This is a genomic window from Corynebacterium sp. HMSC034H07, from assembly GCF_001815175.1.
Classification (GTDB): domain Bacteria; phylum Actinomycetota; class Actinomycetes; order Mycobacteriales; family Mycobacteriaceae; genus Corynebacterium; species Corynebacterium hiratae.
Genome location: NZ_KV819499.1, coordinates 87,582 through 144,502, shown reverse-complemented (window position 1 = coordinate 144,502; position 56,921 = coordinate 87,582). Strand labels below are relative to the sequence as shown.

Here is a 56,921-nt window from a genome sequence, read left to right as displayed (position 1 = left end):
CGAGCGCAGTCGCGTTGGGAACATCCGCGTTGAAGAGGATTTCCCATACCGCTACGCGCATGATCGCGCGGTCAACAGCAGGGATGCGCTCGAGGGACCATTCGCTTGAAAGGTACCGGGCGATGGCGTCATCGATAGCGTCCAACTCTTCAGCTGCGCCGCTGACGATCTCGCGGGTGTACTCAGCGATCGGCGCCACACCATTTTCCGGATCGCGGGCAAGCTCGACGCGGTCCTCCACGATTGCTACCGGATCAACATCGCGAGACTCTGCCTCGAAGAGGATATCTGCGGCTCGGCGGCGCGCACGGTAGCGCGCCGTGTGACGCTTATAGTTAGGCTCTGGCTGGGTCATCTTAGTTGTTAACGCGAGACAGGTACTCGCCAGTACGGGTATCGATCTTGAGGGTGTTACCGGTCTCAATGAACAACGGAACCTGGATCTCAGCACCGGTCTCGAGCGTCGCCGGCTTAGTGCCGCCGCTGGAGCGGTCACCCTGCAGGCCCGGCTCAGTGTGCTCCACCTTCAGGTCAACGGAGATCGGCAGCTCACCGAACAGAGCCTCACCGTCGTGGAAGGAGACCTGGACGCGCATGTTTTCCAGAAGGAACTTGCCGGCGTCGCCGAACTTGTCAAATGGCAGCTCGTACTGCTCGTAGGTCTTATCATCCATGACCACGTAGTTCTGGCCATCGTTGTACAGGTAGGTCATGTCGCGGCGGTCGACGTTAGCGGTCTCCACCTTCACGCCAGCGTTGAAAGTCTTGTCCGTTACCTTGCCAGAGACCACGTCCTTGAGCTTGGTACGCACGAAAGCTGGGCCCTTGCCCGGCTTCACATGCTGAAACTCAACAATCTGCTGCAGCTTGTTGTCGATCTTCAGAACGAGACCGTTCTTGAAATCAGTGGTATCTGCCATGAAATGACTCTCCCAAATTACTTGTAGTCGAAACTATGAAAACAGTGTCTAAGCATACCGTACGCACGGCACCAGCGGAGCGAAGGGGTGCTGGCTACAGCACCTGAAGTTCCTTCGGGTAGGGCGTAATGATCTTCGGCGCACCGGAGGTAATGAAAAGGCTGTCCTCGATACGAACGCCGCCCTTGCCCGGAACGTAAATGCCTGGCTCGATGGTCAGCGTCATACCTTCAGCCAACTCGCCCTTCCCGGTCTTTGCTGCGGAGGGGCCTTCGTGCACGTCAAGCCCGATGCCGTGGCCGGTGGAGTGGACGAAGTACTCGCCATAGCCGGCCTCGGTAATGATTTCGCGGCAGGCCGCGTCGACGTCGACAAGCTTCGCGCCCGGCACCGCAGCCTTGACGCCTGCTTCCTGGGCCCGCAGCACGACGTCATAGATCTCGCGGGCGAAGTCGGTGACCTCACCGATGACAAAGGTGCGTGTGCAGTCGGAGTTAAAACCGCGCAGGTGAGCGCCGAAATCAATCGTGACCAAGTCGCCCTTGCGCAGCTCACGGTCATCTGCACCATGGTGCGGCTTAGCGGAGTTTTCGCCGGAGGCCACGATGGTGTCAAAGCTCACGCGCTCCGAACCGAGCATGCGCATGCGGTATTCCAGGTCAGCAGCGACCTGTCGCTCCGTGCGGCCAGCAGCTACCTCACCAGCCTCGATGAGCTCGGTGAGCGCCTGGTTTGCCAAAGCGGCAATTTCTTCCAGTTTCTGGAGTTCAATGTTGTCCTTGACCAGGCGAATCTTCTCAATCACCCCGGTGACGGGTACCAGCGTTACGCCTTCGGGCTTTGCCTTCTCCAGACGCTCGAGTTGTGCGACAGTGACATAGTCCGCCTCGTAGCCAACCCGCAGATCATCGGATACCTTCTCCAAGAGGTGCGGGCCCACATCGCGGCCAAGGCTGGCTTCGATATCCGGGACTTCCTGGGCAATCTGGGTGGTGTAGCGGCCATCAGTTGCCATGAGCGCGGAGAGATCCTTGCGGAGCAACAAACCGCCATTCGAGCCGGAAAAACCTGTCAGGTAGCGCACGTGCGTCAAGTGGGTAACAATAATGGCGTCAATGCGCTGGCCGGACAGCTCGGTCATAAGCTTACGGCGACGGTTGCTATAACGAGTATCGGCTAATGCCATGAGAGAACCACTCCATTCATTTTCAAGCGATACTCCATGATAGCTAATTTGCCAGTAGGTACCCCAGTGCCGCGACGTAGCCATACGAGCCCAGCCCTGCGATAACACCGCGCGCGAGTGGACTGAGGTAAGAGTGTTGGCGGAAAGCCTCGCGTGCATGCACGTTGGAGAGGTGAACTTCGACGAAACCGGCGCCATCGGCTACCTCCGCCAAGGCATCTCGTAGCGCCACCGACGTGTGGGTAAAGCCGCCTGGGTTGATGATCACGGGCCAGCCTTCGTCGGCGGCTCGATGCACTTGCTCGATGAGTTCACCCTCATGGTTGGACTGGAAGAAGACGATCTCTTCCTCCCCCGCCGCGGCGCGCACTTGGCTTTCGATATCCGCTAGGCTTTCGCTGCCGTAAATCTCCGGCTGGCGCTTCCCCAAACGGTTCAGGTTGGGGCCGTTGAGAACGAGGATGGTCATGGTGTGCGCTCCTTAAACTTCAGGGGGTCAGCTGAAACTCTACGAGGCCAGTTGCGCGTAAGCTGCGCGCAACTCCTCTTCTGTGGCGTCTTCTAGGCGGGTTGTTTGCCCAATACCAGTGAGCGCGACGAAGCGGATGCGACCCTCGCGGTTCTTCTTGTCGTGCCGCATGCCGTCGAGCAACTCCTCGAAGTGGCCCTGCTCATAGGTGGTGGGCAGCCCAATCCGGGTGAGGATGTCTCGGTGGGTGGCGACGAGGCTGGCGTCGATAAGCCCCCGAGCGTGGGACAGGTGCGCAATAAACATCATGCCCACCGCCACAGCACGGCCGTGGCGCCACGAGTAATTTTCGCGGCGTTCCACGGCGTGGCCGAAGGTGTGGCCGTAATTGAGGGTTTCGCGCAGACCGGACTCCTTCAAGTCCTGGCCCACCACGTGTGCCTTGACGGCAATGGACCGCTCGATGAGCTCAGGAAGCAGGCCTTCCGGTTTGAGGCAAGCGGCGGGGTCCGCTAGATAGTGCTCGATGATGCGTGGATCGTGAATGAAACCAGTCTTGATGATTTCTGCGGATCCGGCGATGATCTCGTCTTCGGGCAGAGTGCGCAGGTGATCCAGGTCGACGAAGACTGAATCCGGCTCGTGGAACGCACCAACGAGGTTCTTTCCTGCGGCCGTGTTGATACCGGTCTTCCCGCCCACGGCAGCATCAACCATCGCCAGCAACGTCGTCGGAGCCTGAATAACCGGGATGCCGCGCATCCACGTTGCCGCGGCAAAACCCGCCAAATCTGTGACGGCACCGCCGCCGAGGCCGATGACTGCATCGCGGCGGCTAAACCCAGCGTCACCAAACACATCCCACAGACGTGCCAACACATCAAGCTGCTTGGCAGCCTCGGCATCGGGAACCTCGACCGGGGTGGCCTCGAGGCCCTGTGCGCTGGCTTGCTCAGCGAGTTTGCGGGCAGCTTGGGACAGCGGCGGCTGGTGGATAATCGCCACCTTCGCCGCACCAATACTGGCGGCGCGCTCAATCATCGCAGCACTGAGCCCACTGCCGATCGTGACCTCGTAGGGGGATGGTCCGTTAACCGGAATGGTGTGCATGGGAGCGGCTCCTTCAGCAGCGCTAGTAGTCGTCTTCATTAGTCGTCGCGGGGGTGGAGTGACAATAAGCCAGTGTCTTAGAGAGTCTCAAGGAAGCTCAAAATATCGCCCACCACCTGCTGCGGGGAGCGCACGCCTGTGCGTACCTTTAAATCTGCAACCTTGGTGTAGAGCGGCCGTCGCTCCTCCAAGAGTTGGGAATAATGCGCGAGGGGATCCGCCGACTCGAGAATCGGGCGGTTGGTACCCCCCATCGTGCGGGTGACGCCTTCTTCGGGTGTGATGTCGAGGTAGACGACGGTCAGGCTGTCGAGCAAGTCACGGGTCGATTCTGTCAGCACGGCACCGCCACCTAGGCTCACCACCCCGGTGGTAGCCAGTGCCTCGCGCACGACCTCGGCTTCCACTTCGCGGAATTCCGGCTCACCCAGCTCGGAGAAAATCTCGCCGCACTTCTTTCCATAGCGCGCCTCAATGAGGCTGTCGGTATCAACAACGTCGCAATTCAGTGCCCGCGACAGGCGGCGACCAATCGTGGTTTTGCCGGCACCGGGAGGTCCTACAAGGACGACGTGTGGGGAGTTCATGCGTCACCCCACTCCAGTCGGCCTGCCACGTAGTCCTGGTAGGCAGCGATGTTGCGCTTGGTTTCGGCGAGGCTATCGCCGCCGAATTTCTCCAGCACCGCACGCGCGAGAACGAGCGCCACCATCGCCTCTGCCACGACACCGGCAGCCGGTACCGCGCAGACGTCGGAACGTTGGTGAATAGCGGTAGCCGCCCCACCTGTGGCCATGTCGACCGTCTTGAGCGCACGCGGGACCGTGGAAATCGGCTTCATCGCCGCGCGGACGCGCAGCGTCTGGCCGTTGGTCATGCCGCCTTCCAGACCACCAGCGCGGTTAGTCTCACGATCCACGCCATTGTCGGTGCGGACCATTTCATCGTGCGCTTCGCTCCCGCGGCGGCGGGCCTCAGCGAAGCCATCGCCGACCTCGACGCCTTTGATCGCCTGAATCCCCATCAAGGCGGCGGCGAGCTGTGCGTCGAGGCGGTCTTCACCCGAGGTGTGCGAGCCCAAGCCAATCGGCAGGCCTTCCACGATCACCTCGACAATGCCGCCCAGAGTGTCTCCCTGCTTTTTCGCGGTTTCGATTTCTGCGATCATGGACTCTTCCGCCGCCTTATCGCAGGCGCGTACCGGTGAAGCGTCGATAGCCTCAAGGTCCGCGAAGCTAGGATGCGGGCCCTCATAAGGTTCTGAGGCGCCGATGGAAATGACGTGAGACAGCACCTCGACTCCCAAGGATTCGCGGAGGAAGTTGCGCGCGACCGTGGCCGCGGCCACGCGAGCAGCGGTCTCGCGTGCGGAGGAACGCTCCAGAATCGGACGAGCCTCCGCGTGATCAAACTTCACCATGCCGGCGAAATCGGCATGCCCCGGGCGAGGACGAGTGAGCGGGGCGCCGCGGCCGGAAGCCATCGCCTTAGCGGTCTCCGGGTCATCGAGATCGAGCGCGTCCGGGGACATGATGGTGGTCCACTTCGGCCACTCCGTGTTGCCGATCATGATGGCAATTGGGCTTCCCAGAGTCAGTCCGTGGCGAATGCCACTGAGCAAGGTGAGCTCATCGGCCTCGAACTTCATGCGGGCACCGCGGCCATAGCCGAGGCGGCGGCGAGAGAGCTGGAGAGCGATGTCGTCTTGGGAAACGGGAACCCCGGCGGGCATGTGCTCGATGAGTGCAACGAGTGCCTGGCCGTGAGATTCACCTGCGGTAGTCCAACGAAGCATGCGGACTATTATCACACGCTAGGAGTTCTTTCGGGGGCACTGGGCCGCCTATCACACCGTGTCGGGGCTAAACAGCACGACAAGTGCTGCCGCAATGAGCATGCCGGGCCCGTGCGCGGGTTTCCGATCCTGCGTTATGAACCCCCAGAGCAGCGTGCTCAGCGACGCCCCTACCATCGCGAACGCTACCCCTAGTACTCCCGCCGCGTGGGCGGTCACCATGCCCAGTGGCAACGCCAGCTTGAGATCACCCCCGCCCACGCTTCCGGCGCGGCTCAGCAATGCAACCAGAATATAAAGCCCCGGCCATAGCAGCCCGGCTGGGTCGAACCACCACAGCGACAGCACGGCGGCAGGCAGGGTCAGATAGTTGGGCAGGCGTTTGAAACGCAGGTCATAAACGATTAAGGCACACCCCCACGCCAGGAAAAGCACATCCCCCATGACTGCGCAGCCTACCGTGCGGGGTGCTGCCGCGCATGCTGTTGATTAAGGAAGCTTGAGCGCAGCGTTGAGAGCAGCCAGCATCTCTGCCCGCGGGGCGGTGTGCCCGGTGAATTGTTCAAACTGCGAATAAGCCTGGTTGGCCAGCATGATGTGCCCGCCGACGGTCGGATAGCCATCAGCAGCCGCATACACAGTCAACGGGGTGGGCCATGGATCGTAGATAACGTCGAACACCGGAGCCTTGGCCAACTGGGTCAGATGCTCTTCCACGGCGGCGGAGGGAACAGTGGAGACGATGAGGTCCACCGAACGCGCTAACCCCGCGAGATCCTCGCCAAAAGATGCCGAGTGGAGGGAGAGGCCAAGAGCGTCGCCCAGCGGGCGTAGCTCGGCGAGGCGGTCGGAGCGATTGAGCACGGTGACATCGGTGACACCACGCTGGGCTAGCCCCCACAGGACCGGCCGTGCGGTACCGCCTGCACCGATGAGCAAAGCCGTCGCGGGCTGAGAGGACCCCAGCAGCTCTTCGAGTGCGCCCAGCACGCCTTCCGTATCCGTGTTGTCCGCGCGCCACCCCTCCGCGGTGCGCACCAGAGTGTTGGCAGAGCCGATGAGCTCGGCGCGCTCGCTCACGATGTCTGCGCAAGCCAAGGCGTCGAACTTCAATGGCATGGTTACCGAGAAACCTCGGTACTCTTCCCCTACCTCGGCGAGGAAGGCAGCCAAGTCGGTCACTTCGAACCTGGTGTAATCCCAGTCCTGCAGGTTCAGCGCATCATAGCCGGCCTTATGGAGGACCGGGGATAACGAATGCTCGATGGGGCTGCCTAGAACTGCGGCGCGCGGCATCCTATTACTGCTCCTCTGCTGGTGGCTCGCCGGCGCCTTCGCGCTGGCTGTCCAGGATGCCAGAGCGCACCGCATCATCGACGTTGGCGAGGTGCTCATCATAGTTGTCGGTAAAGACCGTCGTGCCCTTGTCATCAACCGTGACGAAGAAGAGCCAATTGCCCTCTGCCGGGTTCTCCATAGCCTGGATGGCCTCCTCCGACGGCGAGGCGATCGGGGAATCCGGAAGACCATCCTTCGCATAGGTATTCCACGGGGTCTCGCGGTTACGGTCCTCATCGGTGGTGGCCAGCTCGACGTCCTCGAGCCCGTAGTTCACAGTGGAGTCCAACTCCAAGCGCATCGGCTCGTCGAGGCGGTTAAGGATGACGCGCGCAACCTTGTCGAATTCACCGGCCGGCGACTCACGCTCCACCAGGGATGCTGCGGTCAGAAGCTCATAGGGTTTCAGGCCAATGGCCTGGGCGCGGTCGACAATGTTGGTGTCGTTGTACTTCTTCGTCGAACGAGTGATGAGATCGGTCAGGATCTCCTGGGCATCCATGTTCGGGTCAAGCACGTACTGTCCCGGGGCGATAAGCCCCTCAATACGCTTGGGATCCTCGCCGCGGGCACGGACTTCCTCCACAGCCCAGTCCGGCGCACCCAGTTCGGCTGGGTCTACCGTGGCCGCGATCTTCTCTAGTTCCTCGGCGGATACGCAACCACCCTCCTTACAGGAGACCTGCGAGATCAGGGAGTAAATACCAAACCGGACATCGCCCCCCAGTACGTTGACGTCCAGCAACGTCGCTCCGCCGTGCACGTCGAGCAAGTCCACCATGTTGGCGTCATCAAGCAGTGCCTCCACGGCGGATTTGGCGCTCATCTCCTCTTGGAGACGGTAAAACCCGGGCTTGATTTGGCTCGCGCGCGGATTGGAATTGGCCGCCGAAGAGAAAGCCTCAGGCGTCTTCACCACATTCTTTTCTGCTAGCTCAGGTGCCAGTTCTCCCATGGATGAGCCTTCCGGGACCTGAACGAGCTGTGTTACACCATTGCCTTGTCCCTCATAGTCCAAGGTATTGCCCCCTCCCAACAGGCGGAAACCGATGTAGCCGAGGCCGCCGATGATGAGGACAAGGCTGGCAATAAGCACGGCCATGCCGCGCTGGCGGCGCTTGACGTACTGGGGTTCCATCGAGCGTCCGATGCGTGAAGGTTTACGGCTCACGTACTTCGTCTCCTAGGTTTGAAGGGCTGTGGCCGTTCAACGCGAAATGGCGCGCATCCAGCCAGGATTGCAAAATTTCCACCGCGGCCGCTTGGTCGATAACCGAACGGCCGCGTCTCTCTGACACGCCAGAGGCTCGCAGTGCAGATGATGCCACCACTGTGGTGAGGCGCTCATCCACCATGCGCACAGGCGGAGGTGTGTTTATCGTGTCATCTTTTGCCAAGCGGCGGCGGATACGAAACGCGATTTCTTTGGCATGTTTAACACTTGATGAGCCGTTGCCCTTGAGATCACGCGGCAAACCGACTGCCACCTCGACGACGTCATACTCGTGAATAAGCTCAAGCAGTCGGTCGATGTCACCCTTGTCGCGGTCCTTAAAGCCGGTTTCGCGGCGGACGGTCTCGACCGGCATTGCCAGGCGGGCATCCCGATCGGAAACCGCCACGCCAATGCGGACGGTTCCGACATCGAGACCCAACCGGCGCCCCGGTCCGGGATCGTCTGCTCCTGGCTTATCGGGCTCTACGGCCATGGTGTTCCTCCTGGTCCTGAGAGTCAGCTACTACTGCACACCAACTCGTGCGCATCCATTAGTGGGTTTCGAGCTCATCACGGACGGCGTCGAAGGCAGCTTGCAGGCCTTCGGCGTTTGCGCCGGAACCTTGAGCCATATCGAGCTTACCGCCGCCCTTGCCATCAACGTAGCCGGACACCACCTTAACCAAGTCACCAGCCTTGACACCACGCTCGATGGCGGCCTTCGTAGCACCCACAATGAATGGCAGCTTGCCGCCCTCATTCTCCGATGCCAAGACGATCACACCAGCGACATCACCGAGGCGGTTCTTGATGTCGGAAGCCAGCGTGCGCAGGTCACCGCCGTTCACACCCTTAGGGAGCTTGACGGCCACGATGGTGAAATCGTTGACGGTCTTCGCCGTAGAGATCATCTCCGCAGTCTGGGACATGAGCTGGGCCTTGTGCAGCTCTGCAATCTGCTTCTCTGCGGCCTTGAGCTTCTCCGTCAGCTGTGCGATGCGTTCCGGCAGGTCCTCAGTCTGGACCTTCAGCTCGCGAGACACACCTTCCACCAGGGCTGCTTCCTTGGAGTAGTAACGGAAGGCATCCAAGCCCGAATAGGCCTCGATGCGGCGCGCGCCCGAACCCACGGAGGATTCGCCGAGAACCGAAACCGGCCCAATCTCAGCAGTATTGCTGACGTGGGTACCGCCGCAGAGCTCGATGGAGAAGGGCCCTCCCATCTCCACGACGCGAACCTCGGAACCGTAGTTCTCACCGAACAGGGCCATCGCGCCCATCTCCTTGGCCTTGTCCAAGGAAGTCTCGATGGTATTGACCGGGAAGTGCTGGTCTACCGCCTGGTTAGTCACCAAAGCGATCTCATCGAGCTGCTCCTGGGTGAGCTGGTCAGTGTAGTTAAAGTCAAAGCGCAAGTAACCCGGTCGGTTCAAGGAGCCAGCCTGGACAGCGGTCGGCCCCAGCACCTGGCGCAGCGCGGCGTGAATGAGGTGCGTGGCGGAGTGCGCCTGCACGGCACCGTGGCGCCACTGCTGGTCTACCTCGGCTGTTACGCCAGTGCCCAGTTCAAGGCCACCAGCGGTCACCGTAGCTTTGTGGACCCACAGCTTCTTACCGATCTTCTGCACGTCATTGACCTCAAGGAGGGTTTCACCGGCAATGATCCGGCCTCGGTCGGCGGTCTGGCCACCGGCTTCGGCGTAGAGCGGCGACTGGTCCAGAATTACCTCGACGGTGTCGCCTGCTTGGACTTCAGAGACCTTCTCGCCATCGCGGACGAGGCCGAGTACCTTGGCCTCGGATTCCAAGGTCTCGTAGCCCGTGAACAGAGTCGGATGGTTATCCACCCACTCGCGGTAGAGCGACAAGTCGGCGTGACCATGCTTCTTAGCCTGGTTATCAGCTTTGGCACGGCGGCGCTGCTCGCCCATGGCGGCATCAAAGCCCTCCATGTCCACGCTAAGGCCAGCTTCTTGGGCCATCTCCAATGTCAAGTCGATGGGGAATCCATAGGTATCGTGCAGTTCAAACGCCTTCTCACCGGACAGCACCTTCGGGGTGGCCGCGCGGGAGGTGCTCTTTAGCTCGTCGACAGCTTCGTCGAAAAGCTTGGTGCCCGACTCCAGGGTCTTGAGGAAGGCCTTCTCCTCCGCCACGGCGACGCGCAGGATGCGCTCACGGTTCTCCGCAATCTCCGGGTAGGACGGAGTCATGGTGTCCATGATGGTGTTCATGAAGCGTTCCATGGTCTCACCCTTCGCACCTAGCAGCTTGGCGGAGCGGATGATACGGCGCAGCAGTCGGCGCAGGATATAGCCACGGCCCTCGTTACCGGGGGTAACGCCATCCAGGATGAGCATCATGCCGGTGCGCGAGTGGTCCGCCACCACGCGGAAGCGGATCAAGTCTTCCTTCGGTGCATCGGGCGTGTATTTCGCCCCGGTGAGTTCCTCGGCAACGTCAATGACCGGGCGCAGCAGATCCGTCTCGTAGACGTTGTCCACGCCCTGCAGGATGCAGGCAACGCGCTCGATGCCCATGCCGGTATCGATGTTCTTCTTAGGCAACGGGCCGAGAATCTCAAAGTTGCCCTTGCCGATGCCTTCGCCGCGCTCGTTCTGCATGAAGACCAGGTTCCAGATCTCCATGTAGCGGTTATCGTCCGCGACGGGGCCACCGTCCTGACCATATTCCGGACCACGGTCATAGTAAATCTCAGAACACGGACCACACGGTCCGGGGATACCCATGGACCAGTAATTATCCTCCATGCCGAGGCGCTGAATGCGCTCGCGGGGAACACCGATCTTGTTGTGCCAGATATCGGCTGCCTCATCGTCATCGAGGTAGACCGTGACCCACAAACGCTCGGGATCTAGCCCCAAGCCTCCATCCTCTACCGAGTTCGTCAGCAGGTTCCAGGCGTGGGTGATAGCACCCTCTTTGAAGTACTGGCCAAAGGAGAAGTTGCCTGCCATCTGGAAGAAGGTGTTGTGGCGGGTGGTGATGCCTACTTCCTCGATATCCAAGGTGCGCACGCACTTCTGGATGGAGGTCGCCGTACCGTTAGCAAAAGGCGGGTTCTGCTGGCCCAAGAAGTAGGGCTTGAAGGGAACCATGCCGGCGTTGACGAAGAGCAGGTTCGGGTCATCCAGGATCAGCGACGCGCTGGGGACGGCCTCGTGGCCGGCCTTGACGAAGTGCTGGGTAAAGCGTTCCCGGATCTCATGAGTCTTCACGAGCAAAAGTCCTTCACTGTTGAGAGGTTTCTAGTCAGCGCTCAACTTTACCCGTCCGGTGCTGTGCTTAGCGACGCCGCCCCCGGATGATGTCCCGCAACCTTCCCAGGTACTCGCGCACGCGCTTTTCCGCTCCGTGGTCGGTGGGCTGATAATACTCGGCATCGGCCAGCGTCTCCGGCAGATACTGCTGGGCTAGAACACCGCGTGGATCATCATGCGGGTACTGATAGCCGACGGCGTTACCTAGGCGCTTAGCACCCTCGTAGTGCCCGTCGCGCAAGTGCGGCGGGACGTAACCGCTCTTACCGGCCCGGACATCGGCCTGAGCAGAATTGATGGCATTAATAACGGAATTCGACTTCGGCGCAGTAGCCAGGTGGATCGTGGCCTGAGCCAGCGGGATGCGCGCCTCGGGCAGGCCGATCAGCGCAGCGGCCTCCGCGGCGGCCACGGCGGTGGGTAGCGCGGTGGGGTCGGCCATCCCAATGTCCTCTGAGGCGTGCACGATGAGCCGGCGCGCAATGAAGCGTGGATCCTCGCCAGCCTCAATCATGCGGGCGAGGTAGTGCAACGCAGCATCGACGTCAGAACCGCGAATGGACTTGATGAACGCGGAGACTACGTCATAGTGCTGGTCGCCGTCACGGTCATAGCGCACCACCGCGCGGTTGACGTTGTCTTTGAGAATGTCGACGGTGAGCTCGCCACCATCTGGTACCGCCTCAGCCGCAGCCTCAAGGTAGGTCAGCGTGCGACGCGCATCTCCTCCGGCGAGCAGCACCAGTTGGTCCAGAGCGTCTTCCGTTGCGGTGATTCGCCCGGCTAAGCCGCGCTCGCTCGTCAGCGCTCGCTCGGCGAGAGTGCGCAGGGAGGCGTCGTCAAGCGGCTCCAACTGCAGCAGCAGCGAACGCGAGAGCAGCGGCGCCACCACGGAAAAGGAAGGATTTTCGGTGGTGGCTGCCACGAGCAGCACCGTCCGGTTTTCCACCGCAGCAAGTAACGCGTCCTGCTGGGTTTTGGAGAAGCGGTGCACCTCATCGATAAAGAGCACTGTGCGGCGGCCCTCAATCAGCTCGCGGCGGGCATGCGTGATGACTTCCCGTACCTGCTTGACGCCGGAGTCGAGGGCGGACAGGCCGATGAAGTTATCCCCCAGAGAGGACGCGATCAGCGAAGCCAGGGTCGTCTTTCCGGTGCCTGGCGGGCCGTACAGGATGACCGAGGCCTCGCCGGAACCCTCGACGAGGCGGCGCAGCGGAGTCCCGGGTTCCAGAAGGTGCTTTTGGCCCACTACTTCGTCGAGGCTTTGCGGCCGCATGCGCGCGGCCAGCGGTGACCCCGAATGAGTCGCAAAAATATCGGGGCCACCCGGCAGGCTTGGCGCTGATTGGTCGTCGCCGAAGAGTGACTCCTGCGCCATCAGGACTCCCGGAGGCGGGAGGCCACAGCGCGACCGAAAGTGGCAACAGTCGAGCACCCATCGTGCTTGCACTGCGCGGCAAAGCGTGAGAGCGCTTCGAAAGTTTCGTAAAGGTCGCGCCGAATCAAGAGCTCATCCTCGCTGAACGGGCCGTGATCGGAGCGGCGCAGCAGCGAGCGACGCGGGTCACGATAAATCTCGGCGTTACCCTCCGCCAGTGCTACTACCCCTTCAATCCCACCGGCATACATGGTGGTCACGCTCGACAAAGCCCAACCAATGAGACATGCGACTATCAGCTCGTGCAGTGTTTTCTCATCCGCCAGCTGCGGCCACACGTCGACGACCCGGCGCTGCCAGGCTTGGATGAAGACGTCCGCCTCAGCATCCGTAATCGGGCGGCTGAAGAGGAACTGTGGGAAGCCGGCGACAACGCAGGCTACATCAAAGCCCACGTTGCGAAAACCGGCCCACTCATAATCCAGGAAGGTCAGTGTTGTCCCCACGATGATGTTGTCTGGGGACAGATCGAAGGGCGTAAAAGCGCGGTTGCGGCCAGAACTAAAGCTCTGCATGGCGGTGCGGGCTAGTTCGCGGACGTGCTCTGGTGGCTCCAGTCCTGCTTCGCTGAGGATGTCCGCACCGATCAGGATGGAGCTTTTCAGAGACTCATCCCGCAGGGCTTGGTGCTCGGCGTATTCGGGATGCCGGCGCAACTGCCGGTTCAGCAGAGCCTCGTAATCCTCTTCGCGCCCAGCCGTGCCCGCGTGCATTTTGCCCAGCGCGCCGCCCAGGGACCTGAGCAGCTCTCCGCGTTCTTCGTCATTGCTGCGGGCAAGAGTGTCCGCCAGGGTGTCGCCATCGCCGGCGTCAGACAGCACCAGAATGCGCTTCTCGACGTCGTGTGCGAGCAGCACTGGGCCTGGGCGAACCTCTTCGGACAACGCTGTGGTGAACTGATAGGCCACCACCTCACGCAGAAGGGCGGCGTCATCAATGGTGTGCCCGGTGACTGGGTTGTACTTGATGACCACCGAACGATGCGGGAAGAAGGCACTCGGTGACGTGCGGGCACGAAGCACCACGGCGTTGCCCGAACCAGTGAGTTGCTCGACGTCACTAAGCTCAGGCTCCCCGCCAAAGCGGCGCGAGAGCATCTGTGAGGCTTCCGCCACCACGGCATCCGCCACAGATTTTTTCTTGGACTCGTGTCCCATCGGATTCACTTGCTTGCCTGCTTCCACATATCGAAGGCCCAACTACATCACCGAGTTGAGCGACCTAGGACTCCTTCCCTGCCTTGTCGCCCTGAGCGGCCTTGGTTGCCTTCTCCGGCTTGAAATCCACGCCGGTCTCCTTGCGCTGCTCGGCAGGAATGGTGCCCGGAGCATCGGTCAAGGGATCCACGCCGCCACCGGACTTCGGGAAGGCGATGACGTCACGAATGGAGTCGAAACCGCCCAGCAGGGAGACAATGCGGTCCCAACCGAACGCGATACCACCGTGCGGCGGGGCACCAAACTGGAAAGCGTCGAGCAGGAAGCCGAACTTTTCCTGTGCTTCTTCCTCATCGATGCCCATAACGTCGAAGACACGCTTCTGCACGTCCTGGTCGTGGATACGGATAGATCCGCCGCCGATCTCGTTGCCGTTGCAGACGATGTCGTAGGCGTAGGCCAGCGCCTCACCCGGGTTCTCGTCGAAGTTGTCCAGATACTCCGGCTTCGGCGAAGTGAAGGCGTGGTGTACCGCAGTCCACTTGGAGTGGCCCAGAGCCACGTCGCCGGAGGCGGTGGCATCAGCGGCAGGCTCGAACAGTGGTGCGTCCACAACCCAGGTGAAGGCCCAGTCGCCGTCCTTGATGAGATCCAGCTTCTTTGCAATCTCGCCGCGTGCTGCACCCAGAAGAGCGCGAGAAGACTTGGTGTCACCAGCCGCGAAGAAGATGGCGTCACCCGGCTTGGCGCCGACGTGCTCAGCAATGCCCTCGCGCTCGGCATCAGTAATGTTCTTGGCCACTGGGCCGCCCAAGGTGCCGTCCTCAGCGATGGTGATGTAAGCCAGGCCCTTCGCGCCGCGCTGCTTTGCCCATTCCTGCCACGCATCGAACTGACGGCGCGGCTGGGAAGCTCCGCCTTCCATGACGACGGCGCCAACGTACTCGTTCTGGAACACGCGGAAAGTGGTGTCCTTGAAGAACTCGGTGCATTCCACGATCTTGATGTCGAAGCGCAGGTCCGGCTTATCGGAACCGTAGTACTTCATAGCGTCTGCGTAGGTCATGCGCGGAATCGGTGTCTTGATCTCGTAGCCGATGAGCTTCCACAGGGCGGAGATGATTTCTTCCGCGAGAGCGATCACATCGTCCTGATCAACGAAGGACATCTCGACGTCAAGCTGCGTGAACTCCGGCTGACGGTCCGCGCGGAAGTCCTCATCGCGGTAGCAGCGAGCGATTTGGTAGTAACGCTCCATGCCGGCCACCATGAGCAGCTGCTTAAACAGCTGCGGAGACTGCGGGAGTGCGTACCAGCTGCCCGGCTTGAGGCGGGCGGGCACGAGGAAGTCACGAGCGCCCTCCGGGGTGGAACGGGTCAGGGTCGGGGTTTCGATTTCAGTGAAATCATGGCTATCCAGGACCTGGCGAGCGGCGCGGTTAGCTGCCGAGCGCAGGCGCAGAGCCTCGTGCTGGCGCTCCCGACGCAGATCGAGGTAGCGGTACTTCAGACGGGTCTCCTCGCCGACCTCACCGGAGGAAGAAGGATCATCGATCTGGAATGGCAGCGCTGCAGACTTGTTGAGCACTTCCAGATCCGTAACGTTGACCTCAATCTCACCGGAGGCCAGGTTCGCGTTAGCGGAACCCTCTGGACGGGGCTCCACCACGCCGGTGACCTTAACGCAGTATTCGGAGCGCAGATCGTGGGCGCGCTCAGCCACCTCGGATTCACGGAAAACCACCTGGGCAACGCCGGAGCGATCACGCAGGTCAATGAAGATAACACCGCCGTGGTCGCGACGGCGCGCCACCCAACCCGTCAGGGTGACGGTCTCCCCCGCCATCTCTTTGCGCAGTTCGCCTGCCAAATGTGTACGCAGCACTCTCGTTCAATCCCTTCTCATCGTTGACGCTCGCACCCACACACGCCACGCGTAGACAGCACGCGCCGAGGGATGCAAGAACTTGAACGGCCCAAGTCTACCGCTCGCGCCAGACTTGCTCAGCGCTGGGGTAAACACCGAGCGCCGCCGAACGTCGAGCACTGGTACCCCCGCTTGACGCAGCTCCCCTCATCACACGCACATCACCGCCCGCATATGGCAAAATCTGGACCATGACTTTCAAATCTGGCGCCAACTTTGATGGCAAGCGAGCAAGCTCCGGCGGCGGGGGCCGCGGCGGCATGATCGCTACCGGCGGCGGCATTGGTTCCCTCCTCCTCATTGGCCTCTATCTCTTGCTTGGCGGCGATCTTGGTGACATCACCGAAAGCAGCCCTCAGCCCGACCAAACCCAGGTCGGCCCAGAGGAAAGCGGAGAGGATGCCTTCGCACACTGCCAAACTGCCGAGGACGGCAATAAGTACGACGACTGCCGCGTCATGTTCGCCGCCCAGTCCGTCGACAAGGTCTGGACCCAGCAGCTGCCGGATCAGGCAGGCATCGAGTACGTCGAACCCGGCCGCGTCATCTTTAACAACACCACCATGTCCGGCTGTGGCCAAGCCTCCGGCGCCACCGGGCCGTTCTACTGCCCGGCCGATGAGTCCGCCTATTTCGACACCGCGTTCTTCGATCAGCTCCGCAACTTCGGTGGGGATAATGCACCTCTGGCACAGATGTATATCGTCGCCCACGAATTTGGCCACCACATTCAGAAGCTAGAGGGCACACTCAGCTTGTCCAATTACAACGAACCCGGCGAGGACTCCAACGCTGTGAAGATTGAGCTGCAAGCGGATTGCTATGCCGGACTGTGGGCACACTACGCCGACAAGGGTGAGGATGCTTTGCTCGAAACGATCACCGAACAGCAGGTCACCGACGCCGTCAACACTGCCCGCGCCGTGGGCGACGACAACATCCAGCGCCGCTCTGGCGGCGAGGTACGACCCGATACTTGGACGCACGGCTCCTCTGAGGACCGGGCACAATCCTTCCTCGCTGGATATAACAGCGGCAAGATGGAGCAGTGCGACACCTTGGGTCGAGGCGTATATAAGTCTTAATACCGAGCGTCAAAAATGTTGATGTGCCCACCGAAAGGCCACACCACCCCCAAATGTGCCACAAAATGTGCAGATTAAATTCAAATACATGAGGTGTTTACCTGCCGGTAATCTTGATGCTTTACCCTAATCAAGTTCCCGCCGGTTCGTGGTGGGATCCGCTCTGTCTTTAAAAACATAAAAGAACTGCGCGTGATGTCATCACCTGCACCGCAGCAGGTACGTTAATCCCCATCATTATTGATGCTTTTACCCTGCCCGCGGCAGCCCGCGCTTCCTCATCACGCAGCGTTCTCTTCATGAAAGGAACGACGTTTTGAGCACCGCCACGCCGACGATGCCTGATCTCGAAACGATGAATGGCAAGAACAAGGACTGGATTTGGCACTTGTTCTTCGGCGCCATCACCGCTGTTACTCTTGTCCTCTTCATCATTTGGGGCAACGGAGAGGTTGCTGAGGGCGCTAACAAGATCGTCCTTGTTACCGCGATCATCTTCGCCGTATTCATGGCCTTCAACATTGGTGGCAATGACGTCGCCAACTCTTTCGGTACCTCCGTGGGTGCGGGAACCCTCTCTATGAAGCAGGCCCTCGCTGTTGCGGCGGTTTTTGAGGTATCCGGCGCGATCCTCGCCGGCGGCGAGGTTACCGATACCGTCCGCTCCGGCATTGTGGACCTCGACGCCATTGACGGGCTCGACCCCATGGAGTTCGTCTACATCATGATGGCGTCGCTGCTTGGTGCTGCCATCTGGCTGCTCGTCGCTACCCGCATGGGCTGGCCCGTGTCCACTACCCACTCCATTGTCGGCGGCATCGTCGGCGCCGCGCTGACCGTCGGCTTCGTCACCGGCAAGGGCGGAATGGACATGGTGCAGTGGGGCGGCATCGGCACCATTGCTTTCTCATGGGTACTTTCACCAGTTCTTGGCGGTGTTGCCGCTTACCTGCTGTTTAGGTGGATTAAGGCTTCCATCCTCGTCTACAACGACGCCGCAGATGAGCGTCTGCGCGACATCAAGGTTCGCCGCGCTGAGCTGCGCAAGGAGCACAAGACCCGCTTCGAGCGCATGAACGAGCTGCAGCAGATTTCCTACACCAACGCCATGGCCCGTGATGCCGCCCTCACCGCGGAAGATGATTACGATCCAGAGGCGCTCGAGTCCGACTACTACCGAGATTTGCACAACCTCAACAAGGATCTCGAGGACATCAACGCGCACCGCGCACTAGAGAACTGGGTCCCGCTGCTGGCAGCATTGGGCGCTGTTATCATCTCCGCGATGATGCTCTTCAAGGGCCTCAAGAACACCGGCATGGACTTCTCCACCCTGGAGAACCTCTTGGTCATGGGCATGGTGGGCGCCGTGGTCTGGATGGCCGTCTTCATCTTCGCTCGCTCCCTGAAGAAGAAGTCCCTGTCTCGCTCCACCTTCCTTCTCTTCTCTTGGATGCAGGTCTTCACCGCCTCCGCCTTCGCGTTCTCGCACGGCTCGAACGACATCGCCAACGCCATCGGCCCCTTCGCCGCCGTCTTCGATGTGCTACAGACCAACCAGATCTCCGACGAAGTCTCTGTCCCTCTTCCTGTCATGGTCGCCATGGGCATCGCTCTAATCTCCGGTCTCTGGTTTATCGGCCGCTTCGTTATCCAGACCGTCGGTTCCGGCCTGACCCAGATGCACCCCTCCTCCGGCTTCGCCGCCGAGCTGGCTGCCGCTGCCGTTGTCATGGCAGCCTCCCTCCTGGGCCTCCCGGTTTCCTCGACGCACATCCTCATCGGTGCTGTCCTTGGCGTCGGCATCGTCAACCGCGCTGCTAACTGGAAGCTGATGAAGCCCATCGCCCTCGCATGGGTCATCACTCTCCCAGCCGCCGCTGCCATCGCAGCCGTGACGGTCTCCATCCTGCGCGTCGTGTTCTAGTCTCAACACAACACGCGCACAGGGCATCGTACCCTGTCGCCGCGAGTCTCCTGCCGCCTCGGGATACTCGCGGCTTCTTTGTTTCCTCTGTCCACCAGCGACCACTAGGGTTTGAGAGCACCCGTACACTGGGACGGCATGAGCGATAACTCCCTGGCCAGATTCTTTTCCGCATTCAACGACATTGAGCAGTTTCTCCGCCAGGCCGTCGGGGCCAAGAATTCCGACTCCTTCTGGTGGATTGTCGACCGCGCACACGACAAACACCTGCTCAGCAAGCGCCAGGCAGAGCAGCTCAAGGACTTTGGTAATCTGCGCAACGCCGTCGCCCACGGCCGCTATTTCGACGGCGAGCCCATCGCTACCCCGCACCCACAGGTGCTGGCGCAGCTAGAGAACCTCCAGAGGCTTCTTACAGATCCGCCCACGGCACAGTCCTTACTCGCCGACCGTGAGGTCACCACACTTGCCCCCGATACCCCGATCATGGAGGCTCTCCGACTCATTAATAGGACCGGCTATTCGCAGATCCCGATTTATGATTCCGGCGCTTACCAAGCCCTCCTCACGACCAATGTCATCGCCCGCTGGGTCGCAGCAGATTTGGGAGACGATGGTGTGGTCAACGCGGCGTCGATTAGCGCCGTTCTAGAGTTTGCAGAGAAGAAGGACAGGGCCGAGTTCCTCCCCCGCACCGCCAGTGCGCAAGAGGTCATCGATGCCCTCACCGAACCCGCGGCGGACGGCACGCATCCTAGTGCGGTTCTCCTTACCGAAAACGGCAAGCCATCGCAGCGGCCGCTCGCCATCGCAACGCCAGCGGATCTTGCAGTCTTGGTCGACGCCCTTGAGTGGGAATAATTACCCGGCTACACTTTGTTGACATGTCACAGAGAGGAGTATGGCATGCAATTTGGAGTCTTTAGCATCGGTGACGTCACGCAAGATCCCACCACCGGTCGCACCCCCACCGAGGCCGAGCGCATCCGCGCTATGACAGAAATCGCCCTCAAGGCAGAGGAGGTGGGCCTCGACGTCTTCGCCACCGGCGAGCACCACAACCCACCCTTCGTCCCGTCCGCACCCACCACTCATCTGGCCTACATCGCGGCACAGACGAAGAACCTGCACCTCTCCACTGCCACCACGCTGATCACCACCAACGACCCCGTCCGGCTTGCAGAGGACTACGCTTTTCTCCAGCACCTGGCTGACGGGCGCATCGATCTCATGCTGGGCCGCGGTAACACCGGTCCGGTTTACCCGTGGTTTGGCAAAGATATCCGCGAAGGCATCCCTCTGGCGGTGGAGAACTATCACCTGTTGCGCCGCCTCTGGCGCGAACCTGTCGTGTCCTGGCAAGGAAAGTTCCGCACCCCACTGCAGGGATTCACCTCCACGCCAGCCCCGCTTGACGGTATCCCGCCCTTTGTGTGGCACGGATCCATCCGCTCCCCGCAGATCGCTGAGCAGGCGGCCTATTACGGTGATGGTTTCTTCCACAACAACATCTTCTGGAACAAGGAACACACCGCGAAAATGGTGAACCTCTACCGCACCCGCTACGAATCCTACGGTCATGGTCGCGCGGATCAGGCCATCGTGGGCCTCGGCGGGCACGTCTTCATCGGGTCTACCGAGCAGGAGGCGAAGGATTTCTTCCGCCCCTACTTCGACAACGCTCCGGTCTACGGCCACGGCCCTTCCTTGGAAGAATTCACCGCACAAACCCCGCTGACGGTAGGCACGGTGGAGCAGGTGGTAGAACGAACCCTGCAGTTCGCCGACTGGGTGGGCTGCTATCAGCGCCAGCTCTTCCTTATCGATCATGCCGGCCTCCCGCAAGAGGTGGTGCTGGAGCAGATTGAGATTCTAGGGACGCAGGTCGTCCCTGAGCTGCGCCGCCGCTTTGAGGAACGCCGCCCAGATCATGTACCTTCTGACCCACCAACGCACGCCACGCTCGGTAGTTATGAGCCACACGCGTTGGTCAATCCTGGAGAGGAGAAGTAGATGCGGTCACTCGTCGTCGTTACGGCCGGGTTGTCATCGCCGTCCTCGACGCGCGCGCTTGCCGACGCCCTCTCGGCCGCCACCTCCGCCCACGTCACCGCGCGGGGCGAAGGCACCGACATCACCGTCGTGGAGCTCCGGGACCTCGCGAGCGAGCTAGCTGAAGCAATGACGAACTGGGTTTCGCCCACGCCCCGTCTTAACGCGGCTCAGTCCGCGGTGCTGGATGCCGACGGCCTCATCGCGGTCAGTCCCGTGTTCCAGGGCAGTTACTCGGGCCTGTTCAAGATGTTCTTCGACACCTTGGAGCCGCATTCCTTGGAGGGGCTTCCTACCCTCATCGCGGCCACGGGCGGCTCCAGCCGTCACGCCCTAGTGTTGGATTATGCCCTGCGCCCACTACTCAATTACCTGCATGCCACGGTGGTCCCCACCGGGATCTTCCAGGCCACGGAAGACTTTGGCACCGCTGAGGGCGCGCGCAATGAAAAGCGCATCGAGCGCGCCACGGGCGAGCTCGCAGACCTCATGGTGCGCCCGCTCGACCGCGTAGCTGGCCTTGCCGGCTCTCTCGGCGAACCGCACAACACACACCAGGGTTCTACCGGGAAGGCACCTGATTCGGGCTCAGGGGGATTCCGCGAACTCCTGTCCCGCCACGACGGCCAACCGGGCTAAGCAACTACTGGGGGCGCTCGGTACTATCGTAAGGCGTAACTTATCTAACGCTTCTAAGGAGGTTTAACCCCCCATGACAATTAGCGTGACCGACATCTTCTCGATCGGTATCGGTCCCTCCTCCTCCCACACCGTGGGCCCGATGCGTGCTGCTAAGGCCTTCCTCGAGACCCTTGAGCAACACCCGGCAAAGGTCCACATCGAACTGCGTGGCTCTTTGTCCGCTACCGGCCGTGGACACGCTACGGACCGGGCCGTCATTCTAGGCCTCGCCGGGTGGGATCCGCTCTCCGTTCCGCTCGATGCTGAGCCACGCGCAGATGCCTTCATCCCCACCGAGGGCAGCATCAGCGGCCCAGCAGGTGAGGTGGAATACAGCATCGAATTCAACAACGAGCCGGTGCCCGAGCACCCGAACTGCCTCATTTTCACTGCCTGGGACGAAGACGGCTCCATCCTCGCCGAGAACGCGGAGTATTTCTCCGTCGGTGGCGGATTTATCCTGTCCCGCAAGGAGTTTGATGCCCAGCTGCAGACGGAAAGCGGTGTCCCCGCTGGCGTCGCAGCAGCCACCGCCGAGGACGTAGTCCCCTATGAGTTCCAGTCAGGCGAGCACCTGCTTCACCTCTGCGCTGCCAATGACATGGCCATTTGGGAGATCGTTGCGGCGAACGAGGCTGTGCTTCACCGCGACGAGGGCGGTCTCGACTACGTCTACCAGCATCTCGACCTTGTCTGGGACATTATGCGCGAATGCGTGACCGAGGGAATCTCCACCAAGGGAATCTTGCCTGGTGGTCTCCGCGTCAACCGCCGTGCTCCGCAGATGTACCAGCAGTTGTTGGCCAAGCAGGACGACGAATCCTGTGGCTTCTCTGCGATGGAGTGGGTAAACCTCTACGCGCTCGCCGTCAACGAGCAAAATGCCGCCGGCGGCCGCGTCATCACGGCGCCGACGAATGGTGCTTGTGGCATCATTCCGGCAGTGCTCCATTATGCCCGCGACTTCATGGCGGACTTTACGCGCGCCGATGCCCGCCGCTACCTGCTGACCGCAGGTGCCGTTGGCATCATCATTAAGTCCAATGCCTCCATTTCAGGCGCCGAGGTGGGCTGTCAGGGTGAGGTAGGCTCCGCCTCCTCTATGGCGGCGGCCGGCATGGCCGAACTGCTTGGGGGAACTCCGGCACAGGTAGAGAATGCTGCCGAGATCGCGCTTGAGCACAACCTCGGCTTGACCTGCGACCCGGTCGGCGGCCTCGTGCAGATTCCCTGCATCGAGCGCAACGCCATCGGTGCCGTCAAGTCCATCAACGCCGCACGCCTAGCCCGCATGGGAGAGGGAACGCACCACGTTACCCTCGATAACGCGGTACGCACGATGGCCGAAACGGGGCGCGACATGCTCTCCAAGTACAAGGAGACCTCGCTCGGTGGCCTGGCGAAGACGATGGGCTTCACCGTCTCCCAGGTGGAGTGCTAAACCAGCTGACGAAGCTGCTTGACGACGTCCCCCACGGGGACGTCGTGCTGCTCATGAGCCCGAAGATCCTTGAGCGCCACGGTGCCGGCCTCTAGCTCCTGGTCGCCGAGGACGAGAGCGAAACGCGCGTTAGCGCGGTCAGCGCCCTTCATTGCGCCCTTGAGGCCGCGGTCACCGAAGGACATATCAGCAGAAATGCCGGCCTTGCGCAAGTCGTTAATGATGCTGACCATTTTCTTCTTTGCTGCAGCGCCCAAAGCAACGCCATAGACGGCCACGCGTTCTTCGACGCCGTCGAGCTCCACGCCCTCGGCTTCCAGGGCCAAAACCGTGCGGTCCACGCCGAGGCCATAGCCGATGCCGGACAGCTCCTGCCCGCCGAGCTGGGCCATGAGGCCGTCATAACGGCCGCCGCCACCAATGCCAGACTGCGCGCCGAGACCATCGTGGACGAATTCGAAACAGGTCTTCGTGTAATAGTCGAGGCCGCGGACCATGCGCGGGTTGATGGTGTAGGACACGCCCATGTCATCGAGCAGGCCGGTGACCGTCTCGAAGTGCTCGCGGCATTCGGCGTTGAGGTGGTCGAGCATCAGGGGGGCGTCGACAAGCTGCTCCTGGACCTCCGGGCGCTTGTCATCGAGAACGCGCAAGGGGTTCAGCTCCGCGCGGGCCTTGGTTTCCTCATCCAAGTCGAGCTTGAACAGGAACTCCTGCAGCTTCTCACGATAAGCGGGGCGGCACTCGTGGTCTCCCAAGCTCGTAAGCTCGAGGCGGAACTGGCTCAGTCCCAGGCTGCGGTAGGAGCGATCCGCCAAGGCAATGATCTCTGCGTCCAGCGCCGGATCATCCACGCCGATGGCCTCCACTCCGACCTGCTGCAGCTGGCGATAGCGGCCAGCCTGCGGGCGCTCGTAGCGGAAGAAGGGGCCAAAATAGTTGAGCTTGACCGGAAGCTGACCGCGGTCGAGGTTGTGTTCAATGACCGCACGCATGACACCAGCGGTGCCTTCTGGGCGCAGTGTCACGGAACGATCGCCACGATCGGCAAAGGTGTACATTTCCTTGGACACGACATCCGTGGACTCCCCCACTCCGCGGGCGAACAACGAGGTGTCCTCGAAGATTGGGAGTTCGATGTGTTGGAAGCCGGACAGGTGTGCCTGGTGCACGAAGGTGTCGCGCACCTTGGCAAAGATGGCCGATTGCGGCGGGACGTAGTCCGGCACACCTTTAGGCGCGGACAGGGCTTTGAACTGCTTCTTATCACTCACGCCCTTTAGAGTACATCCCCCGCTGCGCGTAGAAACGGATTAGTCGCGCGTTCACGACGCATAGTCGTGGTCGGGCCATGGCCCGGCAAGATAGCAAGGGAGTCATCGAGGCCCCACACCGGGCCGCGCAAGGAACGCTGCATCGCGGCGTGGTCGGAGTGCGGCAAGTCGGTGCGCCCGATGGAACCCTTAAACAGCACGTCGCCCGTCAGGGCAACCTCCTCAGCCACGAGAATGACGCATCCGGGCGAGTGACCTGGTGCATGGAGCAGCTTGAACTCAAGGCCAACCAGATTCAACGTTTCTCCGCCGATCAAGTCGCGACGGTCCGCCACCTGCTTCATGGAGGCGGCAGCAAAGAGCATCTGCGATTCGGGGGACACACCGGAGCCATCCACAAGCATAAACGCGTCATCTGGGTGGATGTAGACCGGTAGGTCAAACTCGGCGGCATCGCGCGTGTGGTCAATGTGGCCGTGGGTGAGCACGACGGCCTCAAACTCCAAGGACTTCTCACGCGCGAGCTGCTCAAGCTTCTCGCGCGTGTGCATCCCTGGGTCCACGATGAACGCCCGGGATCCGTTAGCCACCACATAAGTGTTGGTTTTATAGGGCCCAGCGGCGAAACCGTAGATTTCGGGAGCACTCATTACTTGAGAGATGCCAAAGCTGCGTCGTAGTCCGGCTCAGTCGTGACCTCCGGAACCAGCTCGGTGTAGGTCACCTTGTGGTCCTCGTCCGTGACGATGACCGCGCGGGCGAACAGGCCCTTGAGTGGGGAGCCCTCTAGCACGAGGCCCAGCTTATCCGCGAAGTCAGAGCGGAAGTCAGAGGCGCTGACGACATTCTCAATGCCCTCGGCCGCACAGAAACGCTCCTGCGCGAACGGCAGGTCGCGGGAGACAGAAAGAACAACAGTGTTCTCCAGTCCAGCCGCCTCCTCGTTGAACTTGCGCAGCTGCGCCGCGCACACACCAGTGTCGACGGATGGGAAGCATGAAACGACGAGGCGCTTGCCGGCGAAGTCTGCCTTGGTCAGCTCTGCCAGATCGGTACCGACAAGGGTGAAGTCCGGCAGGGCCTCACCAACCTTGGGCAGCTCGGCGTTGGTTTCGACGGGTTCATTCTGAAAATTCGTTGTAGCCATGGCACCCAAGCGTACTGACGCGCGGGGCGCCGCGCCATGATGTAGGACGGTGCGGTTAGGATAGGTGAGTCGAAAGTTCTGAACCACCACAGTGGAGGAAACATAGGTGTCTACTAACAGCCAGCGCTTGGATGATGCGCTCAACCAGCTCGATCGCGAGCTGAAGTCCCGCGACCGTAAACAGAAGAGCCGCCCACTTGGCGTTGTTGTGATGGCAGCCGTCGTCATTATTGCCCTCGTCGGCGGAATCTGGTTCTTGGCTACCCGCTCGTCGGAGGAAGAGGAGATTCAGGCCGAGGAGAGCTCGGCCGCGGAGACCACAACCGAAGCCCCCACCGCCGAGCCTTTGACCGGCAAGCGTGCCACACCGCTGGGTGACACCGTAACGTGTGAATACCCAGAAGCAGGTGACGCCTCCCGTGAGGTGCCTACGCCTAACGGCAAGGACATTCCAGCCAAGGGTGAGGTGACCGTCAACTTCGCCACCAAGCAGGGCGACATCGAGATGACCCTCGACCGCTCCCTGGCTCCGTGTACCGTCAACGCAATCACGGACATGATTTCGGCGAAGTACTATGACGACACCGTGTGCCACCGCATGACCGATGGCACCATCTTCGTTCTGCAGTGTGGCGACCCGACCGGCCAGGGCGCCGGTGGACCGGGCTTCCAGTTTGCCAACGAGTACCCCACCGATGAGTCTGACGATGCCGCCAAGGCACAGCCTGCCCTGTACCCGAAGGGCTCCATCGCGATGGCCAACGCCGGCGAAGATACCAACGGTTCGCAGTTCTTCATTAACTACAAGGACTCGACGCTTCCTCCCTCCTACACCTACTTTGGTGATTTGACGGAGAAGGGTCAGAAGACCATCGACGCTATCGCTGCTAAGGGCGTCAAGGATGGACAGTCTGACGGAGAGCCCGCCGAAGAGGTGCGCATCACCAAGGCAACCATCGAGGGATAAGTTTTACCCCCTTTACGGTGATTAGCCCCACTCGCGTTCAGCGAGCGGGGCCATTTCTTTATCACTCCGCCCCACCCCATCCAGTACTAAGAATTTCTTAGCCTTGAGCAGTTCATTTGGCAAACCACTCACCCACCACGGGCACCTCTGTTTAATATCCCCAGCTCACATACGGCGGCCAGCAGATACACAGACTCACCAACTAATTGCCAAATCTCTTGCAAATCGCACAATGTCTCAGTAGCATCTGTGAGGTCTTTGAAATTCCCGAGATCTTAAGGAACGAGAATGAAGTTCTTCTCCCGTAAGGCCCTTGTTGCTGCCGCTACCGCTGCAACCGTTTCCCTGTCCGGCGTGTCCGTTGCTTCCGCTGAGGACACCGCTGAGGACACCACAGTCGTAACCAACGAGTCCGCAGACTCCGAGACCACCACGGACAACGACAAGGAGACCGACAACTCCGAGTCCACCACGGACAACAACAAGGAGACCGACAACTCCGAGTCCGAGAACGACAAGGAGAAGGAAGAGGAGTCCTCTTCTTCCTCCTCCAACGACTCTGAGGGTTCCTCCATCACCGACATGAAGCCGTCTGAGATCCGCGACTGGATCGCAGTCTTCACCGCCATCATCGGCGCTCTGGGCACCGTCTTCGCCTTCTACCAGAAGAACTTCGCTCCTAACGCGAAGTAATTCGGTTTCTCTTTCCACCCTCTCCAAAGATTAGGACACTCCACCATGAAGTTCTTCTCCCGTAAGTCCCTCGTTGCCGTCGCTACCGCTGCAACCATCACCTTCTCCGGCACCGCTGTTGCTTCCGCTGCTCCGGTCGAGAACGATAGCTCCTCCGCTGCTTTCTTCGCTCTCTCCTCCGACGATGAGGGCAACGTCAGCCCGAAGGAGATCCGCGAGTGGATCAAGGTTATCACCTCCATCATCGGCGCCATGGATGACGCATTGCGTCTCGGCGACAAGCTCGCTGGCAACTAAGCCGCAAGCACGTAAGTCTCCTCCCGCGTTCAACGCGCCGGAGGAGATTTTTCGTTTTGCGGGCTGGCCATCCCCCGTTTGACCGTTACTGCCCTAGACACTGCTGCCCTGGACGTGCTGCCTTAGTTGCCAAAGTTTTCCCTCCCGCCCCGGGGATCGGGCTATGTTTTCGTCACGTAGGGCAGTCTGGTCCCCACCCCATGAGGCTCGCGCTCTCGTGTGGAATGGAGAAAGGTGTCTCGGCACGTCCTTCAGGACTCCAACCCTCACAGTGGTTAGCAGGTCTAACAGCTGGCGAGAATCTATTCGCTATCCTTTTGCGAGTCTTCTTCGACTTCTTCGATGCGCTCGGCGCCGAGGATATCCTTAAACACTGAAGCGTCGACAAGCTGGCCACGGCGGATGACCGAAATCTGACCAGTCGGTTCCAGAATCATAAGCTGGACGTCGCTACGCCGTCCGAGCCCCGCCTTGCGCACAGCGGAATTGATATCCCTCTCGGTGATGTGCGCAAAATGCATGTTGTCCTCTTGCAGTTCCCCCTTGTACACCAAAAGGACCGGTTTTCGGTCAATGAACCTCGACCACCTCACCAGCTGTCTGAAGGTGCCGAAAGCGGCCTCCAACAACATGAGCGTAAACAATCCGATGATGCCGGCGGCAAGCGTGGGCGGGTTGCCTACGATGACGCGTCCCGAAACCGCACCAAACATAATGATGATGACAGCATCTGAGGCCGTGATAGACGTCAGCACCCGACTACCGAAAAGCTTGACCAAGAGCATGAAAGCCAAGTAGATGCCCAGCGTTGCGAACATCACCACCGGGATGCGGTGAGGCTCGATGCCGAGCTGATACATTGCCTCGCGTCCAAATAGCCTCAGTGTATCCACAGCTTCCCACCATACCTTCCGCATGCGAAAAGCCCGCACCTCAGTGCGGGCTTTAGGAACGAGACTGACTAGATGTTGAACTGCTTGCGCAGCTGCTCAATCATCTGCTGTACCGGAGCCGGTAGCGCGCCTGCCGGCAGGTTAATAGCGCCAATCACAGCGGCAATGGCAGCAGCAATGGCCACGGTGATCCCCACGCCCAGGCCGACGGAGGACGCTACATCCTTGTTGGAGCCGTTATCCTTCGGATCCTTCGGGTTCTCTGGGTCCTTCGGGTCCTCGTCGTTACCCGCGCCCTCAAGGGTGATAGGCAGGACAGCCTTAGTACCAGCATCCGTGGTGATGGACAGCTTCTGCTCGCCCTCTAGGCCCTCCGGGATGGTGAGCTTGACGGTTGCGCGGCCACGCTCGCCAAACTGCTCATCACCCGGCTGTGCTGCGTTATCAATGTCTTCCTCAGCCTTAGCGTCACCCAGTGCAACGGTGACCTTCTTAGCCTGCGGCTCCTCAGCGTTGGAGTAGTTCAGGGAAGACAGGTCAATGGTAATCTCGCTGCCCGGCTTCAGGTCCCCCTCAATGTGAGCACCGATCTGACCCTGGCCGGTGCGGACCTTGGACTCTCCGGACGCAATGTAGTCAATCATCGCCTGGGTGTCCATGTGGCCAACGTCATTGCGGTTCTTGATGGAACCGGGCTCGAAGAAGCCATCGCCGCCTGCTTCCGTATCGCTGGATGCGAGGAAGGAGGACAGAGCAATGCTGTAATTCTTGTTCGGGTCAATCGGTTCACCGTTAATGGTGACGGACTTAACGCGCTTGCCTTGCTCAGCCTTCTGGTCGTAGACAACGGTGACGTTGTTGGACAGGCCTAGAGCCAGACGTGGGCGGGACTGGCCAGGCTTCCACTGGTTTTCCAGTGCGGTGATGAAGTCAGCTCCGCTGACCTCAGCGGTAATCACGGAGTTTCCGAAAGGCTGAACAGCAAAGATGTCCTGGTATGTAACGTCACCTTCCTTGAGGTCGGCGCGCACACCGCCCGCGTTCATGACGCCAATTTCGATGTCCTTGCCCGCCGGCTTGGCTAGAGCGTAGCGCTGACCTTCCGCAATGAAGTTGTTAAGGGTGGACTCCACACCGCGGTTGGAACCGGTGTCCTTGCCCTCATCAGAACCGCGGTACATGGCCTTCTCAGTGGTACCAGCAGTCTTAGCACCCTCAATCTCCGCTACCTTCTTTGCTTCCTCGACGACCTTAGCTACCTCGGGGTCGTCTTCGAGGCCCTGCAGCTGGGAGAAGACCTCTGCGTCGGCCACATCGTACTGCTTGAGATCAATCTTGGTGATCTTCTTCTCGGCCTTGTCGTAGGTGATGTCGGCGTCGTTAAGCACCTTGCCGTACTCGTAGCCCTGTGCCCAGTACAGCGGCAATGCGCCGTCACGGGCAATTTCGCCCTGGGTCTTGACGTGAGTATCACCGCCGAAGAGGATGTCCACGTCCTTGCTGAAGCCCTCAGCGAACTGCTGGGCGTCCTCGTGCATGAGCGCCACAACCACCTCTGCCTCGCCGGACTCTTTCAGACGGGCGGCTTCCTTATTGGTGGCCTCGACCGGGTCGGAGAATTCGACGCCCGGGATGGACGCAGCGGACACCTTGTACTTGGTGTTCTCGGTGACGGTACCAACGAAGCCCACCTTCACACCGTCTACCTCCTTGACGAAGGAAGCATCGAGCAGGGGCTTGCCATCTTTGGTGACGTTGGCGCCCAGGATCGGGAAGTTGGACTGGTCCTTGATACGGCCCATCAGGTCATCGGTGCCCTTGTCGAACTCGTGGTTGCCCACGGCCGTGACATCGAGATTCATAGCATTGAGGGCCTCGTTGGTGTACTTGTCCCCAGAAATCGCAGACACGAAAGCGGAACCGCCAACGTTATCACCGGAGGAGGTCAAGGCGTACTCCTGGTCCTTGTTGACGGCCTTAATGAGCGCAGCCATGCGAGCAGCACCCATCTCGGAGTAACCAACCAGTTCCTCGGTTTCTTTATCAAAGTTTTCGGCCAGCTCAAGGTGGCCGTGGAAATCGGTGAAGTTGGTGACGGAGAAGGTCACCTGGTCGGCCTCAGCGGCGAAGGCAGGTGCGCCGGAGACGGCAACGGCGGTGACTGTGGTGGCGGCCAACAGCTGGCCAAAGCGGCGGAAATTCACGTGGTACTCCTGAAGATGAGAGGAATCTTGTCCACGCGTTTATAACGCATCCATCACGGTGGCGCAGGGCTCGCTAACGCTGCCACCTGCAGGTTCACCTAGTGTCTTCCCCGTTTTCATCCCTGCGCAACCCAGTGTTCAACCACACACCCCCCGGTTGAGGGGTGGTGGTTTAGCCGTGGGCCTCAGTTCGCCTAGGCGGTGACGCGGTAAACGTCGAAGACTCCCTCGGTGTTGCGCAGCGTCGTCATGAGCTGCCCCAGCTGCTTGGTATCGGACACCGAGAAGGTAAAGCGAACGGTCGCGATGTGGTCATCGCCGCGGTTGGACGTCATCGATAGCACGTTGAGGCTCTGCTCGCTGAAGATACGAGTCAGCTCAAAGAGCAGGCCCTGGCGGTCGATGGCCTCAAGTTGCAGCGTTGCGGAGAAAGCACCAGAAGACTTCGGCCCACCGGCCCACTCCACCTGCATCATGCGCTCCGGCTCGGACTTCAGCTTTTCAGCGTTGGTGCAGTCAGCACGGTGCACAGACACCCCACCGCCGCGGGTAACGAAGCCAAAGATGGCGTCTCCTGGCACGGGCTGGCAGCACTTCGCCAACTTGGCCATGACGTCTGGGCTTCCCTCCACCAGAATGCCGGTGCCGGATGCGGAATCCTTCGTATGCTGCGCGCGGGAGTTCTCCAGCTCACTCAGCGGGGTGCGCGAAGCCAAGGCATCGACAGCGTCATCTTGATCCCCAAAGAGAGCCATGAGCTGATTAGCAACGTGCTGCGCCGATACGTGGCCCGCGCCGATAGCGGTGTACAACGCATCCACGTCGGGATAGTGCAGCTGCTCGGCCACCTGCTTCATCGAGCTGGCGGTGAACAAGCGGTGCATGGGCAAACCACCGCGCTGAACCTCAGCGGCCAGGGCATCGCGCCCGGCTTCAAGATGCTCCTCACGGCGCTCTTTGGCAAACCACTGCCGCACCTTCGTCTTCGCCCGGGGCGACACCAAGAACTCCTGCCAATCCCGCGACGGTCCTGCGTTCGGATCCTTCGAAGTGAAAATTTCCACCTTGTCGCCGGACTTGAGCTCAGACTCCAAAGCCACGAGTTTGCCATTGACCTTGGCGCCGATACACCTGTGCCCCACCTCGGTGTGCACAGCGTAGGCAAAGTCAACGGGGGTGGAACCGGCAGGCAGGTTAACCACGTCGCCCTTCGGCGTAAACGCAAAGATCTGCTTAGCGGTCAGGTCATAGCGCAAGGAGTCGAGGAACTCGTTGGGATCTGCTGCTTCCTTTTGCCAATCCAGCAGCTGGCGCATCCACGCCATCTGGTCGACTTCTTCCTGGTGGCCGGAATTCTTGCCTTTGGTTTCCTTGTAGCGCCAATGCGCCGCCACGCCGAACTCAGCGTTGTAGTGCATCTCGTGCGTGCGCACCTGCACTTCAAGAGTGGAGCCACCGGCCGCAATCACGGTGGTATGCAGCGATTGGTACACGCCGAAGCGTGGTGAGGAGATGTAGTCCTTGAAGCGCCCCGGAAGAGCCTGGTACAGCGAGTGCACTACACCGATCGCCGCGTAGCAAGAATTAATGTCATCGACAAGGATGCGAATACCGACGAGATCAAAAATCTCAGCGAAGTCACGTCCGCGCACAATCATCTTCTGGTAAATCGACCAGTAGTGCTTCGGGCGGCCCATCACCTCGGCCTCGATGCCGTTGGCCTTCAGCGCCTGGCTAACCTGAGCCTTGATCTCTTTGAGCGCTCGATCGCGCGAGGGCGCACGGTCGGCCACCATGCGTACGATTTCGTCATACTTCTTCGGGTACAGGATGGCGAAGGCCAAATCCTCAAGTTCCCATTTGACGCTGGCCATTCCGAGGCGGTGAGCCAGCGGCGCGATGACGTCGAGAGTCTGGCGTGCCTTCTTCGCCTGCTTTTCCGGCGGGAGGAAGCGCATCGTGCGCATGTTGTGGAGACGGTCGCACACCTTGATAACCAACACGCGCGGATCAGTAGCCATTGCCACAATCATCTTGCGGATCGTTTCCGCTTCCGCAGCGGCGCCGAGTGCAACCTTGTCGAGCTTCGTAACACCATCGACGAGTCGGGCCACCTCAGGACCAAAATCACGAGTCAGATCCTCGAGCGAGTAGTCGGTATCCTCCACCGTGTCATGCAGCAACGCTGCTGCGACGGTCGTGGTGTCCATACCTATCTCCGCGGCGATGGTGGCTACCGCCAGCGGGTGCGTGATGTATGGCTCACCGGACTTGCGGAAAACGCCTTCGTGCAGACGCTGTGCCGTGGTGTAGGCGTTGTTGAGTAGTTCCGCGTCGGCCTTCGGATGAAACTCCCGGTGAATGGACATCAGAGGGTCGAGCGCCGGATTGATCTTTACTCTGCCGCCCGTGAGCGAACGAGCCAGGCGGGCGGACATGCCGCGGACGCCGCCTGGCCGCCATGCAGTCTTGTCCTGCTTTTCAGTCGTCATGTCTGCCTCCGCGAAGTAGCTTAGGCATACAACCTTAGTCCTTTGTCCCCATCTGGTTGAGCACAATCAGCGGAGAACCTTCCAGGCGCTCGCGGCCCTCCAGTCCCTGAACCTCGAGAACCACGACATTGCCCACGACCTCTGCTCCTGCGGACTCCAGGAGCAAGGTGGCGCCGTGGAGAGTGCCGCCGGTGGCGAGGACGTCGTCGACAAGCACAATGCGCTTGCCCTTGATGTCGATGCCGCTGTTGGGGATTTCCAGCGCGGCGGTACCGTACTCCAGCTCGTACTCTTGGGTCAGCACCGGTGGCGGCAGCTTGCCTTTCTTGCGAATGGCCAAAATACCTACCCCCAACTTGTACGCTACGGCTGAACCCAGCAGGAATCCGCGCGCATCGAGGCCGCCGATCATGTCAGCACCGAGCTCCTTGCAGGCCTCAGCCAAGCCATCGACAACGGCGGCGAAAGATTCAGCATCGGCCAACACCGGAGTCAGGTCCTCGAAAAGGATTCCTTCCTCCGGGAAATCCGGGACAAGGCGAACCTTGTCCTTCAGGGCTTGTGCTGCTGCGACGTAAATCTCGCTCACGACTCTTCCTTTGTTTCGGTTGCTTCATTTCGGGTATAGCCCCAGCGGTCGAGATTCCACCCGATACCCGCAGGGCCAGTGTAGGGCACCACGCCAGTCACAGCGCGATCAACGATGAAGGTTCGGGGCTGCGCGGCGATGGGAATAGACGGCAGCTCCTCCCAAAGCTCTTGTTCCAGTGTGCGCAAAGCCGCAGCGTTCTTCACGCTGGCGGTGGGCGCGGAATACTCCCGCATCGGGTCGACGGCTCCAAGGTAGACGTCGATCTCCGGCAACCCCGTCGAGGGGTCGGCGTCCAATTGGGCACGGGATACACGCTCCCCGGAGCGATCCTCCACAGTGATCCCGGCTGGCTCGCAGGCTGCGCGTAGCTCCTCCACCATCGCTTTATAGCGCGGGTTAGGTGCCAAGTATCCGACGCCGACCGTATAGCCGGCGAGGCCGGAAGCAGTGGCGGTGTCTACAGGGACTGTGGTGAGCGACGCCATTTGTGATGCCACCGAATCACTGGTGCTCACTGTACGCACGGAGACAGCGGGTACCTCCACGCCGGATTCCTTTGCGGAAACATCTGCCATGCGTTGTGCATCGACACAGGCAGCGAAAGCGGCGCGTGCCCACGGCTGCGCAAAGGTGCCGGCTTCGGAGAAGACCAGAGTATCGGTCATGCTTCCCGCAACGGAGTTAACGTCGACCGGTTTTCCTTCTGCGTCCCGATTCAGCCACGACGGTGCCGCGGTAGGTGACTCGGCCACGCGCAGCTCGTCCGAGGTCACAAATGCAGCCGCATCCGCCGTGTTCGGCAGCATGACGATCTCCTTCAGCGACGGTTTGTCGCCGTAGTAGTTGTCGTTGGCGGTGAGTACGATGGCGCCGTCGTCCTCGACGCGATCAATGCTGTAAGGACCAAAGGAAATCTGTAGCTCGGGATCGAAACGGCCTGGTTCGGTAGAAAACCCCTCGCGCCACGCCTCCGCCACAGGCTGCAAGGTCGTCACGTCGTAGGCGTGAAGCGCCGCGTTGAGCTCCTCCATGCTAAGCCCTGCTCGCTTAGCTAACGCGTGGGCGGGCACCACCGTGCCCGTCCCAAACAGGTAGCGCCAGCGCGAACCAGCATCTGGGTTAAACCAGACGGTGAACTTCTTGCTATGCGGTGCACACTCCATCTCGGCTATGTCTTCCGCCAGCGGGAGGTGAGAGCCAAAGGTTTCGCTCAACTGCCCGGCGGTATATGCCAAAAGGTAGTCATCGCACGTCACCGGTTCGCCGTCGGCAAAGCGTGCCTGTTCCGTGAGCGTGAAGTCCACACGAGCGCCAACGCCCTCGCTCTCGGCCGGAACGTACTCAGCATCTGCCAGATCCGAGTTCGGAACCATTTGCCCAGCTGGGCCTGGCACGTACAACGCAGGGAACACGCGGCTGGCAAGCTGTGCGGCGCCCGCAGCTTCGCCCCAGGCAGAAGCCGCATTGCTGGTAGCGATTCGGGCGTCGCTTAGTACTGCAAAGCGCGGCGGCGGGACATCCTTGCCTGCCTTGTCCTCCTTCGCTCCGCACGCGGAAACGGTAAGAGCAACAGCGAGCAGTGCCGCGATTGATGAGGCGCGCACGATTTAGCGCCCAGGGCGCCAGGACGCGCCACCGGACTCTTCGCCGCGCGGCTTCGTTGCTTGCTCGGAGGCCGTGGATGGGGAAACTGCTGCCGGGGATACCACAGTGCGCGCGGGCTTCGGAGAATCATCGTCGGCGTCGTCTGCGTCCCCGCCTTCCGCCCGATAAGCGGCGACCTCAGCGTTATGCTTCTTGACGCTCTTGCGCTGGTTCGACAATGTCACCAGCAGCGTCGTTGCGAGGAAGATGGAAGAAAAGACGCCCTCGATAACGCCGATGAACTGGACTAAGGCCAGATCGCGCAGGGTACCGATACCCATCAGCCACACAGCGACGATGAACAAGGCGATAATCGGCAGCGCGGAAATGACCGAGGTAGAGATAGAACGCATCACGGTCTGGTTGATGGCTAGGTTGGTGAGATCGGCATAGGTCTTCTTGCGCTGGCCCTCCAGCCCAGTCGTGTTTTCGTCGACCTTGTCAAAGACAATGACGGAGTCGTAGAGGGAGAAAGTAAGCACGGTCAGCAGGCCGATAATGACCGCCGGTGAAACCTCAATTCCGAAGAGGGCGTAGATACCCGAAATGAAAACACCGTCAAAGATAAGGGCGAGGATGGCGGCAAAAGCCATATCACGCTGCAGGCGAACCGCCACGTAGATAGTGGCGAGCACCAGGAAGACCGCCATGGCGATGACCATTCGCTTGGTAATCGACGCACCCCACGATTCCGAGACCGTCGAAGAACCGATCGCGTCCGGGCTGGGCTTGCCGTTTTCATCCTTGACTTGGAACTCTTCAAAGATGGCCTGGCGTGCCTGATTCACCTGATCCTGGGACAGGCGCTCGGAGGTGATTTCCAATGTCTCCGAGGAACCGGCGCCCACAATCTGCACCAGCTCCGGTGTGACACCGGTGGCATCCGTAAAGGTTTCCTCCACCTGCTCGGTGGTGAGGTCCCCTGCCGGCATGTTGAGCTTGGTACCGCCCTCAAAGTCGAGGGACAAGTTAAAGCCGCGAAGCGCAATGGCCAAAATGGACGCGATGAGCAGCACGCCGGCGATGGTGTACCAGGTTTTAGCCCTGCCCACGAAGTCGAATCCGCTTCCGTCCACGTAGAGACGGTCGAAGCGGGAAATCTTGCGGTTAGTGGTTTCGACAGCCATGTTTACTTCTCCTCATCCGCAGCAGTGGCAACGGGTTTCTTGGCCGGTTTGGCATAAAAGCCGCGTTCGCGACGCTCCTCCACAAGGTTGTAGATGCCACCAAGGCCATTCATCGAAGGTCTAGCGAAGGCCGGGCGGCTGCCGAGGAGCTGCATGAGCGGTGCCATGATCAGGAAGGATACGACGAGGTCGAAGATCGTGGTCAGTCCCATGGTGAAGGCAAATCCCTTGACCGCACCGATGGACAGGAAGTAGACCACGACGGAACCGATCAGGGTAACGGCCTTACCCGTGACGATCGTTGCACGGGAGCGTTGCCAACCTGTGCGGGTGGCGGAGCGGAATGTGCGGCCGCCCAAGAGCTCATCCTTCATACGCTCGTAGTAGACCACGAACGAGTCAGCCGTGGCGCCAATACCGATGACCAAGCCCGCCATGCCGGACAGGTCCAGCGAGTAGCCAATCCAGCGGCCCAGCAGAACCAGAGCACCATAGAGCAGGACACAGGTGGCGATGAGCACCAGCAAGGCCACAGCGGACAGTGCGCGGAAGTAGTACATGGAGTACAGGGAGACCAAGATCAGGCCGACGATACCCGCAATAAGCGCTGCCTCAAGAGCCGCCTTACCCAGTGACGGAGGCACGGTTTCCACCGTTCCGCCCGGCTCGCCGTTAGCGCCCGTAAAGGACAACGGGAGCGCACCGTAGCGCAGGTTGTTGGCCAAGTTCTGGGCTTCTTCCTGCGTGAAATCACCCGTGATGGACGTAGCAGAACCCACCGGAGTCGCGCCCTGGATAACCGGTGCGGAAATAACGGCCGAGTCAAGAGTGATGGCCACCTGCTTCTGCAGGTACTCCTGGGTCAGGGTAGACCACGTCTGAGAGCCGTTGGGGCCGTCGCCAGTCTTGAACGCGAAGCTGATCTCCATCTGGCCGGTTTGGCCGTTGAGACCGCCCTGAATTGGGGATTGGGTATCGATTTCGTTACCGGTCAGGCGGGTACCGTGTGGATCCTCAATCCCGTCCAGCAGCGGAGCCGGCATCAGGATATAGGGCTGCTGATTCGAGTAGTCACACGCCACGAGCGGCTTTGCCGGATCGTCAGTGCCGGCCAGCGGATCGGAATCAGCATCGCACCGCATCAGGCCCAGGGCCGCGGTTTGAACGGTGGGGTCCTCGGACTGGCGGTCCTTGAGGAGAACCTCGTTAACCTGGTCGCGACGTTCGGTTTCCTCCAGAGAGTTTGCCGGTTCCGGAAGCGGCTTTTCGCTCACGGTCGGGGCCGGGGACTTCTTCGCGTCCTTGTTTTCTTCCTTCTTGTCCTCACCCTGGGCAGCATCAGCACTCTGGTTGAGCGCGTCGTGGATAGAGGCCAGTGCGTCATTCGCCTGCTCCGGTGCCACGATGCCATACTTGACCCAGCGGTTCGCCATATCCGTCATGGTCTTTTCAAGCTTGTCCAAGTCCGGCATCGGCTGTTCACCCACTGGGCGGAACAGCAGCTGCGAGGTTTGGCCTACAGCCTGCGCCTGGGAAGCGTCTTCGCCCGGCACCGTAATGACCAGGCTAGAGCCGCTGATAACGACCTCAGAGCCGGAGACGCCCATACCGTTGACACGCTGCTCCAGGATGTTGCGTGCCTGCTGCAGCTGATCCTGGGTGGGGTCTTCGCCCTGCGGAACGAGGGTTACTCGCGTACCGCCCTGCAAATCAATGCCGAGCTTGGGAGTCGGCGATTTATCGCCGGTGAAGAAGATAAGGGCGTAAACCACAATGACGATGAGCGCAAAGAGCGCCATTGCTCGTCTGGGCCACTGCCGTTGACGGCTGCTAACGCCACCACGTTTCGAAGCGGACACAAAGATCTCCTGTGTTGTGAGGAACAGGGCTAAAAATCATGGGTCATGGCAGCCACTGCCACGCACGTGCTGAGTGTCGCGGCGCCACCATGACTAAAGCACAGTCCATCATCGTACGTCATGGACCGGCATAATCCTTAACAGGTTTAAGGTGAGGCACCCGCAGTGTGACGAGTGCAACTTGTTTTAGAGCTTCGGAAAGCGTTCGTCCTCACCCTCCTCCGGCTCAGCCGCTGCTTCGTTCTGGGAAGCAATCGGCTCCGCGGAGCGCACGATGGCCATGGTGTCGAAGGTCATCACCGTGCCGTCCTTGACTCGCAAATCAACCTGTTCACCGCGGGCCTCCACCACGGTTCCGTGCAGGCCACCGGCCGTAATCACGTCTGAGCCTGGTCGCAACGAGGCTTGGAGCTCCTTCATCTGCGCTTGGCGCTTGCGCTGCGCGCGCATGGACATAAAGCTCGGCAAAATGACGAGGACGGCCAGAACAAGGAGAAGAATAAGTTGGGTTCCGTTCATAAAAGGCCAGTGTGCCAGACCTGCCCGTCTCCCGGCCAATTGCCGGGAGGATTAAAAGAGCGTGCCGCCGACAGTTCCTTCGGGCGCCTCAAGCCCTAGGTGTTGCCAGGCCGCTGCCGTGGCAACACGGCCACGCCCGGTGCGGGAGATCATTCCGGCCCGCACAAGGTAGGGTTCGCAGACCTCTTCCACGGTTGACGGTTCCTCACCCACTGCAATGGCCAACGTATTGACTCCCACGGGGCCACCACCGTGTCCTTTAATGAGTGCCTCGAGCACCGCGCGGTCAAGACGGTCCAGCCCACGTTCATCAACGTCGAAGACCCGCAGCGCTGCCTGGGCAGCTGCCACATTAATGTGCCCATCTCCGTTGACCTCGGCATAGTCGCGCACACGACGCAACAGCCGGTTGGCAATACGCGGCGTCCCGCGCGATCGGGAGCCAATCTCCACCGCGGCATCCTGGTCGATATCAACCTCCAAGATTCGCGCTGCTCGGGTAATCACTCGGGTGAGGTCCTCGGTATCGTAATACTCCATCTGCGCGGTGAAACCGAAGCGGTCACGCAACGGACCAGTCAGCATGCCCGCGCGCGTCGTCGCTCCCACCAGAGTAAAAGGTGGGATTTCCAGCGGGATGGAGGTCGCCCCAGGGCCTTTGCCCACGATGACATCGATGCGGAAATCCTCCATTGCCATGTAGAGCATTTCTTCCGCGGGACGGGCGATGCGGTGAATTTCGTCGATGAAGAGCACGTCACCTTCCATGAGATTCGACAGCATCGCGGCCAAGTCTCCGGCCCGCTCCAGTGCGGGGCCGGACGTCATGCGCAGGGAACTTCCCAGTTCTTGAGCGATAATCATCGCCATCGTGGTCTTGCCCAGCCCAGGCGGGCCGGAGAGCAACACGTGATCCGGGGTGACACCACGGTTTTTCGCGCCATTGAGCACGAGCGATAGCTGTTCGCGCACCTTGGGCTGGCCGATGAATTCATCGAGGGATTTCGGGCGCAGTGAGCGCTCAATATCGTGCTCGCCTTGTTGCTCTGTGGCGTCCACATCCTGGTTACGCTGCGGAGGCGAGGTTAAATCCATCCCCTCCGGCAGCTTAAACTCAGTGCGTTCTACATCTGACATGTCGTCCACTCTCCCCTATTTTTTGGCCCCGAGTTGGTTGAGGGCTGCTCGCAGCACCACCGGCGTCGCCGCATCGGGCTGCTCAGCCACTACCGATTCCACCACCGGTCGAGCCATCTTGTCTGTAAAGCCCAACCCAATAAGCGCCTCAACGACATCCTCCACCACGGGGCCGGCAGCCGCAGGGGCGGAGGCCGCAGGATCAGCACCGTCCGTGGGTGCAAACGCCTGCACCTTCTCCTTGAGTTCTAGGATCAAGCGTTGCGCCACGCGCTTTCCTACCCCCGGGATTTTCTGCAGCCGTGCAGCCTCCTCCCCCGCAATTGCTTGGGCCAAATCACCTGCGCTCATCACGGACAACGCGGCTAGAGCCAGTTTGGGCCCCAGCCCAGAGACCGTCTGGAGGACGTGAAACATGTCGCGGTCATCCTGGCTGGTGAACCCGTACAGCGTCATCGAATCTTCTTTCACCACGAGCGTGGTCATGACTCGGGCTTCCTCACCACGCTGGAGCGTGCCCAGTGTGGCTGGGGTGGCCAGCACCTTGTATCCCACGCCGGCGCATTCGAGCACGGCATGATCAAGCTGGATGTCGAGGACAGTTCCGCGCAAAGATGCAATCATTAATCAGGTTCCTTGGTTCGAGTGGATGTACCACATAGCTTAAGAGGTCGTCTTCGCTGCCCGAGAAACGGACGCGGTGCGTGGTGAGGTGCCGCGCACACCGCTCGTTCGTGCCCCAGCCCCCACGCCAGCACTCGGATCACCCCCGCTCATCCATGCCAGGGCCGGCGCACGCCAGCAGTGGCAGACAGCAAGGGCCAAGGCATCCGCAGCGTCCGCTGGCTTAGGCGACTCGCTGAGCCCCAGAATTCGGGTGATCATGGCGGTCATCTGCTTCTTATCAGCGCGCCCGTTGCCCGACACCGCCTTCTTCACCTCCGAAGGGGTGTACATGTGTACTGGGATGTCGCGCTCTGCGGCTGCAAGCACCAAGACCCCGACTGCGTGCGCGGTCTGCATCACGGTTGACACCTGACCGCGTTCGAATACGCGCTCGAGCGCCACGACATCCGGCTTATAGTCATCCATCCATTCCCGGACCGCGACTGACAGCCGCTTAAGGCGCTCTCCCAGATCCTTGTCACTGGGCGTACGGACGACGCCCACGGCGATGGGAATGACCGCGCGCCCACGTCCGGCTTGGACAACAGACAGGCCACAACGCGTCAGACCGGGATCAATACCCATGACACGCAACCCCTCCAAGTTCACGGCTGCCTCCTCGCCCTTTTTATTCTCACCCTATACAACCACTTGTTTATGTAGAAACAGTGTACACACATGTGTTCTAGTGCAGGCAGTCCCCCGAGCCGAATACACTCCCTCAGATTGTGGGGCGTAGAGTGGCGCGCATGTCTCAACATCCTAATGGCTTTTCTGAGTTCATTCGTTCCCGCCATTCCGCGCGCGCGTTCCTTCCGGACCCCATCCCCGCAGAGGTTATAGAACAGGTGCTGATCGACGCCCAATCCGCCCCCTCCAACTCCAATACCCAACCCTGGAATGTGCACCTGGTTGGCGGTACGGCATTGCAGGACTTGAGCGCCGCTCTCATTGCTGAGTTCGATAAGAATGGAATCAACCCGGACTTCACGATTGACTACGGTCAGGGCGTCCACCTGCAGCGCTCGCAGGCCTTAGCAGCCAAGATGTACGGTCTCCTCGGTATTGCGCGCGAGGATAAGGAAGCGCGCACGGAATTTGTCCGTGAGAACCTTCGCTTCTTCGGCGCCCCACACACGGCTTTGCTCTTCATTCCCCCAATGGGCGACCGTATCCGCGCTGCCTTTGATCAAGGTACCTATGCGGAGAATTTCTTGCTCTCGCTTCAGGCGCACGGCTACCGCGGTGTCCCGCAAGGCATGATTTCACTCCTCGCCCCGACCGTCCGTGAATTCCTCGGAGTGGACGAGGAGCACAAGCTTGTCACCGCCCTGACCTTCGGCATTGCAGACGAGTCCAGTCCTGTGTTCAACACAGCCCCGGGCCGTGCCCCGCTGTCAGAGACGGTAACTGCTCATGGCATAGAAGACCTCAAGCTCGACTAGCCGCGTTAGTCCTCGTCCAGCTGGGCGAGGACCTCTTCGCTCAGGTCCATGTTGGTGTAGACGTTCTGGACATCGTCCGAGTCCTCAAGAGCGTCGATGAGGCGGAAGATCTTACGGGCATCATCTGCCTGCAGCGGTACCTCGACTGAGGCGCGGAAATCGGTATCGGTGTCATCGACCTCGATATCGGCAGCAACGAGCGCCTCGCGCACGGCGGGGATATCACCCGGTGCACAGGTAATCTCAAACTTCTCGCCGTTGTCGTTGACCTCCTCAGCGCCAGCCTCCAGCACAGCGAGCAGGATGTCGTCTTCGCTAAGCTCTCCCTTTTCCACCAACACCAAGCCGGTGCGGGCGAACATGTACGCCACGGAGCCGGACTCTCCGAGGTTGCCGCCGTTCTTGGTCATGGCGGTGCGCACGTCCGTCGCCGCGCGGTTGCGGTTATCCGTCAAGCACTCGATGAGCATGGCAACACCGTTCGGGCCATAGCCCTCGTACATCACGGTTTCCCAATCGGCACCGCCGGCTTCTTCGCCGGAGCCGCGCTTGCGGGCGCGCTCAATGTTGTCGTTAGGAACAGAGGCCTTCTTGGCCTTCCTAATCATGTCATCAAGGGTTGGGTTTGCGGCGGGATCACCGCCACCGGTGCGGGCGGCCACCTCGATATTCTTAATCAGCTTGGCAAATTCCTTGCCACGCTTGGCATCGTTCGCCGCCTTCTTGTGCTTCGTTGTTGCCCATTTAGAGTGGCCTGCCATGTCATCCCTTTCGATGTGGCTATATAAAAAGCTTGTAGAAACTGCTGCAATTATACGGCCTTGTCCTGGATCCACCGGAACAGGGGTCCGCGCGTGCGTCTCGCACGCCGTGGTGCTGACCCCCGGTGGCTAAACGTTTTGCCAATTCCCGTTGGCGCTTGAGCCTTCGGCGTCCGGATGCAGGATGCGCGTCAGGCCCTCCTGCATCGCCACGGCCAGTAGCTCGCCGCGCTGATTGAAGATCTTGCCCTCTGCTAGCCCCGTCCCGGTTTGTGCTGACGGGCTAGACTGCGAATACAACATCCACTCATCCACTCGAACTGGCCGCAAGAACCACAGAGAATGGTCCAGGCTGGCTAGCTGAATCCTCTCGCCCTGGTGCGGAAGCAATGCTGTACGAATCAGCGTCATGTCCGACATATACAGCAGCGCCGCCTGGTGGAGAGACTGGTCGGCAGTGGTAAGAAAGTCACCAGTGTTACGGAACCAAATATTCCTAAACCCGGCACCGGTGGTTTCCGCGGCAATCGCGTCGCGGTCCGCATCCGGGACAAGCCGCACGTCCCAGTCTTCCCACTCTTTCAAGATGATTCGGGTGGAATAGGGCGAGTCCTTAATACTCTCCGGTGGCGGCACCTGCGGCATGTCTGCTTGGTGCTCTGGACCACTGTCCCCTGGCGCTTGGAAACCAGCGCTGAGCATGAAGATCAAGCGTTCGTTTTGAAAGACCCGTACGTGTCGGTGCGCAAAAGAGCGGCCATCCCTAATCCGCTCGACCCGAATGGTGGTGGGAGCGCCAGAATCGCCCGGCCCCACGAAGTAGCAGTGCATGGAGTGGGCAAACTTGTCGTCAACGGTGAGCTGCGCCGCGCGGAGCGCCTGCGCCATGGTTTGCCCGCCAAAGGTGCGCGTAATAAGCGATGGAACCACAGGGCCGCGGAACTCGTCGTCGCCGATTCGCTCGAGGTCGACCGCCTGGGCCACCGTTGCCATGTCTTGCTCCCTTCCTTGTGCGTTGTGGCGTTCGCCGCGATATGGCGCCCGCCACACTAACCCCGACTATCCTACTCACGTGCTGATCCACCCCCGGAGGTTGCGTACTATATTCCGCATGACTTCAACCACGCCGCACAGCGTGCACCGCGTAGCCGCTTACCTGGAAATGGTCACGTGGGGATTGCTTATCCTCTCGATGATCCTCAAGTACTCGGGCACCACCGCAGCACTCACCCCACTTGCGGGAGGTATCCACGGCTTCGGCTTCCTGTGCTTTTTGCTCATGACGGCCCTGGTGTGGATCAACAACCGGTGGCCAATGGGCATCGGGATCCTGGGCCTGGTCGTCACCGTGATTCCCTTCGCAGCATTGCCTTTTGCGCTGTGGGTTTCGCGGCGCGGGCTCGTTGCTGGTCCGTGGCGGTTTAGCGATGACGCGGAGCCGCAGAGTTTCTTCGACAAGCTCTTAGCCCAGGCCGTGCGCCACCCCGTCCGCACCGCGCTTATCGCGCTGCTCGTCGTTGCCGTAGTGTTTAGCATCCTTCTCATGTTGGGCCCACCCGTCGACGTCGAATCCGCCATTGAAGATAATCGCTAAAGTCCCGACTATCTGGGCTGGATGGGTGCTGGCGCGCCTTTTCCTTATCTACCTACTCGTCAACGAAACGGGTCCGCTCGGGGATGTCCGGTACTACCTCGCGGGCGTATACGGGGATAACCCCCGTGACATGACGGAATATCCCCAGGTGGGCACCTGGCCCAGCGTCCTCCTTGCGTGGATTACCGGCGACGACTTCGAGGCCTATGCCATCGGCTTTACGGCAATGGTGCTGCTTGCCGACGGCGCATTCCTCGCCCTTCTCCTACGTCATCACCGTTCCAACCCCGGGGCATATAGCGCCGGATGGTTTTGGGTGTTCTTTGGCACGGCGGCAGGCCACGTCTTCGCGTGGCGGCTCGATCTCTATCCTGCCTTGCTGGTTGCCGGCGCGGGCGCGCTTCTGGCTACCCGCCCGCGGCTCGCCTCAGCTTTGTTGGCGTGGGCCACCGCCGCGAAGCTGTGGCCGGGGGTCCTCGCTGCCGGGCTTGTCGGGAGAGCAAACTCCCGCGATACCTGGCAGCGGCTGGCCGCGTTCTTTGGAAGTCTCGTTGCCCTGTGCCTCGGTGTAGCAGCGATGACCAGCGTGGATAGGGTTCTATCCCCGTTGACGTATCAAGGTGAGCGCGGCCTCCAGATTGAGTCTCTAGCCGCTACGTGGTTCGTGTACCAGGCGCATCGCCATCCTAATGTGTGGACGATGGGATACGCGGCCTCGAAGAGCTATGAGATCTCCGGTCCCGGCGTCGACACGGCACTCGCTATCAGCACCATCGCGACGGGCGCGGCCCTCGTGTGGTTCGTGGGCGTAGCATTCGTGCACTTTCTACGGGGGTTCTGGAGCCCACATTCCACCGTGGTCTTTTTCATCGCGGCGATTCTGCTTCTCATCGCAACGAATAAAGTCTTCTCCCCGCAGTACATCGTGTGGCTCGGGCCGATACTAGCGGTGGCGCTTCGCTCCCCCGTCCCCAAGTCAACCGGCGGGCAACGCCAAAGGGCCGCCGATATCAAAGGGGTACGCACCATCATGGCCATCCTCGCCGTGGGAACAGCGGCTTTGGGAACCGTCATCTACCCCTATGGCTATGACTACATCTGGTTCTATGTCGGTGAGGACCCCAACCCGGTGTATGCCCTTGTACTGCGCAACCAGCTCATCCTCGTCATGGCTGTACTGGCTCTCTACTGGCACCGCCTCGAGTATCGCGCAGCGCGAGCAGCTCACATGTCGATCTGACTTAGTTCGAAAAACTCAGGCAGCTTCGCTGTTCCCCCCAAGCGCAGCAGCTTGACAGCGGGGCGCAACCGCAACGCACGAGTATCGCTGACTGCTTCGTTGTAGAAGCGGTGAGCTAGGTGAATGCGCCCTTCGGCGTCGGCAAGCAAGGCCGGGCGTGATTCAAAGCGCTGCTGGATGGCTGCGGACAACTCCCGCTCCCGGGTGGCACGCTCATCGAAATTCCCCTGTGCTAACTCGGTAGACTCCGCCCGCGCCGCAATGCCCTCGAGCTCCGGCGCCAGCGCGCTCACGACCGCCGCACGGCGGTCGAGCGTGGACTCCAACTGCGCTAACGCCGCATCGGTGCGGATGTGGAGGGAGTTGAGCCGCTGTGCTGTGTACAGGGCCCACATTCCGAGCACAATCGCCAGAGCAAGGATGATGACAACTTCGATCGGCATTTAAGACACACGCACCTTTGTTCCGTCGGCTACCGTTTCATAGACACGCATTACGGCTGCGGCTACATGGTCCCAATCGTATTCGCGAGCCCTCTCCATTCCCGCTGCGGTCAAGGCGTGCCGCTTGTCGGAATCACTCACCACATCGTGCAGCACGCGGGCTAGATCCGTGGCATCACCGGTACGGAACAAAGCACCGGCGGGTGTGTCCGAATCGACGTTGCACACCGCGGCGAAGGCCTCCAGATCTGAAGCCACGACAGCACAGCCGGCGGCCATCGCCTCGACGAGGACGATGCCGAAACTTTCGCCGCCTGTATTGGGCGCCACATAGATATCGGCGCGCCCGAGGATGGCTGCTTTCTCGGCATCGCTGACCCGGCCCACGAATTCAACCCCTGGGGCGCTTCGCGGGTGCCCTCCTCCCATGACCGTCACGCGGACGGGCTCTGGGAGAAGCGTCAGGGCCTCGAGAAGAATGTCCAACCCCTTGCGCGGTTCATCGAGGCGTCCCAAAAACACGATTTCAATCTCCGAATCGCGTCGCTCACGCTCAGCCCGCTCCCGCTCGAGGGCATACACGGAGGTATCCACGCCATTGGGGATAAGCACGGGGTCACCGCCAAGCTGCTCCACCTGCCAGCGCCGCGCCATTTCCGAGACCGCGATCCCGCCCCGGACCTTTTCCAGATATGGGCGCAGGAAAGGCTTGGCTAGGGTCAGCGCGAGAGAACTGGAGGCGGATGCATGGTACGTCGCCACGATCGGCCCGCGCGCCAGTGCCAAGGCTGCCATGGAATAGCTTGGGGAGTTCGGTTCGTGAATGTGGAGGATGTCGAAGTTGCCCTCGCGGATGAAGCGCTTGATGTTGCGGCGCACGTGCGGGCCGATGGACAGGCGGGCCACGGATCCGTTATAGGTGATCGGCACCGCCCAGCCTCCCTTGCGCACGAAGCTGGGGACCTGCGTGCTTGCCGACGCCGGCCCCAGCACCTCCACAAAATGGCCCTGTTCAATAAAAACAGTAGCTAGGTCAAGGATGTGGGCCTGAACGCCGCCAGGTTCGTCGAAGGAATAGGGGCAGATGATACCGATCCGCATGATGTGTTCTGCCTTTCTATTTCTTCGCGCGCGCCGCCCGCCGGCGTTCTACGTCGGCGTTCCAATGCGGCTGCAGCATGTGCCAATCCTCTGGATGCGCTCGGATGTTTTCTGCGAAGCCTTCTGCGAGCCGCTGGCAGGTCTCGTGAAGAGTGGTAACTTCCACCTCGGGGCTGACGGACAAGCCCCATTCCTTACCATCGAACCATGAGTGCACCACGTGGAGGGCCGCTCCCGTCTCGATGGCGAGTTGGGCGGGGCCTGCGGCAACGTTGGCTTCTTCGCCCATGAAGTCTACCGGCACACCAGTGCGTGTGAGGTCACGCTCGGACAACAAACACACCACGCCACCGCGCTCCAGGGTGTCTTTCAAACGCGGAAAAGGCGAGGAACTGCCGCCGGTCAGCGGCAAGACGGTAAAGCCAAGGCTCTCGCGGTAGTCCACAAAAGCGTCGAAAAGCGCCTCGGGTTTTAGGCGCTCGGCCACGGTGGTGAATCCGCCATAATGACCCACGCAGAAAACACCCGCCATGTCCCAATTGCCGGAGTGTGGAAGGGCGAAGATCACCCCGCGGCCCGATGCCACGGAGGCGTCCGCGTGCTCCTTGCCGCGCAGCCCTGCCAATAGGCGTTTCTGCAGCTCGGGGTCCGAGTGGATGGCAGGCAAGCGAAAGGCCTCGAGCCAGTAACGCATGTAGGAACGCATCGAGTCACGCACCAGCTCGCGCGTCACGTTTTCGGCGCCCACCACGCGGCTGAGGTTGCGGCGCAGCTGCTCCATGCCCTTGCCATTGTCGCTGGCCAGATCCGCGCCGCGCTCAAACAGCCAGGCAGCCAGTGGCTGTGGGAGAAAACGTACAACTTTCCAACACGCGATGTACGCGGCGGCCGTCAGGCGTTCACGATCCACTAGAGCCACGGTTGAGAAGCCTTTCTGTGCGGGCCGGGGTCGGGTGCCGGCTGAGCGGAGCGATTACTTAGGCTAAAGATCCTTCTTGAAACGCGCTTTAGTGTCCTGGAGCGCCGCTTGGCGCATGCGCTGGTAAATGGTGAAGACAGAACCGACAGCTAGGAGCCAGAGCGAGACTTCTAGGGCATAAGGAACCCCCAGTCCCTCCAGACCCACGCCGCCGAGGCCCAGAATCAGGCGCTCGGGGCGCTCGACGAGTCCGCCGACCATCTTAAAGCCGGAGGCCTCACCGCGCGCCTTGACATAGGAAATGACCTGGGAGCTCACGAGCACCACCATGCAGGCGGCGAAGTTAAGCGGGTGAGCATTGTCGACGTACACCATCCAAAAGGCAATCGCTGCGAACAATGCGCCGTCGGTAATGCGGTCACAGGAGGCGTCGAGAGTAGCTCCGAAGTTGGAACCGCCCGTAGTCAGGCGTGCCATGGTGCCGTCGAGCATGTCGAAGGCTGCGAAAAGCCCCGAGAGTAGCGCTGCGGCGAAAAGGTGGTCGAGCGGGATGAGGATGACCGAGATAGCAATGGTGACAATCGTCCCCACGATGGTGACGATATTGGGGGTCAGGCCCATCTTGAGGAAGAGCTTGGCCACTGGGACCACAACCACGGCGGCGGGCTTGCGCCCATGAACACTAAGCATGCGCTTCTCCTAAGATGATTCCCTCGGCGGCGAGCTCTGCCCACCCCTGCGCCAGCAGGGAGCGGGTGTCCTTGAGGAGCTGCGGCAGCACTTTGACGCCGTCCACGATAGTCATGAAATTAGAGTCCCCGCTCCAGCGCGGAACAATGTGCATGTGCAGGTGCTGCCCCACCGATCCACCGGAGGCGCGCCCCAGATTGAATCCAGCGTTGACGGCATCGGGGCCGGAGACCTTCTTGAGAACCCGGATAGCTGCTTGGGCAAACTGGAAGAGCTCACGGGATTCCTCCTCGGTGAGGTTTTCCAGCTCAGATTCTTGACGGTACGGAATGACCATCATGTGCCCAGCGTTATAGGGATAGAGGTTGAGCACACAGTAGACAAGCTCGCCGCGGGCCACGATGAGCCCGTCCTCGTCCGACATCTGCGGAATCTCCACGAACGGATTGTGGGCTTTCTTCGGCACGTCGCCGGCGCCGCCCTCACGCTTGATGTAGCTCATGCGGTACGGCGCCCATAGGCGCTCTAAGCGGTCGGGCGTTCCCAGGCCGGTATCGACGTACTCTCCCACTCTGTATGTTCTCCCTTTCTAGCCTCTGCCTAGATGCATATGCATCTAGACGCGCTCGGCGATGCTGTCCTTGGTCGGTTGTTCGTTATTGCGCTCACGAACCCACGCCTCGATGACGTTGATTGCCGCCTCGACCGGCACACCGTTGACCTGGGTGCCGTCGAGGAAGCGGAAGGAGACCGCACCCGCTTCGACGTCACGCTCACCGGCCAGAAGCATGAATGGCACCTTGCCGGTGGTGTGGTTACGGATCTTCTTCTGCATGCGGTCATCGGAGGTATCCACGTCAGCGCGCAGGCCGCGTGCACGCAGCTGTGCACAAACTTCCTCAAGGTGCGGGGCAAAGGTATCAGCGACTGGAATGCCCACCACCTGGTGCGGAGCCAGCCACGCCGGGAATGCACCCGCGTAGTGCTCTAGGAGCACGCCAAAGAAACGCTCGATGGAGCCGAAGAGCGCACGGTGAATCATGATCGGGCGCTGCTTGGAGCCATCCGACGCCGTGTACTCGAGCTCGAAGCGCTCAGGCAGGTTGAAGTCCAGCTGCACGGTGGACATCTGCCAGGTACGGCCGATGGCATCGCGAGCCTGAACGGAAATCTTCGGGCCGTAGAAGGCCGCGCCTGCCGGGTCCGGGACCAGCTCAAGGCCGGACTTCTCCGCCACCGACTGCAGGATCTTCGTCGAGCGCTCCCAGATCTCATCCGAGCCAACGTACTTGTTCGGGTCCTTGGTGGACAGCTCAAGGTAGAAGTCATCCAGGCCGTAGTCCTTGAGCAAGGAAATGATGAACTCCAGAACCTTGGTCAACTCTTCTTCGAGCTGCTCCGGGGTGCAGTAAATATGCGAGTCATCCTGGGTAAAGCCGCGAGCGCGGGTCAGGCCGTGGATAACGCCAGATTTCTCGTATCGGTAGACCGTTCCGAACTCAAAGAGGCGCAGCGGCAACTCGCGGTAGGAACGGCCGCGGGAGGCGAAGATGAGGTTGTGCATTGGGCAGTTCATCGGCTTGGCGTAGTAGTCCTGCGGCTGCTTGGTGCAGTTGCCATCCTCGTCCCACTCACCGTCGAGCTGCATCGGCGGGAACATGCCATCCGCGTAGAAATCCAGGTGACCGGACTTCTTGAACAGGTCTCCCTTGGTCAGGTGCGGGGTGGACACGAAGGAGTAGCCGTCCGCGATGTGGCAACGGCGGGAGTGCTCCTCCATCTCCATGCGCACGGTAGCGCCATTGGGGTGGAATACCGGGAAACCGGAACCAATCTCATCCGGGAAGGAGAATAGGTCCAGCTCAGCACCCAGGCGGCGGTGGTCACGCTTTTCGGCCTCTTCCACCATGGTCTTGTAGGACTCCAAGGCCTCCTTGGATTCGAAGGCGGTGCCATAAATGCGCTGCAAACCAGCCTTGGACTGGTCACCGCGCCAGTAGGCAGCAGAGGAACGCGTCAGGGTGAATGCCGGGATGTACTTGGTGGTCGGCACGTGCGGGCCGCGGCAGAGATCAAACCACTCCACCTCGCCGGTGCGCGGGTTGACGTTGTTATAGTGGGTCAGATCTCCGGCACCCACCTCGGCGGCCTCATCGGAATCTGGGTCCACGTTGCCCTTGTCCTGGACCAGCTCCAGTTTGAAGGGCTCGTTGGCCAATGCCGCCTCAGCCTCCTCGGTGGTGGCATAGACGTGGCGCTCGAAGCGCTGGCCGCCCTTGATGATCTTCTTCATACGCTTCTCAATGGCCTTGAGGTCCTCTGGGGTGAAGGGCTCAGCGGTCTGGAAGTCGAAGTAGAAGCCATTCTCGATGGCCGGGCCAATGCCCAGCTTGGTGCCGGGGAATTCCGCCTGTACTGCCTGGGCCATGACGTGTCCGCAGGAGTGGCGGATAACGGCGCGGCCATCTTCCTCGCAGGCAGCAACCGGGGTGAACTCGGCGTCCGTGTCCGGGGTGTGGGAAAGGTCGTAGAGGGTGCCGTCGGCGCCGCGGACGACGACAACTGCTTCGGGGCCCTTGTTGGGCAGCTCATGCTCGCGCATCGCTGCTCCCACGGCAGTCCCGGCCGGGACCGTGATCGGGTCGTAGTTCACCGGGACTGCTGGAATCATTTCCGCCATGACTTGGTGCGCTCCTTTGCGCTCACGCGCCGCTCGACATACCTGGCCGAGCAGCACTCAACGAGAAAGTTACAGCGGCTTAGTCTACCCCTCTTAACTGCGTATGAGCGATTCGCCCCAGAAGGTTTCGCCTTCAGTTCCGGCCGGCATGTAGTAGACGGCCGAACCAATGTGGGTGATCCACTCGTTGAGCCGATCAGCTTCGTCAAGGCGCGCCTGAATAGGCTCGAACTGGGTCGTAGGGTCCTTCTGGTAGCAAATAAAGATCAACCCGGCGTTGCTGAGCTCACCGCGCTGGGTGGTCTCCGGAGTCGGCGGCAGGTTGTAGTTATACGGGCGACGCAACAGTTTTTGCTCTGGATGCTCCGCCGGCGGATGCGCTCTGGCGACATGAGAGTTCTCATCAATGGCTTTGAGCCCAAACTCATTGCGGGCGTCCAAATCCACCGGGTCGAACTCGTCCTTAGCACCTATAGGAGCTCCGGTATCGAGAGTGCGCCCAGTCGAGTTCTCACGTGCTGCGCGATCAAGCTGCTCCCATGTGTCCAGGTTCATGTGGATGCGGCGTACCACCATGGCGCTGCCGCCGGCGAAGGGGCCGTCTTCGATCCACACCTGCTCGTTGAAGTCTTCCTCGCTTCGGGGATTAACCGTTCCGTCCTTTTGCCCGAAGAGGTTGCGGGGAGTAACACCCTTCGGTGCAGATCCATAGGCATGGCTGAATCCCTGCTGGATCCACGCAACGTCGGCGTAATCTTTGCCCGCACGGGTCATATGCCGCAACACGAAGGCGGCAGTGAAAGGATCATCGCTGCAGATCTGCAGGACGATATCCGTTTGGCCCCATTCCGGGCGGAGGTCATCATGGTCAAAAGCCTGGATATCGCGCAGCCAGCTGGGCTTGGCGACGTCCACCGTGTCGAAGAATCCCTCTCCCCAACCGCACGTGACGGTGAGGTTTGCTGGGGTGGTAGACAATTCGGGTTCGAGGCTGCCCAACGGGTTCTCACCGGTGCAGAGGCGACGGGCATCCTCCGTCCACAGGCGCATCAACGCGGCCGCGCCGCGAGCGGTGGTGTCCTTCTTGAGGTTAAAGCCCACCAGCTCCACGTGCGCCTGGACCGGAGTTTGGATGCCTGCTTGGTGCTTGCCGTCGAAGGCGACGATATCGCCACCCATGGTCTCCTCGCGATTTTCCGGGCCTGTGCTGCCGGCGTCCCCAGCCTGCGCTGCGCGAGAGGCATCCGCGGAGGCATCCGCAGACGCCTGTCCAGGTTCATCCCCTTTCGCACAGCTTGCAAGCGCTACCGCGCTTGCCGCCACAGCGCTTCCGGCGAGCAGTCCACGCCGACTGACAGGTTCCTCGAACCCGCTCATCTTTGATATCTCCCTATCTCGTGAGAACCGATTTCTTGCCTACCTTGGCCCGGAACACGCTGGTTTCTAGTGCGCGTGCTCTTCCTTCTTCATGTCAGACATGTCTGCGGAGTCCGAGTGGTCCATGTGCTCACCATGATCCATGGATCCGTGGTCCATATCGCCGTGGTTCATGTGGCCCATGTCGCCGTAGTCTTCATCGCCGGCGCCAATGGTGCGCACCGGGATATCGCCGAGCTCGATCGTGGAGCCGTCGGCAAGCTCCAGCGTCAGGGTTGCGGTCTCACCGGCCATGACGGGCTCGGTTACTCCCATCAGCATGAAGTGGAAACCTCCCGGCGCGAGCTCGAGGGATTCGCCAGCGGGGATGTCGAAGCCTTCTTCCTTCTCCTTCATCACGCCGTCTACGACCTCGTGGATCTCATAGTGCTTAGCCTTCACCGAAGAGCTGAAGCCAACTACGTTGATGTCCTTGTCCGTGTTGTTGTGGAGCGTGCCGAAGATAGCGGTCATATCGGAGTCCTTCTCCATGGCGCGCACGACAGCATCCTCGAAAGTTACGCCAGACTCAGCGGAGGAAGAAGCCGACGTGCTGGTTTCCGCACCCTTCTCTGCGCTGCTGTCAGCGCTGGCCGCGGTGCTCGTCGCGGTAGCTGTCGAGTCCTCCTCGCTCGGCGAGCAACCAGCCAAGGTGAGGCTGACAGCCGCGATAGCAACTACGGAGGTACGGAAGAAAGAACGGGATTTCAGCATGGAACATGCCTTTCTGGAGTAATTACCTGAAGGGGATGAGGTGGATTGGCTCGCGCGTCATCGAGGACCTGTGTGGCCTAGCCTGCGCCATCGGAGCGACGTGTTTTCGCCCCGAAGGCGAAGACTGCCGCACCGACGACGAGAACTGCCCCGATACCAATGATCCATTTAGCAGCTGCGGGCAGGGAGCTCAGGGGGTCCTGGGAGTCCTCTGCACCGCCGTCTTCCGCGGCAGCATCCGCGTCACTTTGGCCAGAGGCTCCAGACGACCCATTGCCTGCCTCCCCTCCGGCAGCACCGGAAGCTACGCTGAACGGCACCGAGCCGAGTGTGGAGTGACCATCGGAGGAGGTAATGCGAAAACCTACTTGGTATTCGCCGTCACCAGGTTCGATGTCCTGGGGAACCTCAATGGTGAGGTTTCGTCCGTCAATGGTGGGTGTGGCATCAAAGAGCACGTCGCCGGAGGTTGTGTCGCTCACGGCGAAAGTGTTGAAGTCATCCCGAGGAATGCCAGAGAACTCCAGCGTGATTTCACGGGGGAATTCTTCCAGCGGTGCGTCACCCACCACGTTGCCGCCAATGACTGAGTCATGTGCCGCGGCTAGTGGCGCGGACAGCCCAATCACGAGGCTCACGGCCCCAGCGGCGACTACTGTGGTGACCTGACGCAACTGCATTTCTTGGATGACTCCTTGATGGCGTGATGAAACTTTTGATTGAAGGTTCCCTCATCCTATCGCTGGGAGGGATCTCCTAGCCAATCCTTAACCCCACGTGGAGTGCGTGGGGTTATCAAGTAGTCGTTGCACGCGACAGAAAAGTTCCCTATGCCTACGCAAGCGTGGATTCTGTCGCATTTCCCGCAGGTAGCGCTAGCGGCTGCGGCCACGAAGAAGGATGACCACCAAGATGATGACGGCAAGCGCAATGATGCCCAAGGCTGCGGCCAAGAGAAAACCTAGGGTGCCAAGACCCAAGCCTTTATCCTCGTCGGCGCTTGCTGCTTGGTCCACATTTCCTTCGTCACCATCACTCTTCGGTGCCTCAGTCTTGTCCTTGACAGGCTCATAGATGGGCCCTTGAATTGGATCCCCCAACACCTTGGTGGTGAGGGCATATTTCGCCGTGTCTCGCTTGCCATCGAATACCTCATCTTCCTTTTCGGAATCCGTGCCCGCATCTAGGGTGACCAAGATGTAATAGTCACCCTCCAACCAGTTAGCTTGGGCTCCTTGCCCGTTTGCCTGACTTTGACCGAAACGGTTGGCGAAGGCCGTCGGTATAACTGAGTGTGCTGCAACTTCTTGGCCCTCGTTCAACGCCGACATATAATCGTTGTCACCAGCTCGCTCGCGCGCGGGGTTAAGAATCTCCAAATTCAGGGACGAGTACTTCAAGGCATTCTCATCAGACATCTCGCCTACTTTCAAGGCAGCAGCAAGCTGCTGTCCTTCCTTCATGGGAACCTTGAAGACTTGCGCCTCGCCCCGCACAATGTCGGTCTCGATGGTGTCTCCGCTTTCCAGCTCAATGGCATCGCTGAACCAGCTAGCCGCGCGAACCTTTTCAGCGCCTTCAAAATTGGCATGAAGCTCACCCTCTACCTCGCTGTCCAGCCCGCTCACCAGCTCATCCATGTTGGACACAGGGTCAATGCGGTGGAGGAGGATTTCTACGTCTAGGGGTTCCTCAGCCTTATGGGTCATCGCTCGCTTCGCGGTCAAGACAAGTTCGTCACTTGGACACTTTTCGGAGCCCATTTCTCGGGTAAAGGCACTCGCGCTGGGCAAAGCGTCTGTGCGAATGGAGGTATGGAACTCGTCCTGATCAGCAGTGCACTCAATGGAGCCTTGTTCACCTCCATGATTACCGGTCGGTGGCTCGGAACCGTCACCGAAGAAAACCGACATGCCGAGACTTCGCGGCTTAACCACCGCGCCGTCCAAAGTCTTGTACATCGTCGCTACATAGCGCTCCCCAGGCTTGACGGGAATAGACCATGACTCAGCGTGAAAATCCTTGTGAGTATCCTCGCCGCCGTTAGTCGGCGGCTCCAGTTGCGCACGGAAGATGAAGTCCTCTCCGGATTCCCAGCGAGGAAGCTGCGTTGGTTGGCTAATATCTTCGCTGCCTTCAATCTGCTCGACATCGGATTTGTAAATGTCTGCGGCGCGCCCTGCTGCCTTCTTAATCATCGCTGCCAGTGAATCTGCGTCCCCGGCGTCGAGATACTCGCCGCCTGCGGCACCTGCGATACAGGAAAGCTCCTTGCGGGCTTCTTCGTCAACATTGAAGCCAATCGTGTTGATGACAAGATCAACCCCCTGCTCGTGAAGCTCTTTGGCTACTTCACATACTGGCGGCGGCGCACAGGTATCAATGCCGTCCGATACCAAGACGATCGTCCCGTGCTGACCGCCCAGCTCTTCGGCGGCCTTCTTCAGGGAATCACCAATCGGGGTATAGCCCTTAGCTTGAAGGTCATCGATTGGCCCAGTGAAAGAATCCCCCACGTCCTCCTTAGGCCCACTCACCACGTGGATATCACGGCATCCGGCTTCCTGATTCTCAGGGGCTTCGTCGACCGTGCCACCATACGTGACGAGTCCCAACGGGATGGTGCCGCCGAGTTCGGAGACGAAGTTCTTCGTTGCGTCCTTCGCGGCATCAAGGCGGGTCTGCCCGCCAGCATCCTGGACATTCATAGAGCCCGAAGAGTCGAGCACAAGCATCGTCGCACCGCTCTGTGCCTCTGCTGAATCTCCACTCGGTGCAGACTCGGAGTCAGCCGCGGACGCCGAACTAGGCTCTTCACTGCGCGTGACGCCCGTGGGATTCTGTGCAAACGCTGGCACGGCTATCGCACTGAGAAGTGCGAGAAGCGCAACGGCGAAAACGGCGAAAAAGGTGCGTACTGCGCTCTGCCTGGAAGTCAAAAACGGGGCGAATGCTCTCATGATGTCCATTTCTTTGAGATGACAAGTCTGTGAGAAACATCATAAATGGCTGGCGAAAAGCTCGGCCACCGACGGGGAAAAGTCCCCTTCCAACACGCCCCCACCTCAAACCTGGACATCTCCCAGGCAACCTCCCGGGCAAACTTATCCAACCTGAGCGCTCACGGTAAACAAGGCATCAAAAATCTGCGATTTTGTGCCACTATCTACCGTGAATGAGGCAAGGGCGAAGAAAATAAAAAAGTGCCCCTCCGTCATGGGGGGACACTTTCGCCGGAGCGGATGACGAGACTCGAACTCGCGACCCTCACCTTGGCAAGGTGATGCGCTACCAACTGCGCTACATCCGCGTGACGAGCTCTCGCTCGTCGCGGGCTCCAAATGGAAACCCTGTGCGCGATACTGGGATTGAACCAGTGAC

Annotated in this window: 53 protein-coding genes and 1 tRNA gene (1 of these 54 only partly in view); 12 read left to right on the top strand and 42 right to left on the bottom strand. The window is 60.5% G+C overall.

Going from position 1 to position 56,921, the window contains the following annotated elements; all coding sequences use genetic code 11:
- The 15 genes from nusB to aspS all read right to left on the bottom strand — a co-directional run.
- A protein-coding gene (gene nusB / locus HMPREF3009_RS02420) for a transcription antitermination factor NusB (RefSeq protein ID WP_046648550.1) crosses the window boundary here: on the bottom strand, positions 1-355 show its 5' portion. Its footprint begins 176 nt before the window's first position; the window shows 355 of its 531 coding nt (coding positions 1-355); it begins with the start codon at positions 353-355; its stop codon lies off the left edge, out of view.
- A 1-nt stretch (position 356) separates the two neighbouring features.
- The gene (gene efp / locus HMPREF3009_RS02415) at positions 357-920 is read right to left on the bottom strand and encodes an elongation factor P (RefSeq protein WP_046648551.1); all 564 of its coding nucleotides are present in this window, start codon (positions 918-920) and stop codon (positions 357-359) included.
- A gap of 94 nt (positions 921-1,014) precedes the next feature.
- The gene (locus HMPREF3009_RS02410) at positions 1,015-2,106 is read right to left on the bottom strand and encodes a M24 family metallopeptidase (protein WP_070679789.1); all 1,092 of its coding nucleotides are present in this window, start codon (positions 2,104-2,106) and stop codon (positions 1,015-1,017) included.
- 43 nt (positions 2,107-2,149) lie between these two features.
- Entirely contained in the window at positions 2,150-2,575 is a 426-nt protein-coding gene (aroQ, locus tag HMPREF3009_RS02405) for a type II 3-dehydroquinate dehydratase (protein ID WP_070516954.1), read from the bottom strand.
- A gap of 39 nt (positions 2,576-2,614) precedes the next feature.
- Positions 2,615-3,685 carry a 3-dehydroquinate synthase gene (gene aroB / locus HMPREF3009_RS02400; RefSeq protein ID WP_070516950.1) on the bottom strand — a complete coding sequence of 357 codons (1,071 nt, stop codon included), beginning with the start codon at positions 3,683-3,685 and terminating at the stop codon, positions 2,615-2,617.
- 77 nt (positions 3,686-3,762) lie between these two features.
- Entirely contained in the window at positions 3,763-4,272 is a 510-nt protein-coding gene (locus HMPREF3009_RS02395) for a shikimate kinase (protein ID WP_070679786.1), read from the bottom strand.
- Positions 4,269-5,480, bottom strand: a complete 1,212-nt coding sequence (gene aroC, locus HMPREF3009_RS02390; protein WP_070679783.1) for a chorismate synthase — start codon at positions 5,478-5,480, stop codon at positions 4,269-4,271. The genes HMPREF3009_RS02395 and aroC overlap by 4 nt, the downstream gene beginning before the upstream one ends.
- Positions 5,481-5,531: 51 nt before the next feature.
- Positions 5,532-5,924 (bottom strand): prepilin peptidase, encoded by a 393-nt coding sequence (locus HMPREF3009_RS02385; RefSeq protein WP_070679780.1) that lies wholly within the window; start codon positions 5,922-5,924, stop codon positions 5,532-5,534.
- Positions 5,925-5,969: 45 nt separating this feature from the next.
- On the bottom strand, positions 5,970-6,776 hold the full coding sequence (locus tag HMPREF3009_RS02380) for a shikimate dehydrogenase (protein ID WP_070679777.1): 807 nt from the start codon (positions 6,774-6,776) through the stop codon (positions 5,970-5,972).
- Between the two features lie 4 nt (positions 6,777-6,780).
- Positions 6,781-7,956: an endolytic transglycosylase MltG gene (gene mltG / locus HMPREF3009_RS02375; protein ID WP_070513327.1), complete on the bottom strand. Its 1,176-nt coding sequence runs from the start codon at positions 7,954-7,956 to the stop codon at positions 6,781-6,783.
- 22 nt (positions 7,957-7,978) lie between these two features.
- The gene (gene ruvX, locus HMPREF3009_RS02370; protein ID WP_049154578.1) at positions 7,979-8,527 is read right to left on the bottom strand and encodes a Holliday junction resolvase RuvX; all 549 of its coding nucleotides are present in this window, start codon (positions 8,525-8,527) and stop codon (positions 7,979-7,981) included.
- Positions 8,528-8,585: 58 nt separating this feature from the next.
- Positions 8,586-11,273, bottom strand: a complete 2,688-nt coding sequence (gene alaS / locus HMPREF3009_RS02365) for an alanine--tRNA ligase (protein ID WP_070679774.1) — start codon at positions 11,271-11,273, stop codon at positions 8,586-8,588.
- Positions 11,274-11,340: 67 nt separating this feature from the next.
- Positions 11,341-12,696 carry a replication-associated recombination protein A gene (locus tag HMPREF3009_RS02360; protein ID WP_070679771.1) on the bottom strand — a complete coding sequence of 452 codons (1,356 nt, stop codon included), beginning with the start codon at positions 12,694-12,696 and terminating at the stop codon, positions 11,341-11,343.
- Entirely contained in the window at positions 12,696-13,913 is a 1,218-nt protein-coding gene (locus HMPREF3009_RS02355; RefSeq protein WP_070679768.1) for a phosphotransferase family protein, read from the bottom strand. Before HMPREF3009_RS02355 ends, HMPREF3009_RS02360 begins: the two co-directional genes overlap by 1 nt.
- A 64-nt stretch (positions 13,914-13,977) precedes the next feature.
- Positions 13,978-15,798: an aspartate--tRNA ligase gene (gene aspS / locus HMPREF3009_RS02350; protein WP_070679765.1), complete on the bottom strand. Its 1,821-nt coding sequence runs from the start codon at positions 15,796-15,798 to the stop codon at positions 13,978-13,980.
- Between the two features lie 233 nt (positions 15,799-16,031).
- On the opposite strand from aspS, the gene HMPREF3009_RS02345 reads away from it, so the two are divergent.
- The 6 genes from HMPREF3009_RS02345 (at position 16,032) to HMPREF3009_RS02320 (ending at position 23,026) form a co-directional block, all read left to right on the top strand.
- Positions 16,032-16,925, top strand: coding sequence for a KPN_02809 family neutral zinc metallopeptidase (locus tag HMPREF3009_RS02345; protein WP_070679762.1), 894 nt, complete (start codon positions 16,032-16,034; stop codon positions 16,923-16,925).
- A 337-nt stretch (positions 16,926-17,262) separates the two neighbouring features.
- The gene (locus tag HMPREF3009_RS02340) at positions 17,263-18,852 is read left to right on the top strand and encodes an inorganic phosphate transporter (protein ID WP_198531102.1); all 1,590 of its coding nucleotides are present in this window, start codon (positions 17,263-17,265) and stop codon (positions 18,850-18,852) included.
- Positions 18,853-18,990: 138 nt separating this feature from the next.
- Positions 18,991-19,713, top strand: a complete 723-nt coding sequence (locus HMPREF3009_RS02335; protein ID WP_070679756.1) for a CBS domain-containing protein — start codon at positions 18,991-18,993, stop codon at positions 19,711-19,713.
- A 45-nt stretch (positions 19,714-19,758) separates the two neighbouring features.
- Positions 19,759-20,865, top strand: coding sequence for an LLM class flavin-dependent oxidoreductase (locus HMPREF3009_RS02330; protein ID WP_070679753.1), 1,107 nt, complete (start codon positions 19,759-19,761; stop codon positions 20,863-20,865).
- On the top strand, positions 20,866-21,543 hold the full coding sequence (locus tag HMPREF3009_RS02325; protein ID WP_070679751.1) for an FMN reductase: 678 nt from the start codon (positions 20,866-20,868) through the stop codon (positions 21,541-21,543).
- Between the two features lie 73 nt (positions 21,544-21,616).
- Positions 21,617-23,026 carry an L-serine ammonia-lyase gene (locus HMPREF3009_RS02320; RefSeq protein WP_070679747.1) on the top strand — a complete coding sequence of 470 codons (1,410 nt, stop codon included), beginning with the start codon at positions 21,617-21,619 and terminating at the stop codon, positions 23,024-23,026.
- Here HMPREF3009_RS02320 and hisS read toward each other — a convergent pair.
- The 3 genes from hisS to tpx are packed head-to-tail and all read right to left on the bottom strand — an operon-like array spanning position 23,023 to position 25,447.
- A complete protein-coding gene (gene hisS, locus HMPREF3009_RS02315) occupies positions 23,023-24,300 on the bottom strand; it encodes a histidine--tRNA ligase (protein ID WP_070679743.1) in 1,278 nt (425 codons plus the stop codon). The two genes, HMPREF3009_RS02320 and hisS, sit on opposite strands and share 4 nt — an antisense overlap.
- A gap of 5 nt (positions 24,301-24,305) precedes the next feature.
- Positions 24,306-24,950 carry an MBL fold metallo-hydrolase gene (locus HMPREF3009_RS02310; RefSeq protein ID WP_049154568.1) on the bottom strand — a complete coding sequence of 215 codons (645 nt, stop codon included), beginning with the start codon at positions 24,948-24,950 and terminating at the stop codon, positions 24,306-24,308.
- Positions 24,950-25,447: a thiol peroxidase gene (tpx, locus tag HMPREF3009_RS02305; protein WP_070679740.1), complete on the bottom strand. Its 498-nt coding sequence runs from the start codon at positions 25,445-25,447 to the stop codon at positions 24,950-24,952. The genes HMPREF3009_RS02310 and tpx overlap by 1 nt, the downstream gene beginning before the upstream one ends.
- A 106-nt stretch (positions 25,448-25,553) precedes the next feature.
- Here tpx and HMPREF3009_RS02300 point away from each other — a divergent pair, with 106 nt between their 5' ends.
- The 3 genes from HMPREF3009_RS02300 (at position 25,554) to HMPREF3009_RS02290 (ending at position 27,404) form a co-directional block, all read left to right on the top strand.
- Positions 25,554-26,414: a peptidylprolyl isomerase gene (locus HMPREF3009_RS02300; RefSeq protein WP_070679737.1), complete on the top strand. Its 861-nt coding sequence runs from the start codon at positions 25,554-25,556 to the stop codon at positions 26,412-26,414.
- Positions 26,415-26,702: 288 nt separating this feature from the next.
- A complete protein-coding gene (locus HMPREF3009_RS02295) occupies positions 26,703-27,107 on the top strand; it encodes a hypothetical protein (protein ID WP_070679734.1) in 405 nt (134 codons plus the stop codon).
- Positions 27,108-27,152: 45 nt separating this feature from the next.
- Positions 27,153-27,404 (top strand): hypothetical protein, encoded by a 252-nt coding sequence (locus HMPREF3009_RS02290; protein WP_046648585.1) that lies wholly within the window; start codon positions 27,153-27,155, stop codon positions 27,402-27,404.
- A gap of 302 nt (positions 27,405-27,706) precedes the next feature.
- Here HMPREF3009_RS02290 and HMPREF3009_RS02285 read toward each other — a convergent pair whose 3' ends face one another.
- The 11 genes from HMPREF3009_RS02285 to ruvC all read right to left on the bottom strand — a co-directional run bounded on the left by HMPREF3009_RS02285 (position 27,707) and on the right by ruvC (position 41,146).
- The gene (locus HMPREF3009_RS02285) at positions 27,707-28,264 is read right to left on the bottom strand and encodes a DUF421 domain-containing protein (RefSeq protein ID WP_180963910.1); all 558 of its coding nucleotides are present in this window, start codon (positions 28,262-28,264) and stop codon (positions 27,707-27,709) included.
- A 101-nt stretch (positions 28,265-28,365) separates the two neighbouring features.
- Positions 28,366-30,501 carry a bifunctional metallophosphatase/5'-nucleotidase gene (locus tag HMPREF3009_RS02280; RefSeq protein WP_070679732.1) on the bottom strand — a complete coding sequence of 712 codons (2,136 nt, stop codon included), beginning with the start codon at positions 30,499-30,501 and terminating at the stop codon, positions 28,366-28,368.
- 194 nt (positions 30,502-30,695) lie between these two features.
- A complete protein-coding gene (locus tag HMPREF3009_RS02275) occupies positions 30,696-32,993 on the bottom strand; it encodes a RelA/SpoT family protein (RefSeq protein WP_049154885.1) in 2,298 nt (765 codons plus the stop codon).
- A 34-nt stretch (positions 32,994-33,027) separates the two neighbouring features.
- Positions 33,028-33,582, bottom strand: a complete 555-nt coding sequence (locus tag HMPREF3009_RS02270) for an adenine phosphoribosyltransferase (protein WP_046648146.1) — start codon at positions 33,580-33,582, stop codon at positions 33,028-33,030.
- Entirely contained in the window at positions 33,579-35,189 is a 1,611-nt protein-coding gene (locus HMPREF3009_RS02265) for an ABC transporter substrate-binding protein (protein WP_083312700.1), read from the bottom strand. The genes HMPREF3009_RS02270 and HMPREF3009_RS02265 overlap by 4 nt, the downstream gene beginning before the upstream one ends.
- A gap of 3 nt (positions 35,190-35,192) precedes the next feature.
- Positions 35,193-36,356, bottom strand: a complete 1,164-nt coding sequence (gene secF / locus HMPREF3009_RS02260; RefSeq protein WP_070679730.1) for a protein translocase subunit SecF — start codon at positions 36,354-36,356, stop codon at positions 35,193-35,195.
- 2 nt (positions 36,357-36,358) lie between these two features.
- The gene (gene secD, locus HMPREF3009_RS02255; RefSeq protein WP_198531101.1) at positions 36,359-38,155 is read right to left on the bottom strand and encodes a protein translocase subunit SecD; all 1,797 of its coding nucleotides are present in this window, start codon (positions 38,153-38,155) and stop codon (positions 36,359-36,361) included.
- A 246-nt stretch (positions 38,156-38,401) separates the two neighbouring features.
- Positions 38,402-38,734 carry a preprotein translocase subunit YajC gene (gene yajC / locus HMPREF3009_RS02250; RefSeq protein ID WP_070679724.1) on the bottom strand — a complete coding sequence of 111 codons (333 nt, stop codon included), beginning with the start codon at positions 38,732-38,734 and terminating at the stop codon, positions 38,402-38,404.
- Positions 38,735-38,785: 51 nt separating this feature from the next.
- On the bottom strand, positions 38,786-39,871 hold the full coding sequence (gene ruvB / locus HMPREF3009_RS02245; RefSeq protein WP_046648150.1) for a Holliday junction branch migration DNA helicase RuvB: 1,086 nt from the start codon (positions 39,869-39,871) through the stop codon (positions 38,786-38,788).
- Between the two features lie 15 nt (positions 39,872-39,886).
- Positions 39,887-40,495: a Holliday junction branch migration protein RuvA gene (gene ruvA / locus HMPREF3009_RS02240; RefSeq protein ID WP_046648151.1), complete on the bottom strand. Its 609-nt coding sequence runs from the start codon at positions 40,493-40,495 to the stop codon at positions 39,887-39,889.
- A 39-nt stretch (positions 40,496-40,534) separates the two neighbouring features.
- Positions 40,535-41,146, bottom strand: a complete 612-nt coding sequence (ruvC, locus tag HMPREF3009_RS02235) for a crossover junction endodeoxyribonuclease RuvC (protein ID WP_046648152.1) — start codon at positions 41,144-41,146, stop codon at positions 40,535-40,537.
- Between the two features lie 140 nt (positions 41,147-41,286).
- Here ruvC and HMPREF3009_RS02230 point away from each other — a divergent pair, with 140 nt between their 5' ends.
- The gene (locus tag HMPREF3009_RS02230; protein ID WP_083306724.1) at positions 41,287-41,982 is read left to right on the top strand and encodes a nitroreductase; all 696 of its coding nucleotides are present in this window, start codon (positions 41,287-41,289) and stop codon (positions 41,980-41,982) included.
- A 5-nt stretch (positions 41,983-41,987) separates the two neighbouring features.
- Here the strand turns inward: HMPREF3009_RS02230 and HMPREF3009_RS02225 are convergent, their stop codons facing one another.
- Together HMPREF3009_RS02225 and HMPREF3009_RS02220 are read right to left on the bottom strand one after the other, a co-directional pair.
- Positions 41,988-42,743 (bottom strand): YebC/PmpR family DNA-binding transcriptional regulator, encoded by a 756-nt coding sequence (locus tag HMPREF3009_RS02225; RefSeq protein ID WP_070516926.1) that lies wholly within the window; start codon positions 42,741-42,743, stop codon positions 41,988-41,990.
- Between the two features lie 129 nt (positions 42,744-42,872).
- The gene (locus tag HMPREF3009_RS02220) at positions 42,873-43,736 is read right to left on the bottom strand and encodes an acyl-CoA thioesterase (RefSeq protein WP_070516924.1); all 864 of its coding nucleotides are present in this window, start codon (positions 43,734-43,736) and stop codon (positions 42,873-42,875) included.
- 118 nt (positions 43,737-43,854) lie between these two features.
- Here HMPREF3009_RS02220 and HMPREF3009_RS02215 point away from each other — a divergent pair, with 118 nt between their 5' ends.
- Together HMPREF3009_RS02215 and HMPREF3009_RS02210 are read left to right on the top strand one after the other, a co-directional pair.
- Entirely contained in the window at positions 43,855-44,337 is a 483-nt protein-coding gene (locus HMPREF3009_RS02215; RefSeq protein WP_070679721.1) for a DUF3817 domain-containing protein, read from the top strand.
- Between the two features lie 130 nt (positions 44,338-44,467).
- Entirely contained in the window at positions 44,468-45,577 is a 1,110-nt protein-coding gene (locus tag HMPREF3009_RS02210) for a DUF2029 domain-containing protein (protein ID WP_232760881.1), read from the top strand.
- Here the strand turns inward: HMPREF3009_RS02210 and HMPREF3009_RS02205 are convergent.
- From HMPREF3009_RS02205 to HMPREF3009_RS02155, 11 genes are all read right to left on the bottom strand, one after another.
- Positions 45,562-46,020, bottom strand: a complete 459-nt coding sequence (locus HMPREF3009_RS02205) for a LemA family protein (RefSeq protein ID WP_046648159.1) — start codon at positions 46,018-46,020, stop codon at positions 45,562-45,564. The genes HMPREF3009_RS02210 and HMPREF3009_RS02205 overlap by 16 nt on opposite strands.
- On the bottom strand, positions 46,021-47,121 hold the full coding sequence (locus tag HMPREF3009_RS02200) for a glycosyltransferase family 4 protein (RefSeq protein WP_070516917.1): 1,101 nt from the start codon (positions 47,119-47,121) through the stop codon (positions 46,021-46,023).
- 16 nt (positions 47,122-47,137) lie between these two features.
- Complete coding sequence (locus HMPREF3009_RS02195; protein ID WP_046648161.1) at positions 47,138-48,040, bottom strand: phosphatidylinositol mannoside acyltransferase; 903 nt, start codon at positions 48,038-48,040, stop codon at positions 47,138-47,140.
- A gap of 63 nt (positions 48,041-48,103) precedes the next feature.
- Positions 48,104-48,730, bottom strand: coding sequence for a phosphatidylinositol phosphate synthase (pgsA, locus tag HMPREF3009_RS02190; protein WP_070679718.1), 627 nt, complete (start codon positions 48,728-48,730; stop codon positions 48,104-48,106).
- The gene (locus HMPREF3009_RS02185) at positions 48,723-49,301 is read right to left on the bottom strand and encodes an ATP adenylyltransferase (RefSeq protein ID WP_046648163.1); all 579 of its coding nucleotides are present in this window, start codon (positions 49,299-49,301) and stop codon (positions 48,723-48,725) included. Before HMPREF3009_RS02185 ends, pgsA begins: the two co-directional genes overlap by 8 nt.
- A gap of 45 nt (positions 49,302-49,346) precedes the next feature.
- Complete coding sequence (gene thrS / locus HMPREF3009_RS02180; protein WP_070679715.1) at positions 49,347-51,410, bottom strand: threonine--tRNA ligase; 2,064 nt, start codon at positions 51,408-51,410, stop codon at positions 49,347-49,349.
- A 93-nt stretch (positions 51,411-51,503) separates the two neighbouring features.
- Positions 51,504-52,787, bottom strand: coding sequence for a Dyp-type peroxidase (locus HMPREF3009_RS02175; RefSeq protein WP_070547080.1), 1,284 nt, complete (start codon positions 52,785-52,787; stop codon positions 51,504-51,506).
- 66 nt (positions 52,788-52,853) lie between these two features.
- Positions 52,854-53,540 carry a copper chaperone PCu(A)C gene (locus HMPREF3009_RS02170; protein WP_046648166.1) on the bottom strand — a complete coding sequence of 229 codons (687 nt, stop codon included), beginning with the start codon at positions 53,538-53,540 and terminating at the stop codon, positions 52,854-52,856.
- Between the two features lie 77 nt (positions 53,541-53,617).
- A complete protein-coding gene (locus HMPREF3009_RS02165) occupies positions 53,618-54,220 on the bottom strand; it encodes a copper resistance CopC family protein (RefSeq protein WP_046648167.1) in 603 nt (200 codons plus the stop codon).
- A gap of 195 nt (positions 54,221-54,415) precedes the next feature.
- On the bottom strand, positions 54,416-56,500 hold the full coding sequence (locus HMPREF3009_RS02160; RefSeq protein ID WP_070679834.1) for a vWA domain-containing protein: 2,085 nt from the start codon (positions 56,498-56,500) through the stop codon (positions 54,416-54,418).
- Between the two features lie 277 nt (positions 56,501-56,777).
- Positions 56,778-56,850 (bottom strand) — tRNA-Gly (locus HMPREF3009_RS02155).
- Positions 56,851-56,921: the final 71 nt, after the last annotated feature.

Excerpts from the sequence above, each read along its gene's own strand:
- efp (WP_046648551.1), bottom strand. The coding sequence starts at position 920 with ATGGCAGATACCACTGATTTCAAGAACGGTCTCGTTCTGAAGATCGAC.
- HMPREF3009_RS02410 (WP_070679789.1), bottom strand. The coding sequence starts at position 2,106 with ATGGCATTAGCCGATACTCGTTATAGCAACCGTCGCCGTAAGCTTATG.
- aroQ (WP_070516954.1), bottom strand. The coding sequence starts at position 2,575 with ATGACCATCCTCGTTCTCAACGGCCCCAACCTGAACCGTTTGGGGAAG.
- aroB (WP_070516950.1), bottom strand. The coding sequence starts at position 3,685 with ATGCACACCATTCCGGTTAACGGACCATCCCCCTACGAGGTCACGATC.
- HMPREF3009_RS02395 (WP_070679786.1), bottom strand. The coding sequence starts at position 4,272 with ATGAACTCCCCACACGTCGTCCTTGTAGGACCTCCCGGTGCCGGCAAA.
- aroC (WP_070679783.1), bottom strand. The coding sequence starts at position 5,480 with ATGCTTCGTTGGACTACCGCAGGTGAATCTCACGGCCAGGCACTCGTT.
- HMPREF3009_RS02385 (WP_070679780.1), bottom strand. The coding sequence starts at position 5,924 with ATGGGGGATGTGCTTTTCCTGGCGTGGGGGTGTGCCTTAATCGTTTAT.
- HMPREF3009_RS02380 (WP_070679777.1), bottom strand. The coding sequence starts at position 6,776 with ATGCCGCGCGCCGCAGTTCTAGGCAGCCCCATCGAGCATTCGTTATCC.
- mltG (WP_070513327.1), bottom strand. The coding sequence starts at position 7,956 with ATGGAACCCCAGTACGTCAAGCGCCGCCAGCGCGGCATGGCCGTGCTT.
- ruvX (WP_049154578.1), bottom strand. The coding sequence starts at position 8,527 with ATGGCCGTAGAGCCCGATAAGCCAGGAGCAGACGATCCCGGACCGGGG.
- HMPREF3009_RS02360 (WP_070679771.1), bottom strand. The coding sequence starts at position 12,696 with ATGGCGCAGGAGTCACTCTTCGGCGACGACCAATCAGCGCCAAGCCTG.
- HMPREF3009_RS02355 (WP_070679768.1), bottom strand. The coding sequence starts at position 13,913 with ATGGGACACGAGTCCAAGAAAAAATCTGTGGCGGATGCCGTGGTGGCG.
- HMPREF3009_RS02345 (WP_070679762.1), top strand. The coding sequence starts at position 16,032 with ATGACTTTCAAATCTGGCGCCAACTTTGATGGCAAGCGAGCAAGCTCC.
- HMPREF3009_RS02340 (WP_198531102.1), top strand. The coding sequence starts at position 17,263 with ATGCCTGATCTCGAAACGATGAATGGCAAGAACAAGGACTGGATTTGG.
- HMPREF3009_RS02335 (WP_070679756.1), top strand. The coding sequence starts at position 18,991 with ATGAGCGATAACTCCCTGGCCAGATTCTTTTCCGCATTCAACGACATT.
- HMPREF3009_RS02330 (WP_070679753.1), top strand. The coding sequence starts at position 19,759 with ATGCAATTTGGAGTCTTTAGCATCGGTGACGTCACGCAAGATCCCACC.
- HMPREF3009_RS02325 (WP_070679751.1), top strand. The coding sequence starts at position 20,866 with ATGCGGTCACTCGTCGTCGTTACGGCCGGGTTGTCATCGCCGTCCTCG.
- HMPREF3009_RS02320 (WP_070679747.1), top strand. The coding sequence starts at position 21,617 with ATGACAATTAGCGTGACCGACATCTTCTCGATCGGTATCGGTCCCTCC.
- HMPREF3009_RS02310 (WP_049154568.1), bottom strand. The coding sequence starts at position 24,950 with ATGAGTGCTCCCGAAATCTACGGTTTCGCCGCTGGGCCCTATAAAACC.
- tpx (WP_070679740.1), bottom strand. The coding sequence starts at position 25,447 with ATGGCTACAACGAATTTTCAGAATGAACCCGTCGAAACCAACGCCGAG.
- HMPREF3009_RS02295 (WP_070679734.1), top strand. The coding sequence starts at position 26,703 with ATGAAGTTCTTCTCCCGTAAGGCCCTTGTTGCTGCCGCTACCGCTGCA.
- HMPREF3009_RS02290 (WP_046648585.1), top strand. The coding sequence starts at position 27,153 with ATGAAGTTCTTCTCCCGTAAGTCCCTCGTTGCCGTCGCTACCGCTGCA.
- HMPREF3009_RS02285 (WP_180963910.1), bottom strand. The coding sequence starts at position 28,264 with ATGTATCAGCTCGGCATCGAGCCTCACCGCATCCCGGTGGTGATGTTC.
- HMPREF3009_RS02275 (WP_049154885.1), bottom strand. The coding sequence starts at position 32,993 with ATGACGACTGAAAAGCAGGACAAGACTGCATGGCGGCCAGGCGGCGTC.
- secF (WP_070679730.1), bottom strand. The coding sequence starts at position 36,356 with ATGGCTGTCGAAACCACTAACCGCAAGATTTCCCGCTTCGACCGTCTC.
- secD (WP_198531101.1), bottom strand. The coding sequence starts at position 38,155 with ATGGCGCTCTTTGCGCTCATCGTCATTGTGGTTTACGCCCTTATCTTC.
- yajC (WP_070679724.1), bottom strand. The coding sequence starts at position 38,734 with ATGAACGGAACCCAACTTATTCTTCTCCTTGTTCTGGCCGTCCTCGTC.
- ruvB (WP_046648150.1), bottom strand. The coding sequence starts at position 39,871 with ATGTCAGATGTAGAACGCACTGAGTTTAAGCTGCCGGAGGGGATGGAT.
- ruvA (WP_046648151.1), bottom strand. The coding sequence starts at position 40,495 with ATGATTGCATCTTTGCGCGGAACTGTCCTCGACATCCAGCTTGATCAT.
- HMPREF3009_RS02230 (WP_083306724.1), top strand. The coding sequence starts at position 41,287 with ATGTCTCAACATCCTAATGGCTTTTCTGAGTTCATTCGTTCCCGCCAT.
- HMPREF3009_RS02225 (WP_070516926.1), bottom strand. The coding sequence starts at position 42,743 with ATGGCAGGCCACTCTAAATGGGCAACAACGAAGCACAAGAAGGCGGCG.
- HMPREF3009_RS02220 (WP_070516924.1), bottom strand. The coding sequence starts at position 43,736 with ATGGCAACGGTGGCCCAGGCGGTCGACCTCGAGCGAATCGGCGACGAC.
- HMPREF3009_RS02215 (WP_070679721.1), top strand. The coding sequence starts at position 43,855 with ATGACTTCAACCACGCCGCACAGCGTGCACCGCGTAGCCGCTTACCTG.
- HMPREF3009_RS02210 (WP_232760881.1), top strand. The coding sequence starts at position 44,468 with ATGACGGAATATCCCCAGGTGGGCACCTGGCCCAGCGTCCTCCTTGCG.
- HMPREF3009_RS02205 (WP_046648159.1), bottom strand. The coding sequence starts at position 46,020 with ATGCCGATCGAAGTTGTCATCATCCTTGCTCTGGCGATTGTGCTCGGA.
- HMPREF3009_RS02200 (WP_070516917.1), bottom strand. The coding sequence starts at position 47,121 with ATGCGGATCGGTATCATCTGCCCCTATTCCTTCGACGAACCTGGCGGC.
- pgsA (WP_070679718.1), bottom strand. The coding sequence starts at position 48,730 with ATGCTTAGTGTTCATGGGCGCAAGCCCGCCGCCGTGGTTGTGGTCCCA.
- thrS (WP_070679715.1), bottom strand. The coding sequence starts at position 51,410 with ATGGCGGAAATGATTCCAGCAGTCCCGGTGAACTACGACCCGATCACG.
- HMPREF3009_RS02175 (WP_070547080.1), bottom strand. The coding sequence starts at position 52,787 with ATGAGCGGGTTCGAGGAACCTGTCAGTCGGCGTGGACTGCTCGCCGGA.
- HMPREF3009_RS02170 (WP_046648166.1), bottom strand. The coding sequence starts at position 53,540 with ATGCTGAAATCCCGTTCTTTCTTCCGTACCTCCGTAGTTGCTATCGCG.
- HMPREF3009_RS02165 (WP_046648167.1), bottom strand. The coding sequence starts at position 54,220 with ATGCAGTTGCGTCAGGTCACCACAGTAGTCGCCGCTGGGGCCGTGAGC.
- HMPREF3009_RS02160 (WP_070679834.1), bottom strand. The coding sequence starts at position 56,500 with ATGAGAGCATTCGCCCCGTTTTTGACTTCCAGGCAGAGCGCAGTACGC.